Raw genomic sequence first — 57,671 nt, forward strand, 5'->3', positions numbered from 1 at the left:
TACTGCAATTAGAGACGTAACTCCAGTTCCTCACAACGGCTGCCGCCCGCCAAAACGCCGTCGCGTATAATCGTTGGTCTGAATAGGATTTTTGAACATCACGACTTACTCAATGTGTTCTGAATCGTAGCGAAAGTCTGTGACTATCGAATTCTTATGCAACGAAAATACCGACGTTTTGAAGGAGGGTAAACTGAATGCTCGAAATAGAAAAACCAAAAATTGAAACGGTTGAGATCGACAGCAATGCCAAATATGGCAAGTTTGTTGTTGAACCTCTTGAGCGTGGATATGGTACCACTTTAGGTAACTCCTTACGTCGAATCCTACTTTCATCTTTACCTGGCGCAGCTGTTACTTCGATCCAAATTGATGGCGTTTTGCATGAATTCTCCACTGTCGAAGGTGTAGAAGAAGATGTAGCCTCTATCATTTTGAACATCAAGAAGCTCGCTTTGAAAATTTACTCTGACGAAGAAAAAGTCATTGAAATTGATGTAAAAGGTGATGGAACGGTTACGGCTGCAGATATCACTCACGATAGTGACGTGGAAATTCTGAATCCGGATCTATATATTGCTACAATCGCGAAAGACGGCCACTTGCGCATGCGCATGTATGCTAACCGCGGCCGTGGATATGCCCGTGCAGATCAGAACAAACGTGAAGATCTTCCGATCGGCGTTATCCCGATTGACTCTATTTACACGCCAGTTTCACGCGTCAATTTCCAAGTGGAAAATACCCGTGTGGGCCAACTCGCTCATTTCGATAAATTAACCCTCGATGTCTGGACAGATGGAAGCATCGGTCCCAAAGAGGCAATTGCGCTTGGCGCGAAAATTTTCACTGAACATCTGAACATCTTCGTCGGATTGACGGATGAGGCTCAAACAGCTGAAATCATGGTTGAAAAAGAAGAAGACCAAAAAGAAAAAGTGCTTGAGATGACTATCGAAGAGCTTGATCTTTCGGTTCGTTCTTATAACTGCCTAAAACGTGCTGGCATTAACACTGTCCACGAATTGGCCAACAAGTCGGAAGACGACATGATGAAAGTTCGCAACCTCGGACGCAAATCACTCGAAGAAGTGAAAGTGAAGTTGGAAGATCTAGGTCTTGGCCTTCGTAAAGAAGACTGATTGCCCGATTCTTTCTGAACTATTCAACAAAGGAGGGAAACTTCAATGAGAAAACTTCAACGTACAAGTTCTCAACGTAAAGCGCTTTTGCGTGACCTTACGACTGACCTAATCGTTCACGAACGCATTCAGACAACTGAAGCCCGTGCTAAAGAAGTCCGTTCAACTGTAGAAAAAATGATCACGCTTGGTAAGCGCGGAGATATCCACGCTCGCCGTAAAGCTGCAGCATACATTCGCCGTGAACTCGTGACTTCGACTGACGAAGAAGGCAACGAAAACACAATCTTTGCTTTGCAAAAATTGTTTGATGATGTAGCACCACGTTACGCTGACCGTCAAGGCGGCTATACGCGCATCATGAAAATGGGGCCTCGTCGCGGAGATGGCGCACCAATCGTAATTATTGAATTGGTTTAAACAGTTGAAGAGGGTGCATAGCCCTCTTCTTTTAGCATCATGATTTATACGACAATATGAAAAGCTGAGTGTTATGATGAGCGAGCCTTCGGGCGGCGTCTCGTCTAGCTCTACGCACCTCATTCAACCGGCGGCTTAAGCACCCGCAGGAGCCATAGAGACAGAAAAGCGCATACTCTGAATGAGGTGCGCGCTTTTTTTATTTCATGATGTATTAATTTTCAGTGTTGATGTTCCCAGGATTGGGAAATGAACAGTGCAAATTAAGCGTGGCTAGAGAGTTCCCGTTTTACAGCACGTGGATACACCGAGTAGAGTAGAGAGAGTTTAGAGGAGGCATCGACATATGAACGGAAGTATTTTGTCATTCGACCAAGTGACATTCACCTATATGCCAGAAGACGAATCGGTCAAACCGGCTGTCTCGAATCTGTCATTCTCCATAAAAGAAGGAGAATGGGTCGCGCTGGTCGGCCATAACGGCTCCGGCAAATCGACCATCGCCAAACTGATGAACGGCCTATTGTTCCCCCAGCAAGGCACCGTCCAGGCGATGGGGCTCGACATGTCTGAAGAAAGCTTATGGGACATTCGCTCGCAAATGGGGATGGTGTTCCAGAATCCGGACAATCAATTTGTCGGAGCAACCGTACAAGATGATGTGGCGTTCGCTTTAGAGAATAATGGCATTCCCCATGATGAAATGGTCGTTCGTGTCCGTGAATCTTTGCAGCAAGTCAAGATGGAAGAGTATCTTGACCACGAACCGCACCACTTATCCGGCGGGCAAAAGCAGCGCGTGGCGATTGCTGGGGCACTGGCTTTACGGCCGCGCTTGTTAATCTTGGATGAAGCGACGTCGATGCTCGACCCTCAAGGCCGCCGGGAAGTGATCGAGACGATCCGTGAATTGCGGGAAGCGACAGGCTTAACGGTCCTATCAATCACCCACGATCTAGAAGAAGCAGCGCTCGCTGACCGGATCCTGGTGATGAATAAAGGGCAGAAGCAAATGGAAGGTACGCCCGATAGCGTGTTTTCCGCAGGCGATGAGTTGACGGAAATGGGACTCGATTTACCGTTTGCGATGCGCATGGCCGGTTTATTGCAGCAAGCCGGGGTGCCGGTGACCGGCGAATCAATGACAGAACATGAGCTGGTGGAGGAATTATGGACATATTACTCAAGCAAGTAGGATATAGTTATGCGGCCAATACGCCTTTTGAAAAACGGGCGCTGACGGATGTCACGCTGCGCATTCCGACGGGTTCTTATACAGCGATTATTGGACACACCGGTTCGGGGAAATCGACTGTGCTGCAGCATTTAAATGCGTTATTGCAGCCGACAGAAGGCACTGTGCTGATTGGCGACCGGAAAATCGAAGCGGGCACGAAAGCGAAGAACTTGCGGGACGTGCGGAAAAAAGTCGGCATCGTTTTTCAGTTCCCGGAACAGCAGCTATTCGACGAAACGGTGTTGAAAGACATCATGTTCGGCCCGCTTAATTTCGGTGTGCCGGAAGAGGAAGCGCGCCGGCGGGCAATTGCATTGGTCGAACAGCTGGGGCTTCCGGAAGACGTGCTGGAGAAATCGCCGTTTGATTTATCCGGGGGGCAAATGCGGCGTGTCGCCATTGCAGGCGTGTTGGCGATGGAGCCGGACGTCCTAGTGCTGGATGAACCGACGGCAGGACTTGACCCACGCGGGCGACGGGAAATCATGGATTTGTTTTACCGTCTGCACAAAGACAAGGGATTGACGACTGTGCTCGTCACCCACAGCATGGAAGACGCTGCGCGCTATGCAGACACCGTCGCGATCATGCACGGCGGTAAATGTGTTGCGACAGGCGGTGTGCGCGAGGTTTTCGCTAATGAAGAGCAGCTCGGCGATTACCGTTTGGAACCACCGCGCACCGTACGCATGCAGCGGGAGTTTGAAGAAAAAACCGGCATAATACTCCATGAGCTGGCCTTGACCGAAGAGGCATTGGCATACGCCATTTCTCAGGCACTCCAGGAAGGGCGTGGGTTGAAATGATGGAGAAAATGATTTTCGGCCGTTTTATCCCGGGCGATTCGCTTGTTCACCGCTTGGACCCAAGAGCCAAAATCCTATTTGTGTTTTTATTTATCGCAATCGTTTTTATCGCGAATAATGCTATTACGTACGCGGTTTTGCTTGGATTTACTTTGCTTTCGGTGTTTTTATCGAAAATACGCCTGTATTTCTTGATTAACGGCTTGAAACCCGTATTCATTTTAATGGCCTTTACGTTTTTCCTGCATTTATTCTTTACCCAAGGCGGCAATCTGCTCGTTAGTATTGGGTTTGTGGATATTTACGAGGAAGGGCTGCGGCAAGGGATTTTCATCTCGATCCGTTTCCTGGTGTTGGTGTTTATGACGAGCATCCTGACCTTGACGACTTCGCCGATTTCGATTACAGATGGCATTGAAGTGTTGCTTGGGCCATTTAAGCGCGTCAAATTGCCGGTGCACGAATTGGCGTTAATGATGTCTATTTCACTTCGCTTCATTCCAACTTTGATGGACGAAACCGGAAAAATTCTTAAAGCGCAAATGGCACGCGGCTCGGATATCGGTTCTGGTCCCATTAAAGAACGCATCAAAGCGGTCGTGCCACTATTAATCCCGTTGTTTGTCAGTGCTTTCAAACGGGCGGAAGATTTAGCGACCGCTATGGAAGTAAGAGGCTACCGCGGGGGAGAAGGACGCACACGCTACCGTCAGCTGAACTGGCGTTTGATAGACACACTGAGCCTGTTGCTGCTCGTCGGATTTGCCGGATTGCTTTGGTATTTCCGAAGTTAACTAAAATGCGATGAGTTGTTGAGGCGCGAATGATGAAAGTTGCAGCAAAAGGAGAGACCTCATGAAACGAATGAAAGCGACAATAGCGTATGACGGCAGCGGATTTGCGGGATACCAGATCCAATTGAAAACCCGCACCGTTCAATTGGAGCTCTTGCGCGCGTTAAAAGAATTGCATAAAGGTGAGCCGGTCGAAGTGGTAGCGAGTGGCCGGACGGATTCTGGGGTGCATGCCACGGGGCAAGTGATCCATTTCGATACGCCGTTTACCATGCCGAAAGACTCCTGGGTGCGTGCACTCAATGTCCGCTTGCCACAAGACATCCAAGTCTATGATGTCGAGCAAGCAGATGCGGAATTTCATGCCCGTTACCATGCTAAAGGCAAGATTTACCGTTATAAATGGAATCGCAGCAAGCTCATCAATCCGTTCAGCCGCAACCATCTTGTCCACGTGCCACAGGAAATCGATGTATCGCGTATGGAAAAAGCGGCAGTAGCTTTTATCGGCACGCATGATTTTTCCAGTTTTTGCGCCGCAAATACCAATGTGGTCGACAAAGTGAGAACGATCTGGCGAATCGATTTTGAAGAACATGGCGAGGAATTGCATATGGTCATCGAAGGATCCGGTTTTCTCTATAATATGGTACGCATCATTGCCGGCACTTTATTGGAAGTGGGATTGAATAGAAGAGAGCCCGAAGAACTGGCCGCCATCATCGCTGCTTGTGACCGCGACGCTGCAGGCAAAACCGCCGCAGCACACGGCTTGTACTTGGAAAAAGTGCATTACTGAAGGTGAAGCAACTTTTCCTGGTGTTTTTCTAAATATCCTTGACTTAAAATGAAATCCGTTATATGATGATGTATGGTATTTTCATTACCCCCACGATATGCCCCGGAAGGTTATTTGTGTTAAGGGATAAGGAAAACACGGAACAACGGAACCAACATGGAACACTTGGAACTGAATTCTAAAAAAAATGAGACGATTCATTAGGAGGACAATATACATGCGTACAACATTCATGGCTAAAGGTCACGAAGTCGAGCGTAAATGGTTGGTTGTCGATGCAGAAGGGCAAACTCTTGGACGTTTGGCTTCTGAAGTCGCTTCAATCTTGCGCGGGAAATACAAACCAACATTCACACCGAACGTCGACACTGGCGATCACGTCATCATCATCAATGCTGACAAAATCCACTTGACTGGTAAAAAACTTACCGACAAAATCTACTACCGCCACACGCAATACACAGGCGGACTTAAGCAGCGCACAGCACTTGAAATGCGCACGAAATACCCAACAAAAATGCTTGAACTAGCAATCAAAGGCATGCTTCCAAAGAACTCTTTGGGCCGCCAAACATTCAAGAAATTGCATGTATACGCTGGACCAGAGCACAACCACCAAGCACAACAGCCTGAAGCTTACACGCTTCGCGGATAATAATCAGTAAATAAGAGGAGGATACACCTTTGGCACAAGTTCAATATATCGGTACAGGTCGCCGTAAAAACTCAACAGCTCGCGTACGTTTGGTACCAGGAGATGGTACGATCACAATCAACAACCGTGACGTATCTGACTACGTTCCATACGAAACGCTTGAGCAAATCATCAAACAACCACTAGTAACTACTGAAACTCTTGGTAGCTACGATGTATTGGTTAACGTAAAAGGCGGCGGGTTCACTGGACAAGCCGGCGCAATCCGTCACGGAATTGCACGCGCTCTACTTACAGTAGATCCAGAATTCCGCGGAGCACTTAAATCTGCAGGATTCCTAACACGTGACCCACGTATGAAAGAACGTAAAAAATACGGTCTTAAAGCGGCACGTCGCGCACCTCAGTTCTCAAAACGTTAATTTTCACTTTCAAAAGCACTTTCCGGTTTTCCGGAAGGTGCTTTTTTATTGCCGTTTTTTACTGAGAAACTGAACGGTAGGCCCTTGCGTTATAATGATAAGAAAAATAGGCGGGTGTGCACAATGGATGACTATATCCGGCTGATAAACAAATCCGAAGACTATATCGAGAGAAATCTTAGCGAGAGAATTTCACTGGACGATTTGGCGCGCAATGCCAATTTATCCAAATACCACTTCCATCGCCTGTTCAGCAAGCATAACGAGGAAACCGTCAAACAGTTTATCACCAGAAACAAAATGGAGCGGTCTGGCATGCTTCTGATTGCCAGGGCCGACTTGACGATCACTGAAATTGCCTTCCGCTATGGCTATAACGATGCCAGCACGTATAGCAAAGCATTTAAGAAGCAAATGGGAATGTCCCCGGCAGCATTCAGAACAGCAAGAAACGACAAGCCGTTTTAAGCGTTTTTCGCTACACTAAGGTCAAAGGAGATGATCGTATGGAAAATCCCGTAATTACCGTGGAACAGTATGAAACGGAAGTCATCTACGTTCGCTTTAGAGGCTCCTATGTTGAGTTTAGAAAAAACAGCCGCAAGATGTTCAATGAACTTCTTCGCTACGCCGAGAAATACGCATTGATAAAAGAGGACTTCACAAAAGTCATGACGATCTATCACGACAACCCATTTATCACGGACGCTGCCAAGTTGCGCACGAGCATCGCCATGACCGTGCCGCCAAATGCCACCTTAATAGAAGAAGGCAAGATTAGTTCAATGAAAATGGCAGGGAAGTATGCCATCTTGCACTATGAGCTAAGCCTGGGTGAATACGAACAGGCATGGCAATATGCCTATTCAGACGAATTCCTCAAACAAGGCGGCTATACGCTTAGGGATGCAGTGCCGTTCGAGTTGTATGTGACCGAGCCGCCTAAAGGGTTCAAAGGAACAAGTAAGACCGACCTCTACATCCCCGTCGAATAAGTAATGAACCTCCCATAGAAAGCTAGGATTTGGATAAAACCTGTTTCCTAAGCAGTCTTTTGGTTGTTGAACAGTACTTTCCGGTTTTCCGGAAGGTACTTTTTTATGTAGTGGCGAAAGCTTATAGCAAACCGAAAAGGAGTGGGTGACATGAACCGCATTAATTTAATTTGCCTCGGCGTACAGGACATGGAAAGATCCGTGAAGTTCTACCGAGATGAACTGGGATTTCAAACCGATGAAACGAGCGATAATCCAGGTATTGTTTTCTTCAATAACTCCGGCACCAAATTGGAGTTATACCCTTTAGAAGAATTAGCGAAAGACATCGATGCCGAAAACCCGCCGGTAAAAAACGGATTTTCAGGCATTACTTTGGCGTATAACGCAAAATCACGAGATGAAGTAGACCAAGTCATGCAATTAGCCAAAAAAGCGGGAGCGAAAATCGTTAAAGAACCTGTCGATGTCTTTTGGGGAGGATACTCCGGTTATTTTCAAGACCCTGACGGCTACCACTGGGAAGTCGCATACGGGCCGGATTTCGAGTTCGATAGCCAGGATATGCTGGACTTGGGGCCGACGGAGTAAGTGCGACAAGGCGAAAAGCCGGAATGGATTTAAAAACGCTTTCACTATGTTATACTGGGCTGTAGCAAAAGCGATAAGGAGTGTAGTGAAATGTTAAGTGAAACACAAGTGCGAGAAGCGGTCGGAGCTTTAGAAGATCCGTTTTTACATAGAACCCTGTCGGAAACCAACGGCATCATCTCAGTGAAAATTAAAGAAGAGAAAAAATACGTCAGCGTCAAATTGGCCATCGCCAAAACGAACACGCCGGAGCAAATGCAGCTTCAAATGAAAGTGGTCGACGCCATCAAGGGAGTCGGCGCTGATTCTGTCGGCATTCGTTTTGAAGAATTGCCGCCGGAAGCATTGGCACAGTTCCGCGGAACCGCTAATGAGTCGGAAGCACAAGATCTCTTGTCTCCATTGAACAAAGTCGAATTCATTTCCATCGCCAGCGGCAAAGGCGGCGTCGGCAAATCGACCGTCTCTGTCAACTTGGCGATTGCACTTGCGCGTGCAGGGAAAAAAGTCGGCCTCGTTGATGCAGACATCTACGGCTTTAGTGTGCCGGACATGATGGGTATCGACAAAGCACCGGTTGTCCGCGGCGATACGATCATCCCGGTCGAGCGTTTCGGCGTCAAAGTTATTTCCATGGGCTTCTTTGTTGAAGACAATATGCCCGTCGTATGGCGTGGCCCGATGCTCGGGAAAGTTTTGGACCAATTCTTCCGCGACGTAGAGTGGGGAGACTTGGACTATCTTCTATTGGACTTGCCACCAGGCACAGGGGACGTAGCACTCGACATCCACCAAATGCTGCCGGCGTCCAAAGAGATCGTCGTCACCACACCGCATCCAACAGCGGCATTCGTCGCAGCCCGCGCAGGAGCGATGGCTCTCCAAACCAATCACGAAGTCTTGGGTGTTGTCGAGAACATGTCTTGGTTTGAAAGCCAAGGATCCGGCAAAAAAGAATACATCTTCGGCAAAGGCGGCGGGGCAAAACTCGCTGAAGAATTGCAATCGCCATTGCTCGGACAGATTCCGCTTGGACAGCCAGACTGGGATGAAAATGATTTCGCTCCATCTGTCTACGCAGAAGATCACCCAACCGGAAAGATTTATGGGGAGATTGCCCAACAAGTCCTCCAGCAATTCGCGAATAAAGAAAACAAACAGTAAGAGTGTGATCCGGAAACCGGCTTTCGGTTTCCGGATTTTCATTTGACCACAAAAGACTTTCAAGGTTTGTTCACAACTCCTCCTGCAGGTTGAGAGGTTTGTTGATACAATCGAGAGGAACTTTAAACTAACGGAGGCAATATACGTGACTATACGAAATTGGGTTAAATTTGCATTAACTGCATTATTAATAGGTGGGGGGATTACCGGACTCCTCGGAATTTTCATCCGCTGGAACGATGTCTTCTCAGAAGCTGCGCAAAATGGGCAGTGGGGAGAATTCATCGCAGGCTTTGTGTGGATGATCGTCGTCGGATTGACGATGAGCTTGATTGCGCAGATGGGCTTCTTTGCTTACCTGACCATCCATCAGTTCGGCCATAATATGTTCCGCTCGCTGCGGCTGTGGAATTGGGTCCAGCTATTGATCATCGCCATCGTGATCTTCGACTTGATTGTCTTCCGCTTTCTTCCGAATGTCGAAACAGGCGGCCAAGGATTCTTATACGGCGTGTTATTGTTCATTTTGCTAGCGGTGTCGCTCACAACGGCTTACTTCAAAGCAAAATGGACAGCGAAGTCAGCATTTATTTCAGCGCTGTTCTTTATGATTGTCGTCACAACCTTGGAATGGCTGCCAGCCTTAATGGTAAGAGCGGGCAATGTAGACAGCTGGGTGACCTTGCTGCTGTTCCCATTGCTTGCGGTAAATGCCTATCAACTTCTCGCCTTGCCGAAGTACAATGAGAAGTCTGAAGAAGACCGTGTGAAACTCGAAGCGCGCCGTGCTGCCAGAAAAGCGCAGGCAGCTGAGAACAAGAAATGATTTTTCAGAAAAGTTCCGCTTTCTGCCTTTAGGGCAGGGAGCGGATTTTTTTGTTTCCGCTAGGTTTTTCCAGAGTGTCGAGAAACGCTTTGCCTACGGGGTTTAGCAAGCCTTTCTCACGGATTTCAGCGAGCTGAAAAGTTCTTTTGAAAAAAGTTTCTTAAATCCGTTGACATATATTTAAACATGCTTTAATATAATAAAAGTCGTCAGGAACGGCAGCAAACATGAACCTTGAAAACTGAACAGCAAAACGTCAATAATACAGTCGCGAGCGATCGTGACACAACTTACTGATCAGCTTCGGCAGATCAAGCGAATCGCGCGTCTTTCGAGACGGCGATACGCCAGCAGTATTGAGCAATCAACTACTCTATAATGGAGAGTTTGATCCTGGCTCAGGACGAACGCTGGCGGCGTGCCTAATACATGCAAGTCGAGCGGAACCATTGGAGCTTGCTCCTTTGGTTTAGCGGCGGACGGGTGAGTAACACGTGGGCAACCTGCCCTGCAGATCGGGATAACTCCGGGAAACCGGTGCTAATACCGAATAGTTTGCGGCCTCTCATGAGGCTGTACGGAAAGACGGTTTCGGCTGTCACTGCAGGATGGGCCCGCGGCGCATTAGCTAGTTGGTGGGGTAATGGCCTACCAAGGCGACGATGCGTAGCCGACCTGAGAGGGTGATCGGCCACACTGGGACTGAGACACGGCCCAGACTCCTACGGGAGGCAGCAGTAGGGAATCTTCCGCAATGGACGAAAGTCTGACGGAGCAACGCCGCGTGAGTGAAGAAGGTTTTCGGATCGTAAAACTCTGTTGTGAGGGAAGAACAAGTACCAACTAACTATTGGTACCTTGACGGTACCTCACCAGAAAGCCACGGCTAACTACGTGCCAGCAGCCGCGGTAATACGTAGGTGGCAAGCGTTGTCCGGAATTATTGGGCGTAAAGCGCGCGCAGGCGGTCCTTTAAGTCTGATGTGAAAGCCCACGGCTCAACCGTGGAGGGTCATTGGAAACTGGGGGACTTGAGTGCAGAAGAGGAAAGTGGAATTCCACGTGTAGCGGTGAAATGCGTAGAGATGTGGAGGAACACCAGTGGCGAAGGCGACTTTCTGGTCTGTAACTGACGCTGAGGCGCGAAAGCGTGGGGAGCAAACAGGATTAGATACCCTGGTAGTCCACGCCGTAAACGATGAGTGCTAAGTGTTAGGGGGTTTCCGCCCCTTAGTGCTGCAGCTAACGCATTAAGCACTCCGCCTGGGGAGTACGGCCGCAAGGCTGAAACTCAAAGGAATTGACGGGGGCCCGCACAAGCGGTGGAGCATGTGGTTTAATTCGAAGCAACGCGAAGAACCTTACCAGGTCTTGACATCCCGCTGACCGCCTAGGAGACTAGGCTTTCCCTTCGGGGACAGCGGTGACAGGTGGTGCATGGTTGTCGTCAGCTCGTGTCGTGAGATGTTGGGTTAAGTCCCGCAACGAGCGCAACCCTTGATCTTAGTTGCCAGCATTCAGTTGGGCACTCTAAGGTGACTGCCGGTGACAAACCGGAGGAAGGTGGGGATGACGTCAAATCATCATGCCCCTTATGACCTGGGCTACACACGTGCTACAATGGACGGTACAAAGGGCTGCAAACCCGCGAGGGGGAGCCAATCCCAGAAAACCGTTCTCAGTTCGGATTGTAGGCTGCAACTCGCCTGCATGAAGCCGGAATCGCTAGTAATCGCGGATCAGCATGCCGCGGTGAATACGTTCCCGGGCCTTGTACACACCGCCCGTCACACCACGAGAGTTTGTAACACCCGAAGTCGGTGGGGTAACCCTTACGGGAGCCAGCCGCCGAAGGTGGGACAGATGATTGGGGTGAAGTCGTAACAAGGTAGCCGTATCGGAAGGTGCGGCTGGATCACCTCCTTTCTAAGGATAATATCGGAACCGATTTTTCGGAATCGGGTTGACGTTTTGCGTTCAGTTTTGAAGGTTCACTCCTTACGGAGCACTTTCAAACTTGTTCTTTGAAAACTGGATAGATCGACATTGATTAAGAAACAAGCATCATAGTAGCGTGATCGCAATTGCGATCAACTTATTTTTTTTGACCATCAGTGGTTAAGTTAATAAGGGCGCACGGTGGATGCCTTGGCACTAGGAGCCGAAGAAGGACGGCACTAACACCGATATGCCTCGGGGAGCTGTAAGTGAGCTGTGATCCGGGGATTTCCGAATGGGGAAACCCACTGTTCGTAATGGAGCAGTATCCATGTGTGAATTCATAGCACATGAGAAGGCAGACTCAGGGAACTGAAACATCTAAGTACCTGAAGGAAGAGAAAGCAAATGCGATTCCCCAAGTAGCGGCGAGCGAAACGGGATCAGCCCAAACCAGAAGGCTTGCCTTCTGGGGTTGTAGGACACTCTATACGGAGTTACAAAGGAACGGATTAAGCGAAGCGACCTGGAACGGTCCGCGAGACAGGGTAACAGCCCCGTAGCTGAAAGTTCGTTCTCTCCAGAGTGGATCCTGAGTACGGCGGAACACGAGAAATTCCGTCGGAATCCGGGAGGACCATCTCCCAAGGCTAAATACTCCCTAGTGACCGATAGTGAACCAGTACCGTGAGGGAAAGGTGAAAAGCACCCCGGAAGGGGAGTGAAATAGATCCTGAAACCGTGTGCCTACAAGTAGTTAGAGCCCGTTAATGGGTGATAGCGTGCCTTTTGTAGAATGAACCGGCGAGTTACGATTACATGCAAGGTTAAGGCCTATAAGCCGGAGCCGCAGCGAAAGCGAGTCTGAATAGGGCGAATGAGTATGTAGTTGTAGACCCGAAACCAGGTGATCTACCCATGTCCAGGGTGAAGGTAAGGTAACACTTACTGGAGGCCCGAACCCACGCACGTTGAAAAGTGCGGGGATGAGGTGTGGGTAGCGGAGAAATTCCAATCGAACCTGGAGATAGCTGGTTCTCTCCGAAATAGCTTTAGGGCTAGCCTCAAGAAGAGAATCCTGGAGGTAGAGCACTGTTTGGACTAGGGGCCCATCCCGGGTTACCGAATTCAGACAAACTCCGAATGCCAGTGATTTATACTTGGGAGTCAGACTGCGAGTGATAAGATCCGTAGTCAAGAGGGAAACAGCCCAGACCACCAGCTAAGGTCCCCAAATATCCGTTAAGTGGAAAAGGATGTGGCGTTGCTTAGACAACCAGGATGTTGGCTTAGAAGCAGCCATCATTTAAAGAGTGCGTAATAGCTCACTGGTCGAGTGACACTGCGCCGAAAATGTACCGGGGCTAAACGGATTACCGAAGCTGTGGATGGACATCGTAGATGTCCGTGGTAGGAGAGCGTTCTAAGGGCGTTGAAGTCAGACCGGAAGGACTGGTGGAGCGCTTAGAAGTGAGAATGCCGGTATGAGTAACGAAAGACGGGTGAGAATCCCGTCCACCGAATGCCTAAGGTTTCCTGAGGAAGGCTCGTCCGCTCAGGGTTAGTCGGGACCTAAGTCGAGGCCGATAGGCGTAGACGATGGACAACAGGTTGATATTCCTGTACCACCTCCCCGCCGTTTGAGTAATGGGGGGACGCAGAAGGATAGGGTGAGCGTGCCGTTGGTTGTGCACGTCCAAGTTGTGAGATGAGAAACGAGGCAAATCCCGTTTCTATATACATCAAGCAGTGATGGCAAGAGGTTTACCTCAGAGTCCCTGATTTCACACTGCCAAGAAAAGCCTCTAGCGAGGCGGGAGGTGCCCGTACCGCAAACCGACACAGGTAGGCGAGAAGAGAATTCTAAGGTGAGCGAGTGAACTCTCGTTAAGGAACTCGGCAAAATGACCCCGTAACTTCGGGAGAAGGGGTGCTCTGGTAGGGTGTTAAAGCCCGAGAGAGCCGCAGTGAATAGGCCCAGGCGACTGTTTAGCAAAAACACAGGTCTCTGCAAAACCGTAAGGTGACGTATAGGGGCTGACGCCTGCCCGGTGCTGGAAGGTTAAGGGGAGTGCTTAGCGCAAGCGAAGGTGCGAACCGAAGCCCCAGTAAACGGCGGCCGTAACTATAACGGTCCTAAGGTAGCGAAATTCCTTGTCGGGTAAGTTCCGACCCGCACGAAAGGCGTAACGATCTGGGCACTGTCTCAACGAGAGACTCGGTGAAATTATAGTACCTGTGAAGATGCAGGTTACCCGCGACAGGACGGAAAGACCCCGTGGAGCTTTACTGTAGCCTGATATTGAATTTTGGTGCAACTTGTACAGGATAGGTAGGAGCCAGAGAACCCGGAGCGCCAGCTTCGGGGGAGGCGTCGGTGGGATACTACCCTGGTTGTATTGAACTTCTAACCCACAAGCCTTAGCGGCTTGGGAGACAGTGTCAGGCGGGCAGTTTGACTGGGGCGGTCGCCTCCTAAAGAGTAACGGAGGCGCTCAAAGGTTCCCTCAGAATGGTTGGAAATCATTCGCAGAGTGTAAAGGCACAAGGGAGCTTGACTGCGAGACGGACAGGTCGAGCAGGGTCGAAAGACGGACTTAGTGATCCGGTGGTTCCGCATGGAAGGGCCATCGCTCAACGGATAAAAGCTACCCCGGGGATAACAGGCTTATCTCCCCCAAGAGTCCACATCGACGGGGAGGTTTGGCACCTCGATGTCGGCTCATCGCATCCTGGGGCTGTAGTCGGTCCCAAGGGTTGGGCTGTTCGCCCATTAAAGCGGTACGCGAGCTGGGTTCAGAACGTCGTGAGACAGTTCGGTCCCTATCCGTCGCGGGCGCAGGAAATTTGAGAGGAGCTGTCCTTAGTACGAGAGGACCGGGATGGACACACCGCTGGTGTACCAGTTGTTCTGCCAAGAGCATCGCTGGGTAGCTATGTGTGGCCGGGATAAGTGCTGAAAGCATCTAAGCACGAAGCCCCCCTCAAGATGAGATTTCCCATTGCGCAAGCAAGTAAGATCCCTCAGAGACGATGAGGTAGATAGGTTCGGGGTGGAAGCGTGGCGACACGTGCAGCTGACGAATACTAATCGATCGAGGACTTAACCAATAACTGAAATGCGTTTCCATAATCCAATGTCGATTTATCCAGTTTTGAGCGAACAAGCTCAAAAGTCCAGTGATGATGGCAAAGAGGCCACACCCGTTCCCATCCCGAACACGGAAGTTAAGCTCTTTTGCGCCGATGGTAGTTGGGGGTTTCCCCCTGTGAGAGTAGGACGTCGCTGGGCAATTATCTTTTTTTACTTTGTACCGAGATTTCCTTTTACCTTGCTTCCATAGCTCAGTAGGTAGAGTGCTTCCATGGTAAGGAAGAGGTCACCGGTTCGAGCCCGGTTGGAAGCTTTTGATTCTTTGAAGTTTCTTTACATCGGAAACTGTTTTCTTTATAATTTTTGTAAGGCCCCTTGGTCAAGCGGTTAAGACACCGCCCTTTCACGGCGGTAACACGGGTTCGAATCCCGTAGGGGTCACCATTCATGGAGGATTAGCTCAGCTGGGAGAGCATCTGCCTTACAAGCAGAGGGTCGGCGGTTCGATCCCGTCATCCTCCACCATGTATCCATTTCGGATGTTAATCGAATAGCGGTGGGGTAGCGAAGTGGCTAAACGCGGCGGACTGTAAATCCGCTCCTTCGGGTTCGGCAGTTCGAATCTGCCCCCCACCACCAGTTTTTATTACTTTGGGGTATAGCCAAGCGGTAAGGCAACGGGTTTTGATCCCGTCATGCCCTGGTTCGAATCCAGGTACCCCAGCCATTTTTTATTGCGAGCCATTAGCTCAGTTGGTAGAGCATCTGACTTTTAATCAGAGGGTCGAAGGTTCGAATCCTTCATGGCTCATTTATCTTTGCGCATTTTCGCGCGGGGCCTTAGCTCAGCTGGGAGAGCGCGACGCTGGCAGCGTCGAGGTCAGGGGTTCGAGCCCCCTAGGCTCCATTGTTCCATGTGCAATCCATGTGTAAAAATCCCGTATCCATTCAATTGGATACGGGATTTTTTTAGTTTCCAATATATTCGGATTGTGGCCGGAAAATCACGTTATCTTGCTGCTGTTCTATCGCGTGTGCGGTCCAGCCGACGATCCGTGCGATGCTGAAGGTTGGGGTAAAGAGCACAGGTGGCATTTGAATAGAGCGCATGATCGCAGCTGCATAAAATTCTACATTTGTGTAAAGGGCTCGTCCCGGTTTTTGCGCATTCAATAAGTGAGTGATTTCGGACTCTGCCAGGACAGCGAGGTTCAGCCACGCGTCTTTTTGCTGAAGCTGGTGGCATTTTTCGCGCAGCAGAAGCGCACGTGGATCTTCTGTACGGTATACGCGGTGGCCGAAGCCCATGATTTTTTCGCCTTGAGCCAGTTTTTGTTCGATGACGGCTTTGATCCTCTCAGGGCTTTGGATTTCGTCGAGTAGTTCCAGGACGCCAGACGGGGCACCTCCATGCAGGGGGCCTTTCATCGTACCGAGTGCGGAAACGATAGCGGCGCTCAAGTCGGATTCCGTGGAAATGGTGACACGGCTGGCGAAAGTGGAGGCATTCATGCCGTGTTCCATCGTTAAGTTCAGGTAGGTTTCCAAAGCTTCTGTTTGGGTGGGTGTTGGCATTTCGCCTTTGATCATCCATAAATAATTAGCGGTGTGGCTGAGATCGCTTCTAGGTGCGATGAATTCCTGACCGATGCTTTTCCGATACAGCAAAGCAGTCATAACGGGAAGGGCGGCTGTTAAAGCGTTGGCTTGCTGTTGGGACTCAAGTTCCTTGAATTCGGCGTGCTGATAGGCTGAGACCAGTGTTCGCATGCCATCCATTAAAGAGGTTTCTATCGGAAGCGTTTGTGCGATTGCGATGAGATAGTCCGGCAGTTGGCGATAGGATATTAAGTCCTGTGTCAGACTTGCAAGTTCTGCGCGGGATGCGTGATGGCCATGCCATAGAAAATAGGCGGTTTGTTCGAAACTTTTTCCTTCAGTTGCTTCATGAACCAATTGGCCACGATAACGAAGTTCTCCTTTATCTCCTTCAACAGAGGCAATGGCAGTTTGAACAGCGACGATGCCTTTCAAGCCTTTTTGAAACATGTGAATTCCTCCTTTTTTTCAAGTATAGATCGAAATCTTGATTATGAAAATTAAAGATTTATAATTAAAATAATTAAGAAAATTAATTGAAGGTGGAGTGACGATGGAGATGCAATGGCTAAGGACTTTTGCGGATGCGGCAGAAACCTTGAATTTCCGCAAGACTTCGGAACGTTTGATGTTGTCTCAGCCAAGTGTGACGGTACATATCCGTCAGTTGGAAGCGTATTTGGGAATCCGCTTATTTGATCGCATCAAAAATCGTGTGGTGCTGACCGAGGAAGGGCGCCATTTTAAGCAGCAGGCAGAAAAATTGGTGGAAATATTCGATGCCACCGTAGACGACATCCAGTCATTTGCCCAAGGTTACCGGCGAAAATGGACCATCGCTATTTCGCCGTTGATGGCGGAGACGGTGTTGCCGTATATTCTAAATTCGTTTACGAAAGCCCATCCGGATCTCGAACTGGTGATTCGTGTGGAGGAGTCGGAAGCGATCGAGGGCTTAGTGGAAAGCGGGGAAGTGGCTGCGGGTATATCCGCCTTAGTTCCAGTTAAGCGCGTCATCCTCCATGAAGTGGTCTATGAGGATCCTTTGATACTCATCATGCCAAGGGATGCGTATGACGACGAGCACGGACCGGTAGTTTCGGCCGAAGAGGCTTTGCGAAAACACTACATTTTTACGCATCATCACCCTGTGTTTTGGGAAGAGTTGTTGGTGAAACTACGCGTGCAGCTCCCGGGAATTCGGACGATGACGGTGACGCAAGCCCACATCGCGAAGCGCTTTATCCAAGAAGGGCTCGGTGTGTCGTTTTTGCCGAGGTCAATGGTGCGCCGTGAGTTAATTGAAGGGCGGCTGATGGAAGTTCGATTTGACTTGTTTCCATTGCCTACTGTGGCGACGTATTTCCTGGCGCGCAGCATGGGTGAGCTGGAAAAGGATTTTTTGAGCCGCATTCAATCGGTGTATTTTCAATGAAATAAAGTGGCGGTGCCATGATAGTAAACGGAGGATTTGCTGGTATACTGCCTATAAGGAGGGGATGGATATGTATATTGAACAGCGCAATATTCGGCTTCGTTTGCTGAAACGTGAGGATTTTGAGGCATTATGGACGCTTTATACACCGGATATCTTTGAATACATGCTGACGAAAGTAGAGCGTTTTGAAGATTTGGAGGCGTGGCTATCGACTGGCATGAACCAATCCAATGTGCTGGTATTTGCCGTGGAGCTGCCGGAAAGTGGCGAGATTGTTGGCACAACCCGCCTTTATGCCATTGACGATACGAACAGAAGCTGCGAAATCGGCGCAACTTTTTACAGTGAAAAAGCACAGCGCACTCATGTCAATACGGCCGTCAAACATGCGCTGCTAGGCTATTGTTTCGAAGAGCGGGAGATGATTCGCGTCCAGTTCAAAACCGATGCTGACAATATCCGTTCCCAACAATCGATCGAACGTATTGGAGCGGTCAAAGAAGGGCATTTGCGCAACGAACGGATTCGCTCGACAGGTCAACCGAGAGATGCCATTGTCTATTCCATTATCGACCGGGAATGGCCAGATGTGAAAAAAGCCCTGGAAGAAAAAATGAATAAATATTCGGAATAATGTTGAGTTGAGCCAAGGTGAGCTCAGAGGGTACAATGAATGTATCTTACTGAGGGGGTATAAAATAATGAATAAATTAAATGTTTCTATTATAGGTGTACCAATGGATCACGGACAAATGCGCCGCGGCGTCGACATGGGGCCAAGCGCCATTCGTTACGCAGGTGTTGTGGACCGTATCGAAAATCTCGGACATGCGGTAAATGATGAAGGCGATATTCACATTCGCAAAGCGGATGGTAAAGTAGACGAAAACACGAATTTGCGCAATATGGACGTTATTACTGAAGCGACCGAAACATTAGGAGAAGCCGTTTCAGGGGTAGCGAAAGCCGGCAATTTCCCACTAGTTTTGGGTGGCGACCATAGTATCGCGATTGGCACACTTGCCGGTATTTCTGAGCATTACGAGAATTTGGGCGTTATTTGGTACGATGCGCACGCGGACATGAACACGAGCGAAACTTCGCCATCGGGTAATATCCACGGCATGCCGCTTGCTGCAAGCTTTGGCCATGGCCATGAGAAATTGACAAAAATCCGTGGCTATTCACCAAAAGTGAAGCCAGAGAACATCGTCATCATCGGCGCACGTTCTGTCGATCCGGGCGAGCGCGAATTGATTAAAGAGCACGGCATCAAAGTATTCAGCATGCACGAAATCGACAAAATGGGCATGGACCACGTTATGCAAGAGTCGATCCGCTATTTGCGTGAAGAGCGCAAAACAGATGGCGTTCACTTGTCGCTTGACCTCGATGGCATCGATCCGATGTATACACCGGGTGTCGGTACGCCGGTTCCAGGCGGTATTAGCTACCGTGAAAGCCATTTGGCGATGGAAATGCTGTTTGATGCAGGATTGATCACGTCGGCAGAATTTGTCGAAGTCAACCCGATTCTGGATGAGAAGAACCGCACAGCTGATGTGGCGGTCGCATTGATCGGCTCGTTGCTTGGCGAAAAATTGGTATAAGAACGATAAAGCTGTCCGGAATTTCCGGGCAGCTTTTTTTAATGGGAATGGCTGTATAAGACATTAGTGACAAGGAGGTAGGACTGATGGGCAAAGCGATGCCAAAATAGTGTCAATGACATAATAAACTGACGAATTCATTGAAAGAACTGGAAATTGGCTGGTTTTTTCTGGGGATGGTTTGATAGGATAGAAGAAGAGAAAAAAATGAAACCTTTTCAGTACTGGACCGTATATAAAAGACAGCCGCATGGCGGAGGGAAATGAGATCATGGATGCGTTAGTAAATAAACGAATAAAGCGAGTCATGAAGGGCGACCAAGACGCATTTGCCGAAATCGTGGAGCTGTATCAACATCAGTTGTTCCAGATTTGCTACCGCATGCTTGGCAACCGGCATGAAGCAGAAGATATTGCACAGGAAGCATTTACGCGGGCTTATGTGAACATACACACGTTTGACCAGAATCGTAAATTTTCCACATGGCTTTACCGCATCGCCACCAATTTGTGCATTGACCGGATTCGTAAGAAAAAACCGGATTACCATTTGGATGCGGAAGTAAGAGGCACGGAAGGTTTGAATATGTATTCGAAGATTGCCAATGAAGAAGAGCTTCCGGAAGAAGAATTAATGCGGATGGAAGTTCAGGAGCGGGTGCAGTACGAAATAAGCCGCTTGCCGGATAAGTACCGGGCAGCGATTGTGTTAAAATATATCGAGGAATTGCCGCTGGCTGAAATCAGCGAAATCCTTGATTTGCCGCTTGGCACGGTGAAAACGCGGATACACCGCGGGCGCGAAGCACTTCGCAAGCAATTGAGCAATTTGTAGGAGGCGAGCATAATGAATGCGTGTCCGGAAAAAGTTATTCGCATGATGGACGATTACCTAGACGGGGAAATCAGCCCATCTGAAGAAAAAGAACTGAAAGATTCCTTGCAGAACTGCAGCGACTGCAGACAAATATATCAAGAACTGACGAGAACCATCGCGTTTGTCCAAAGCGCGTCTCATGTCCAGGCACCGCCAGATTTTGTCCAAAAGACGATGGCTGGCTTGCCAAAAGAATCCCAGCGCGTCGGCGTAAAACGCTTTATGCGCCATCACCCGCTGATGATCGCAGCTGCCCTTTTCGTCTTATTGATGAGCGCGGCGATGATGTCGAGCTTTAGCGACGACCAACAATTTGCCTTTACCAAACAGGAGAACCTGGTTGTAGAAGGCGAAACGGTGGTAGTCCCAGCAGGACAAACAGTTGTCGGGGACATAACGATCCGCAACGGCGATTTGCGCGTCGACGGGGAACTTGAAGGCGACGTGACGATCGTCAATGGCCAGTATATGGCATCAAGTGGTGTCATCGACGGCGAAATCGAAGAAATCGACCAAGTCTTCGAGTGGCTCTGGTATACCATCAAAGGAACATTCAATGACGCCGTCAGCTTTTTTGGCGGCAATGACCAACCAATAGACGAGTAAAGCCCATCCATTCACTGGATGGGTTTTTTCAGTATAATCCGCTATGAATTATAGATTGGAATACCTTTTCGACATTTAGAATCAATGACCTATCTCAGTATTTAGAGAAGTGTTCGCTCGATTCCCGCCCGCGGAGTCGTGCGATAAGCTTCGGAAAATATCACTTCCAAACTTTCACTACAAGATGCTATAGCCCATCCATTCACTGGATGGGCTTTTTGCATGGGGGCAGATGTCTCGGGATATGATATACTGAATCTATATGTACATGGAGAAAAGCGAGGGTTGCAGATGCCTTTTTTGGAAAACTTCACTGACCAGACACCGCTTCAGATGTTCGGAAATCTTATCGACATCTTATTGGTCTGGTTCGTTATTTACAAACTTATTACTGTCATCAAGGGAACGAAGGCTGTCCAATTATTAAAAGGAATCTTCTTTATCATCATCGCGCGTCTTGTGACCCAGGCGCTCAACCTGGAAACACTCGGCTGGATCATGCAGCAAGTGCTCGAATGGGGCTTTCTTGCCATCATCATTATCTTCCAGCCGGAACTGAGACGCGCGCTCGAACAGCTTGGGCGCGGGAAATTGTTCTCGAGCAGTACGCTCAACGAAGAATCTGAGCGCAACCGCCTGATTGAAGCGATGAGCAAATCGGTCAGCTATATGGCGAAGCGCCGCATCGGGGCACTTGTGTCGATCGAGCGTGAAACCGGGCTCAGCGAATACATAGAGACAGGTATTCCGATGAATTCAGACATCACCTCTGAGTTGATGATCAATTTATTCATTCCGAACACGCCGTTGCATGACGGAGCGGTCATCGTCCAGAAGAACCGCATTGCGGCGGCTGCCTGCTATTTGCCGCTGTCGGAGAGCCCGTTCATTTCGAAGGAGCTTGGAACGCGTCACCGCGCAGCACTCGGCATCAGTGAAGTGACGGATGCCATCACGATTGTCGTGTCGGAAGAGACCGGCGCGATCAGTTTGACGGCGAATGGCGATTTGCATCGCAATTTGTCACTCGAGGATTTTGAAGTGAAGCTTCGCCGCATTTGGTTCGGTGCCGAACAGCAGCAGGCGACAAGTTCTTGGTGGAATTGGAGGGGGAAAAAGAATGGATAAGATGATGGACAATCCGTGGTTTCTTCGGATTATGGCATTGTTCCTTGCCTTTCTGCTCTTCTTTTCCGTCCAGACGGAAAACACCACGACCACGACCGAAACCGGTAGAGTGTCGGAAATGATCGAAGATGTGGAACTGCAAGTGTATTATGATGAAAGCTTGATGGTCAGCGGCGTGCCGGATACGGTCGATTTGTATTTGAGTGGCCCGGCGAGTATCATTCAAACGACACGCCAGCTCGATGACTATACGCTGTTCATCGATTTGCGCAGTTTGCCGCTCGGTGAGCATCAAGTACCCATCCAAACAGAAAATATATCAGAGCAATTGAGCGCCCGCGTGGACCCGGCATTTGTGAATGTCGTGCTTGAGGAGCGGGTGTCGCAGGAATTTGATATCGATGCTGAGATGAACGAGCGCTTACTGGCGGAAGGCTTTTTACTGGAAGGCTTGACTGTGGAACCGGATACCGTAACGGTGACGGGCCCGCAAAGTGTCATTAATGCGATTAGCTTTGTCAAAGCGACCGTAACAGGTGACCCGGAAATCAAAGAGTCTTTTACAGCTGAAGCCCGCGTGCGCGTTTTGGCAGAGGACTTAACGAAACTCGATAATGTTACGATCGAGCCGGAATCCGTGGCGGTCGACGTCACGGTGGAAGAATACAGCCGCGAATTGCCGGTGCGCATTGAATCGACCGGTGAACCACAGACGGGAGTCACCATTAATTCATGGACGCCATCAAGTGAACAAGTGCGGGTTTTCGGCCCGCGCAGCGTGCTCGATGCCATGGATGAGTACGTCATTGAAGTGGAAGCAAACAGTGTCACGGCCTCTGATACGTCCGTGACGGTTGAATTGCCGATTCCATCAGGCGCATCGGGAGTTTCCCCAGGCGAGATGCAAATAAAGGCGAATGTTTCAGTGGATGAATCACTCCTCGTTCCGGAAGAATTGGAAAATCCGGAAATTGCGGATAGCAATAAGGAAGAATAAAATAGCTAAAAATGTAAAATTAGGTTAATATAAACAAATCATAATATAAGTGATTGAAGGAGCGAAAAGCATGGGAAAATATTTTGGGACCGACGGTGTACGAGGGGTGGCCAATAGCGAATTGACGCCGGAACTGGCTTTTAAACTCGGGCGCTTTGGCGGCTACGTCTTAACAAAAAGCTCTAAGGAAAAACCGAAAGTGCTCGTAGGGCGAGATACACGAATTTCCGGGGAAATGCTTGAAAACGCATTGGCTGCTGGCTTATTGTCAGTTGGTGCGGAAGTCATGCGTCTCGGCGTCATCAGCACTCCAGGGGTGTCCTATTTGACACGCGTCATGAGCGCAGAAGCAGGCGTCATGATCTCTGCTTCCCATAACCCGGTCGCAGATAACGGCATTAAATTCTTCGGTTCGGACGGCTTTAAATTGTCGGACGACCAGGAAGCGGAAATTGAAGCCTTGCTTGATGCGGAAACAGACGACCTGCCGCGTCCAACAGGCGGAGATCTCGGCAGCATCACGGAATATTTCGAAGGCGGTCAAAAATACATCCAGTATTTGAAGCAAACTGTGGACGAAGAGTTCGACGGCATCCACGTGGCGCTTGACTGCGCACATGGTGCGACATCAACGCTTGCGACACACGTATTTGCCGATTTGGATGCAGACATCAGCTCGATGGGTGCATCGCCAAACGGTTTGAACATTAACGAAGGCGTCGGATCGACGCATCCGGAAGCACTCGCGAAGCTGGTGTTGGAGAAAGGCGCCGATGTCGGACTTGCCTTTGATGGCGATGGCGACCGGTTGATCGCAGTGGACGAAAAAGGAACAATCGTCGATGGCGACCAGATCATGTATATTTGCGCGAAGCATTTGAAGTCGGAAGGCCGCTTGAAACAGGATACGGTCGTTTCAACGATCATGAGCAATATGGGCTTCTACAAAGCACTTGAAGAACATAGCATGAAGAGCGTGAAGACCGCTGTCGGCGACCGTTACGTTGTAGAAGAAATGAAGAAAAATGAGTATAATTTGGGCGGCGAACAGTCGGGCCATATCATTTTCCTTGATTACAACACAACAGGCGACGGCTTGCTATCAGGCCTTCAATTGGTGAACATCATGAAAATCACCGGCAAGAAATTGTCTGAGCTGGCGAATGAAATGACGATTTTCCCGCAAAAATTAGTGAACATCCGCGTGACGGATAAACACGGCGTGACCGATAACGCGCTTGTGGCGGAGAAAATTGCAGAAGTGGAACGCGACATGGACGGCGACGGCCGTGTGCTCGTGCGCCCTTCCGGAACTGAGCCATTGGTGCGCGTCATGGTCGAAGCGCCTTCTGCAGAAGCGTGCGAAGAGTACGTGGAGCGGATCGCAGCGGTCGTACGCGAAGAAATGGGTATGAAATAAATAAGCTAAAGGCCGGAGCGGATGCTCTGGCCTTTTTTTGTGGGCAAAGTAGAAGGAAGATTACGCTCCAGGGAGGACGCTTTAGGCCCGCAGGAGGCGGGTCATGCAGCCGATGCGACAGGACGTCGCGTTATCGGCTGCCCGGAGTCGCCATCCTTCGCTCCATGCCTAGATGTAGAGTGGAAATGAAATCGAGATGAGATATAGCAAATGCTTGTGCTGGAGATTGCGCTACAAGGGGCACGCTTGCCGAGGGGCGGGTGTTGAGCCAACGTGCATTCGCACGTTTGTCTCGCCAGCCCGCGCGGTCCCTCCGGCGTCGGCCCCTTTTCGCTCCATCTCTAAGTGTAGTGTGGAAATCAAATTCAACTGTCATTGAAATTAACAGGAATAGTTTTAGACAGTTTTGTAATCGCATAAAAATTAGCTAGTTAACCGTCTTTTCCACTATCAACTCTAGCTAGGTCTCTTCTTACAGATGAAATAATCAACGGCCATAACGCCAGACTCCCACATCCCACTAAGCATCGATCACCAGTGGATGCAAGAAAAAGAAACTGAAGCTCAGTCGCTCAAAGCAATCAATGAAATCTAAAAGCCGAACCGCACACACGGGCGAGCCGAAGCAATGAGACAAGCGTTCTTCTTGGCTCATTGTGGGAGGCATGCCCAAAGCGGGAGGCGTCTTCTTGCAGATGAAACAATCAACGGCCATAACGCCAGACTCCCACATCCCACTAGGCATCGACAACCAGTGGATGTGACAAAAAGAAGTTGAAGCTCAGTCGCTCAAAGTGACCAATGAAATCTAAAAGCCGCTAAAAGCCGCTAAAAGCCGAATCGTGCATAAACCCGTGCTCAACTTTCGCTTTGCTCAAGCGTCGCAAATGAATCGGCTCAACTCCCTTTCGCCCATTCATTGGCTCATTGCGAGAGGCATGCCCAAAGCGGAAGGCGACTACTTCACGATGAAAAGATCAATTAAAAGCTCTTCTCACTCACTTGTCCAACTCAACCTATGAGATTTTATTCGCAGAAACCTTTATAGGATTTTCTCGTCCTTTCAAGAGGCAGTGCCGTCAAAAGTTTATCAAGGAGTTCAAAAAGATAGGTTAAGGGAGTTCGATAAGAATTCTTTTTAACATTACGGTTGCAGGCAATTATGCTTGTCCTCATAGCTTTTGCTAAATGCTGGGTGTTGGATGACGGTAAAAAAATTAGAAAACATGAGGAGCATTAAACCAACTGCTGGAAGACAACTGTGCGGAATGTCCTAATAATGACTTTGCGTTGATTGACGGAATGATACACAACGGTTATGATAGGTGAGTCGGTTTACTGTCGATGCAAAAGGGGGATAGAGGTAAGTGCCAAGGAAACCAATTATAGCGCCTGTACTGAAGAAATGGGACGGACCAGTCAATCTTCAGTAGACGAGGAGGAGGAGTATCGAGATTTCGGCGGATACCTCCCGGCCGCGAAGCCCGGTCGTTATGTGCATGCTTAAAACAGTCGAGTGATCGATTGGACAACCAGCTTGCACGGGCTCACAACAAGCGTTTGCGAACGCTTATTTTGACATTTAACTAATTGGAGGAATATACATTATGTGTGGAATTGTTGGATATATCGGAGAACAGGATTCAAAAGAGATTTTATTGAAAGGCTTGGAGCGTTTGGAATACCGCGGATACGATTCAGCGGGAATTGCTGTGCGCAACGGCGAAGGCATTAAAGTGTTTAAAGAAAAAGGCCGCATTGCGGATCTACGCGGAGTCGTAGAAGACGATGTAACGGGGAACACGGGAATCGGCCACACACGCTGGGCGACACACGGCAAACCGAGCAAAGTTAACGCTCACCCGCACCAAAACACTTCAGACCGTTTCACGATCGTTCACAACGGCGTCATCGAGAACTATCACCACATCCAGCGCGATCATTTGGAAGGCGTGGAAATGGAGTCTGATACAGACACGGAAATCATCGTGCAATTAATCGGCAAATTTGTCGAAGAAGGCATGACAACTCAAGAAGCATTCAGCAAAGCCTTGAAATTGATGAAAGGCTCGTACGCGATTGCGTTGCTTGATGCAGAAGAAGAGCAGACGATTTATGTTGCGAAAAACAAGAGCCCTCTATTGGTCGGCCTTGGTGAAAACTTCAACGTAGTGGCATCTGATGCAATGGCGATGTTGCAAGTGACGGACCAGTTTGTTGAATTGATGGACAAAGAAGTTGTTATCGTCAAAAAAGAAAGCGTGCAAATCTTGACGCTCGACGGCGAAGAAGTGGCACGCGATCCGTTCACAGCTGAAATCGACATGAGCGATATCGATAAAGGTACGTACCCTCACTATATGCTAAAAGAAATCGATGAGCAGCCTGCGGTTATGCGTAAAATCATCCAAGCTTACCAAGACGAGAACGATCAATTGACGATCGACTCGAACATCTTGGATGCGTTGGAAAAAGCGGACCGTTTGTACATCATCGCAGCGGGTACAAGCTACCACGCTGGATTGATCGGCAAGGAATACTTGGAGAAAATGGCGGGCATCCCAGTAGAAGTGCACGTAGCGAGCGAATTTGGCTACAACATGCCACTTCTTTCTGAAAATCCGTTGTTCATCTTCATTTCCCAGTCTGGCGAAACAGCCGACAGCCGCCAAGTATTGGTACGCATCAAAGAAATGGGCCATCCATCATTAACGGTGACGAACGTGGCAGGCTCTACATTGTCTCGCGAAGCGGACCATACTTTGTTATTGCATGCAGGGCCTGAAATTGCGGTCGCATCTACGAAAGCCTACACGGCACAAATCGCTGTGTTATCGATTTTGTCAGCTGTAACAGCTGAACGCCGCGGACGCAGCCTTGATTTTGATCTAGTTCAAGAAATGGGCATCGTGGCAAACGCAGTGCAGGCGCAAGTTGACATGAAAGAAGAGCTCGAGAAAATCGCAGCGGATTACCTTTCAACGACACGCAATTGCTTCTTTATCGGCCGTTTGATGGATTATTTCGTCGGTCTTGAAGGCGCATTGAAACTCAAAGAAATCTCGTACATCCAGGCAGAAGGTTTTGCTGGCGGAGAACTCAAGCACGGCACGATCGCATTGATCGAAGAAGGCACACCGGTCATCGCACTTGCGACTCAGGAATCCGTTAACTTGAACATCCGCGGCAACGTCAAAGAAGTGGCGGCACGCGGCGCGAACACGTGCATCATTTCCATGGAAGGCTTGAACGAAGAAGGCGACAGCCACGTTCTTCCGAAAGTCCATGAATTGTTGACACCGCTTGTATCCGTCATTCCGCTTCAGTTGATTAGCTATTACGCTGCTCTTCACCGCGATTGTGACGTCGATAAGCCACGTAACTTGGCAAAATCCGTAACAGTTGAATAATGAATGTTCAAAATCCCGCATCCGTGCGGGATTTTTTTATTTCCCGGGAAATATATCTTTATATCAAATTTGGAATTTTCTATCTATTATTTGTAATTACTTGTACTTTCTCCTATGATGAAAGAACATCACGTTGCGCGCATCAGTGACACGGAACGACGATTCTTAGGAGGCGAAGTTATGACGAAGATTGGCATTATTACCGGTAGCACGCGCCCCAATCGCAATAGCCTGCAAGTAGCAGAATGGGTAAAAGGCATCGCAGACAAGCGCGGCGATGCGGAATACGAAGTGGTGGATTTGGTTGAATACAAGTTGCCGATGTACGCCGAACCGGTGTCAGCGGGAATGAGCCAGGACTATCAAACGCCAGAAGCCATTCCGTGGTCGGAAAAAATCGCGGAGTTGGACGGTTACGTGTTTATTTGCCCGGAATACAACCACGGAGTGACATCCGCCTTGAAAAATGCCATCGATTATTTGTATCCGGAATGGAACAACAAGGCAGCAGGCATTGTCAGTTACGGGTCGGCAGGCGGCATACGGGCAGCGGAAGCGTTGCGCATCATCATGGCGGAACTGCAAGTCGCGACAGTACGGACTCATCCGGCCTTGTCATTGTTCACTGATTTTGTGAAAGGCAGTGAGTTCAAACCAGCCGATTTCCATGAGAAAACAGTCGACGCGATGCTCGGTCAAGTGATTGCCTGGACAGAAGCGTTCGAGCCGCTGCGTAAGTAAACGAATGCATAAGCGACCCCCGGATGAACCATTCCAACATCCGGGGGTTTGTTTTGTCCTGTCTTGGCGCGGGTTATTCTTTCAAGGACAGTAAAAGAAAGTGTATGATTGAAACGGACAACAGAGAATGACGCATGAAAAGGGGAAATAAAGTGAGCATCAACAGACAAAAAACAACGAGCAAGCGTGCTAAAAAAATCCTGCGTGCACTGGCAGTCATAATCGGTGGCTTTATTACCGCTTACGGGCTAGAAGCTGTGCTGATTCCGAATAACGTCTCGGATGGCGGCGTGACCGGACTGAGCATCGTCGGTTCGCAATTGGCAGGAGTGCCGCTCGGAATCTTGATCGGCTTGTTGAACATTCCGTTCGTTTATCTCGGGTACAAGCAAATTGGCAAGAGCTTCGCCATCTATTCGGTCATTGGTATCGCGGCGTTGGCATACGGGACGACCGTGATGCACCACGTGCCGGCGATTGTCGAGGGCGATTCGCTGCTCGTGACGGTCGTCGGGGGCATCATTATCGGTTTTGGCATGGGGCTTGCGCTGCGCAACGGCGGCGCGCTCGACGGCATCGACATGCTCGCGGTGCTGCTGTCACGGAAATTGCCGTTTGGTACGAGTGATTTGATTTTATTCCTGAACTTATTCGTCTTTATCGTCGTGTCGACGGTATTTGGCTTGCAAGGTGCGTTCTTGTCAGGTATCGCTTATTTTATCGCTTCTAAAGTGATTCATATGGTGGAAGAAGGCTTGAGCGGTTCGAAAACGTATAAGATCATCACAAGTGAACCCGAGAATATGGTCGAGACGATCCGGGACCGTTTGGGACGCAGCGCGACGTATAATTTGGTTAAAGGCGCCTATACCAATGAACAGTACAAGGAAATCACCTGCATCATTAACCGATTGGAAGACAGCAAAATGAAAGAAATCATTTACGAAATCGACCCACAAGCGTTTGTCGCAGTCTATGATGTCGCTGAAGTAAAAGGCGGCAATTTCAAGAAACGCGATATCCATTAAAAAACAAGGGGGATGCAAAATGATCACCGGATTGCATCACGCACAAATCACCATTCCAACAGGGGCAGAAGCACAAGGGAAAGTATTTTATTGTGAGTTACTCGGCTTGCAGGAAATCGATAAGCCAGACGCCTTAAAAGGGCGCGGCGGCTTTTGGCTCGAAGTGGGCTATCAAGAAGTGCATGTCGGGACAGAAGACGCTGTGGACCGGCTCGCGACAAAAGCGCATCTAGCGTACCGAGTCGAAGACATCCACTATTGGCGCGAGCGGCTGGAAGAAAAAGACGTTGAGATTCTGGAGGCGGTGCCGATCCCGGGATGTGCGCGTTTTGAATTCCGCGATCCGTTTGGCAACCGTGTGGAACTGATTCAACTGTTGCAAGGAGGCGATGCGCAATGAAGATCACGATGGGGCAAGACCGGCAAGACAGCGAGTTGATCCGGCAAAAAGTGATCGAACACAATATGAAGATGCTGCCGGATGAAGTCAAAACGCCGGTTGAACATGTGAACTTTGTGCTGAGAGACGAAGCGGGAACCATACAAGGCGGCTTGACTGCGACGGTGTTCTGGGAGCATTTGCACGTCGACTTTTTGTGGGTCGATGAAAGCTTGAGAGGGCAAGGCCAAGGAAGCGCATTGATCGAACAAATGGAGCAGGCTGCCCGTGAAAAGAGCTGCCGGCTAATCACGCTCGATACGTTCAGCTTCCAGGCGCCCGAGTTTTACAAACGCAACGGCTACGAAGTGTTCGGGATGCTTGAAGACCACCCGAAAGGCTTTAGCCAGTATTTCTTGCAGAAACGATTAGATAATTAAAGGAGGCTGGCCTGATTATAGGCTGGCTTTTTCTATGGAAATAATTTCATTTACTATCTTGCATTGCAAGGGTTTATTGGTTATAGTGATTTTATAACACTTGCATTGCAAGTTAGTGAAGTGAAACGGAAAGTGAAAGGCGGATGCACATAGTGGCAGATTCTACACAAATGCTCAAAGGGATTTTAGACGGCTGCATCTTGTCGATCATTGAAGAAGGCGAGATTTATGGCTATGAACTGGCCGAAAAGCTGCAGAGCTATGGATTTCAATCGTTTAGTGAAGGCAGCATTTATCCGCTGCTGTTGAGAATGCAAAAAGAAGGGCTCGTATCGAGTGTGCAGCGGAAATCGACCGCCGGACCCAAGCGTAAATATTATTCATTAACGGAAGCGGGACAAGCGGAACTGGAGCAATTTCTCGGACGCTGGGCTGATTTGAAGCAATCGGTCGATGCGGTCATCACAAAAGGGGGGCAATGACATGCTATCTGCAAAATCGGAACAATTCCTCATCGAACTGCGCATGTATTTGATGCAGCGGGGGAAAAGCGATGAAGACATCCAGGGGATCGTCGACGAACTGGAAAGCCATTTGATCGAATCGGAGAAAAACGGCAAGAGTGTAGAGAGCATCGTCGGGAAAGACCCGAAACAGTATATGAAAAGTATTGGGGCGTCGCTACCGGTTGCGACGAAAGAATTAATGATCCTCATCCCGGCGACGTTGCTGGTCATTCTCGCCTACTTGGCGTATGTGCCAGCCTTGTCGGAAGATTTCAAGTTATCGCAAACGGTGCTATGGGGCATCATTCCTGTCGTCATAAGCCTCATCGTCTACAGCTCCTTAATCTTCAAGATGTTGCCTAAGCTTCACGCTAAGCCGGTGAAACAAGGAATAATTGCGGTGGCGGTATCCACTGGGGTCATTGGTTTTTGGGTGGCGTTTTATTTGTGGATGGTGCCGGAGACGGCCTCAGCTTATTTTACTGCCACGGCTGAGCAGAATTATGTGATCCTTGCCATATGCGTGGTCATTTTTATCGCCTATGCGCTGTACACGAAATCCTGGATTACGATTGTCGTCGCGGCCTTGATGAGTGCGGGGCCGCTTGCGGAAAACTGGATCCCGCAGGAGGTAAATGAAGATCCGGCATATATCGTTTTGGCCATCGGGGTTTTCGTCTTGATCGGTATTGCGATTGTCTGGTTCTTGATGAGCAAAAGGCATAAAACGGCCTGAGTAAGAAAGCAATGAAGAGTGCTTGGTGACATCCATACTCCAAATACGGTTTCCATCAGCTGAGATGTGAGCGCTTAGCTCGTACTGCTAGCAAAAGGCCATGTGCATTTATTTTCAGTAGCTTTTTTCATTTTTTATGCTATACTTTTTTTAACAACTCAATAGACCTTGACATCACGTCAAAGGGGAGTAGCTATGGGGAAACCTATTTCACAGTCGTCATTACATGGACCCGTTCCATCGGTTGTGATAGCAAAATCATTTTGCTTAGCAAGACCTTTGCCTTCTATAGGCAGGGGTCTTTTTTGTTGTCAAATTCAAGGAGGTTTTTTTAGTGGAAGCAATATTATTGGAATATGCATGGGTACTGCTCGTACTCGTGGCATTAGAAGGCTTGCTGGCGGCAGATAATGCGGTCGTCATGGCGGTCATGGTCAAGCACTTGCCAAAAGCACAACAGAAAAAAGCATTGTTTTACGGATTACTCGGGGCGTTCGTGTTCCGTTTCGCAGCACTATTCATGATCACGTTGCTTGTCGATGTTTGGCAGATTCAAGCACTCGGGGCCGCGTATCTCTTGTTCATTGCATTTAAGCATATTTACGATCAGCGAAAAGGCGAAGAGCATTCGATTGAACCCGAAAAAACGAAGGGTTCTGGCTTTTGGATGACGGTATTGAAAGTGGAATTGGCGGATATCGCGTTCGCGGTCGACTCGATGCTCGCAGCGGTGGCGCTCGCCATCACTTTGCCGCATCTCGGAACAATGGAAATTGGCGGCATCAACGGCGGACAGTTCGCGGTGATGCTTGCTGGTGGTTTGATCGGTCTTGTCATCATGCGATTCGCGGCGCACAAATTCGTTAAATTGCTGACGAATTACCCGCAGCTCGAAACAACAGCGTTCGTTGTCGTCGGCTGGGTCGGCGTCAAATTGACCGTCTTGACACTCGGACACGAAGGCGTCGGCATCTTGCCATACGAATTTGTTCACTCGACAGAATGGAAATTGATCTTCTGGGGCGTGTTGTTGGCGATCGTAGCCATCGGCGCACTCATCAGCGTCAAGAAAAAACGCGAACAAAGCGCGGCGTAAGAAGCCAAGTTGCAAGCGGGGCCCTTGCGTGATAAAATCAATTCAATTCTGAAACGAAACGAGTTGATGGGTGGACAATGCGTAACTAACCTATATTTTTAGTCATTTGAAATAGTGAATTTCGAAGGCAAAAACATAGGATTAGTCTGCCCATTTCTACCATACGGTGAGGCTGTTTATTCAGCGCACGTAAATGTACCGGCTAATCCTTCCAAATTTAGATTTGGGAGGATTTTTTTAATTCTCCCTGTCGATAGACGAAGGGGTGGTTCTGCATGACAGACCTGATGAAATTGCTAGATATATCCGTGGAAATTGAACAACAAGCTTTATTTGAGGAGTTGAGTGCGAACGTCCAGCATGGCGACCGTATCGGCATTATCGGAAAAAACGGCGCTGGGAAAACGACGCTTTTGCGTTTGCTTGCCGGAGACCTCACACCGGCCAGTGGGCAAATCATTCACGGCTCACCGGGCATGAGCATACGGACAGTCGAACAGGAACTGGCCGATTACGCGTTTCAAGACGTGACGGCAGCGGAACAAGCTTTGTTGAAGAAATGGCAAGTGCCGCTGCGCGATTTTGCCCAATTGAGTGGAGGGGAAAAGCTCAAGGCGAGGCTTGCGAAAGGTTTCGCAGCACCTGCAGATCTCTTGCTATTGGATGAGCCAAGCAATCATTTGGACGCACAAAGCACGGCGCATTTGCTGCGCGAATTAAAGGCTTACCCAGGGGCCATCGCCATCGTCTCGCACGACCGCTATTTTCTTGATCGCGTGGCGACGAAAATCTGGTCCATTGAAAACGGCAAGGTCTATAGCCATAGCGGCAATTACAGCGACTATATGGAATTCCGCGAACAGCAGCGAAAAAGTCAGCAACATGCCTACGAGACCCAGCAAAAGCATATTGCGCGGATTGAAAACCAGATGAAGCAGCTGTCTTCCTGGTCCGAATCGGCGCATGCCCAATCGACTAAACAGGAAGGCTATAAGGAATATTACCGGGCCAAAGCGAAACGCATGGACGCTCAAGTGAAATCCAAACAAAAGCGGCTGGAGAAGGAATTGGAAGCGGCCACAGTCGACAAAGTGGAAGCTGACGATACGGTAGAGTTCGCTTTTCGTCCCAATTCCAAAGTAGGCAAACGCTTTTTAGAAGTTAAAAATGCCGGAAAATCGTTCGGGGAGATGCCGTTGTTCGCCAACGCCTCCTTTACGGTTCAGCACGGAGAAAAGCTTGCCGTGACTGGCGCAAATGGCAGCGGCAAGACGACGTTTTTGAAAATACTCATGGGCGAAGAACCGGTAAGCGGCGGGGAGCTGTGGCTTTCGCCATCCGCCTCTATCGGTTACTTGACGCAAGACGTTTTTGATTTGCCGCTGGAGCAGACGCCAGCGGAATTGTTTGAACAAATCACCTACAAAGATCGTGGCCGCGTGCAGAACCTCTTAAAGCATTTAGGCTTCCGCCAACAACAATGGCATGAGCCGATTCGGGAGATGAGCATGGGGGAGCGGGTCAAATGCAAATTGATGAAGTTCATTTTAGAGGACAAAGATGCCCTCTTGCTCGATGAGCCGACCAATCATTTGGATTTGCCATCGCGTGAACAATTGGAATCGACTTTGGCGGATTATCGGGGGACGCTTCTCGTTGTATCGCATGACCGTTATTTGCTGGACAAGGCGACGGATGGCCAGCTGGTGTTTGCAGATGGAACCATTCGCAAACAGCTCGGGAAAGCGGCTCCGCAAGCCTCGCTCGGCAGCAGCGGTGAACTGCGGCTGAAACTCGAAACCGAGCGCCAGGCCGTGCTCGGGAAACTCAGTTTTATGCAGCCGAAAGATAAAGGCTATAGCGAACTGGATCGGCGCTTTGTGGAATTGACGCGGCAAATAAAAGAACTGGAGTAGAGGGAACAGAAGAGTAGACGACAGAAAAGAGACGGCCGCAGCCGTCTCTTTTTTACGCCAAGCGGCCGTCTTTCATAGTGAGGACGCGGTCTGCATAGGTGAGCAGGTCTTCTTCGTGAGTGACCATCAAAGTGGCGATGTTCAGTGTTTTCGTCAGTTTCTGAAGCAATTCCATTACTTCGCGCGACTTGGTGGAGTCCAAACTTGCCGTCGGTTCGTCCGCGAACAAAATCTTCGGTTGGTGGACAATCGCGCGTGCAATGGCGATGCGCTGCTTTTCCCCGCCAGACATCGAAGCGGGATAGGCAGTCTTACGGTGGCCCATGCCTACCTCATCCAGTATTTTTTCGACCTCTTGTCGTTGTTGTTTTGTCGAAAGCGGGGAGCCGGCCGTCTCGAGCATGAGCAGCAATTGCTCTTCGGCCGTGAGAAATGGCACGAGGTGAGAGGATTGAAAGACAAAGCCGAACGATTCCGCGCGGATTTGGCGGGTTTTTTCTGGACTCAGCGCGCCAAGGTCTTGGCCATCAAAATGAATTTCGCCAGATGACGGAGTTTGAAGCCCCGCCGCGATTGTCAGCAGCGTGCTTTTGCCGGAGCCGGATGACCCGACAAGGGCCGTAATTTCACCTTCCGCCAGCGTCAAGTCGACGCCTTTTAAAATTTCCTCCGAGACTTCACCAGTCGTGAAGCTCTTTTTGATGTTGCTTGTTGAAAAAATCATGCTTATCCCTCTCCTTGTTGAATGGCTTGAAGCGGTTGGGCCTTGCGGATTTGAAAGCCTGACAGTGTCGCTCCGGCAAACCCAATGGCAAAGAACACCGCGGATAATTGAAGCGTGGTGCCAATCGGCAAGTAAAATGGCATGCCGCTTGGTGCCAGGATTTCGAATACTTGGCTGAGGACGATGGCCAAAGTGAGCGCGATCGCAGTAATGACGAGCATCTGCACCCAGATCATCCGGAACAAGGCGCCAGTCTTCACGCCAATCGCTTTTAAGATGCCGTACAGCCCGAGCTTCTGGATGTTCATCATATAAAAGAAAATCGCGAATAGCATGCCACTGATGACCACTAAAAACCAAACGATCATGGACAGCGATAATTGCTCTGCGCTATAGCTGGGTAAGGTGTTGAGGAATTCATCCACAGAGAAGCTTTGCAAGCCGGCGATTGCCCCGGGTTCTGCCGCCTCTGGGACGAACAGCATTTGCAGGTCTTCCGTGCGGTACATTTCCGCGTAATTATTCGGATGAACAAAAGCGACAGGTGCATGGCTGTATTTCACGCCGTCTGAAAAGCCTGCTACGGTAAATTCGCCGCTGAATTGGCTGTTAGTGAAAGTGTCGCCTTGCTTGATGCCTTGTTCTTCGAGAGAGCGGTCGAGGATAATTTCATCTTTTGATACGTCGGGAAATTCAGCTGAACTGGTCGATGTGACGAATGCGACGCTTTGTTGTTCGTCTTGTTCATTCAATAAAAAGCCCATCTGGATAGAGAATGCAAATGCGCCGTCTTTTTCCAATAGAACTGCTTGCTGTGTTTCCATGTCGATCGCGGACAAGGCGTGGGTTTCTTCCGCTGCCGTTTCCATATAGATCGCGCCGTCCGGCAAGTTTTTGATCAAGGCGGCATTGTCTTGAGATAAACCATTCGCGAGCCCTGAGATGATGAAGGTCAATAAGCTGATCAAAAAGACGATCGATCCAAGAATCACGAATTTTGTTTTGCTTTTCTTCATTTCTTTCCATGCTAAGTTCACGTTGTTCGCCTCCGTTTTGGTATAGCTTCAGTTTACAGAGGCAAGATGAATGGAAGGTGAACGGGCGTTGACAGTTTGGAATAAATAAAGCCCTCCAGTTTTGGAGGGCTTTGAGTCTATACAGATGATGAGGCTGGAAGAATAACGGTGACGGTGGTGCCGGTACCTAATGTGCTGTCGAGGTCAATCCTTCCGCCATGGAGCTCGATGATTTCCTTAGCGATCGATAGGCCAAGGCCAGAGCCTTTTTGGCCGCGGGTGCGGGCTTGGTCGGCGCGGTAAAAGCGTTCGAAAGCATGTTTCGTTTCGTCCTCTGTCATGCCGATGCCGTGATCGCGTACCGTGACACGGATATGGTTCTCGCTTTGCGTAAGGGTTACGTCGACCGAGCCGCCCTGTTCGCTGTACTTCACCGCATTGGTCAACAGGTTTTCCCAGACGGTTTGAAGCAGCACCGCGTTGCCTGGCGTATAAGCTGGGGTGAGCTGTGCAGACAGCGCCAGTTCTTTGTTGTCGAACGCATAGCGCAAATGGCTGAGCGTCGCGTGTAATTGTTCGTGGAGTGCTACGGTTTCGAGCGCTTCTGGCGTTTCCTTGTCGACCGATGCCAAGGTCAAGAGTTGCGTCGTCAATAGAGACAGGCGCGCCGTCTCTTCGCGGATAATGTCCGCGTAGTGCTGCTTGTCAGAATCGCTGATGCCCGGTTTCTCCAGCAAGCCGAGATAGCTTTGGATCGTATGGAGCGGTGACTGGATATCGTGGGAGACGTTATGGACGAATTCCTTGCGCTTGACGGTCGACTGTTCAATGCGCGAACGCATCAACAGGAACTGGTCGGCGAGGCGGCCGATTTCATCCCGCCGGTCGATTGCCAGCGGCACGTCGAAGGTTTCCGTCGCCATTTTCTCGGTCGCTTCGGTCAGTTTCGTGATCGGTTGGATCAATAAACGAGCGACGAGCAACATGCCGAGAAAGCTTAACAGCACGATCCCTACAGCTAAACCGCCAAACAACAGATGGAGTTCCTGGAACAATAGCTCGATGTCGGGACGCAGAAATAAAGCATAGGATTCGCCGCCGAGCGTCACCGGGACGCCGATGGAATTTGTTAGTTCATTAGCGAAAAAGCCGGTGACGAAAGTTTGGCGCGGAAAATCACGGATACCGTTAAAGGTGTCACCGCCGAGCACGTGCTGGACGTCCTGTTGGGCGATCGTTTCATCGCGAAATTCACCGCCGAAGCGCGAAACATCGTTGCCGTCGGTCAAATACAATTGATAGCCGGCGTCGCCGAGCACTTCGAGTGTGCTTTCCACTTGGTTCGGCGGCAGGCTGTTCAAATGGCGGGCAAACGATTCGGCAATCGCCAGGTTTTTGTCGTTATTGTCTTCTTTCAAAAATTGGTGGTACAACGTGTTCATCGCGAAAAATGAGATAGCGCTGCTGATGAGCATCGTCAGGAATGTGAACCAGATGAATTTGACGTACAAGCTCATGACTCGGCCTCCAGTTTATAGCCGACGCCGCGCACCGTGACAATCTTGACATCCGGCGCGAATTGTTCGAGCCTTGTGCGCAACCGCTTGATGTGGACATTGATGGTCTGCTCATCTCCTTGAAAATCGAGCCCCCACACACTTTCGATAATGGTGTCTCTTGTAAAGACGTGGCGCGGTTTGGAGGCGAGCAAGGCAAGTAACTCGAATTCCTTTAATGGAATGAATGACAAGCCGTTCGGTGAGCGCAGTTCATAGCTTTTCAAGTCAATCGCTAAAGACCCCGCCGTAAGGGTATTGTTTTCGGGATGGTCGTAACGGCGCAAAATAGCTTTGACACGGAACAGCAATTCCTTAGACTCGAACGGTTTGACCAAATAATCGTCGGATCCTGCGAGAAATCCACGTTCTTTGTCTTCGATATGGTGGCGCGCTGTCAAGAGGATGACCGGGATATCGTAGTCTGTGCGTAAGCGTTCGGTTAATTCGAAACCGTCGATTCCTGGCATCATGACATCGACAATCGCGAGATCTACTGTCTGCTGTTCCAAACGTGCGAGAGCCTGCTCACCATTTTCAGCGGATATCACTTCAAAGCCATGTTGCCGGAGCTCTCCAGCGACAAACTGGAGCATAGGTAAATCGTCGTCTACTGCGAGAATGCGAATCATATTAACCCTCCTTGCCTACTAGTATAGGACATAGCATGAAAAGACGTTAGATTTTCCTTTCAAGGATACATCTTGCTTGTATAATGGAGAAAACAATAGCGGCATGGCCGTTTCGAAAGGGTGGGAATATGAGCGGAGAAACAAATTGTTTGGGCTGCCGTCTGGCAAACGGCGAGCTGCCGGTACACATGGTTTATGAAAACGAACGGGTGGCGTGTTTTCTAGACCACGATCCATTCAACGAAGGGCATGTGCTCATTTTGCCCAAAAAGCATTACCGTTTTATCGATGACATGGATGACGAAACGGCGATGGCCATTTTACAAGCTTCGCAAGTGATGAGCCGGACCATCCGTGAACTGTACGCACCATTTGGCATCACGCAGACGCAAAACGGCGGAGGGGCCGATGAGTTGACGCATTTTCATTTGCACATCGTGCCGAGAAACCAACATCAACCGTTCGCGAGTTTTTACACAGGAGATGACTGGAACAATGAAGCGCTGAAAGAACGATTGGCTGATACGCGCACGCATTTGGCGGAGGCCGTTGCAGCGCAGCTAACGAAATCACCAACAGGAGGCTCTTATGTCCAAACGAATCGATGAACAAGCGCTTCACCAACAGCATTACGCAGAAATCCGCGACAAAGTGGCAGATGATCCATACGCCCGGTCGCTCGGAATCCGCTTGACGAAGTTTGAAGAAACAGTGGCTGAAGCGGAGCTTGTCGTGCAGGAACATATGGTCAATGCTTACGGAACGGCGCACGGTGCGGTCATCTATGCGCTCGCGGACCATGTGTTATCGGTCGCAAGCAATGCCCACGGTAAAGCGTCGGTCGGCTTATCGACCACTGCGCAATTTATCCAGGCGGCAAGGCCAGGGGATGTTTTGACGGCGCGTGCCGTTGAGACGAAGCGCAATTTCCGCGTCGGCTTTTACCGTGTCGATGTGCTGCGCGGAGAAGACATCATTGCGACGATTGACGGGGTGTCTTACCGGAAAGACCAGTACTTTGTCGGGAACGAAGAAAATTGATTATGTGGCTAAAAGCAGGAAGGAGGTGTGGACATGCTATTGGCGATTCAACCAGACGAGCTGACGGAACATTGGTACGATATATTCGTGCAAATTGAGTGGACCGAAGTGTTATTGTTTCTATTTTACGTGGCGTGTATTTTCCTGGTTAGGGGAGTGGTGCTTGGGATCTCGCGCCGGTTAAGCAAAAAGCGGATTTTCCGCCATATCGACCCTGTGCTGCGCATCTTACTGAACTGGGCCACGACCTATGGGATTTTGCTATTCATGATTTTTTATTTTTCCGATTCGGGATGGATGTTCGACCGGCTCTTTGAAGTCGGCAATGTCGAAATCACCGCGTTTCTGCTGATTCTTGTGGTGCTGATCGTATCGTTTGCCAACCGGGCATCGAAAATCATCACACGTTATATTTTGCCCAATGTCTATCATCGCTATCATTTAGACCGGGGCGTGAGCTACACATTCGACCGGATGTTCCACTATACGGTCATGGCGATTGCGATCATCGTCAGTTTAACGACAGTCGGCTTGGATTTAAGCGCCTTGACGGTGTTCGCGGGCGTGCTGGGTGTCGGGATTGGCTTTGGCTTGCAAAACATCGCCTCGAACTTCATTTCAGGGATCATTTTGCTGTTCGAGCGGCCGATTAAAGTCGGCGACCGGGTCATCATCGACGACTTGATCGGCGATGTCGACAAGATTTCAATGCGTTCGACCGTCATTAAGACGATTCACAATGAACACGTCATTGTCCCGAACTCGTATTTCCTCGAAGAGCAAGTCGTCAACCGGTCGTATGGCGATCCGCGCATGCGGCTTGTCGTCCCGGTTGGGGTTGCTTACGGAACAGATGCCGAAAAAGTGAAGCGAGTGCTGCTGCAGGCGGCGCAAGAAGAACAGCAAGCAGGCGGTGTCGTGTTGTTAGACCCGGAGCCATTCGTCAATTTTTCGGCATTCGGCGAGTCGTCGCTCGATTTTGAGCTGATGGTCTGGATCGATAACTCAAACCAAGTCATCGTCACGAAAAGCGCCTTGAATTTCCGCATCAACCGGCTGTTTGCCGAGCAAGGAATCGAAATCCCGTTCCCTCAGCGCGATTTGCATATTAAGAGCATGCCTGTGGACAAGCAGGAATAAAGCGCACGGCTCTTTGTACTCTTCTAACTGCAACAAGACAAAAGGCCATTGCCAACAAACAATAAGTTTAGAGTAGGTGAAGTAGAATGGAACTAATCATCGATCAAGAGCGAGCATCAGAATTTGAATCAGTAGAAGAACTTATTCGGCAAGCCTTTGCCGGCGAGGAGCTTAGCGATCAGACGGAGCATCAGCTAGTAAAACGCTTAAGAAACAGCAAGGCTTACGTGACGGAACTGTCATTGACCGCCAAACGCTCAAATGGCGAATTACTTGGCCATATTATGCTGACAAAAGCACAAATTCTAGATGGACAAAAGGCGTTCGAGACCTTGGCGCTTGCTCCTGTTTCAGTGTTGCCGGAACACCAAGGAAAGGGTATCGGAAGCGCATTGATCAAGGCGTCACTCGAACGTGCGAAACCACTGGGCTTTTCCTCCGTGATTGTGCTGGGCCATCCAGCGTACTACCCGAAATTTGGCTTCGAACGAGCGAGTCGCTGGAATATCCAAGCGCCGTTTGAAGTTCCCGAAGAGGCCTTCATGGCGATGGAACTACTGCCGGGAGCGTTGAATGGCGTGAGCGGTGTGGTCCAATATGCGGATGAATTTTCATCCTAAAAAAGAGGAAGAGACGAATGGGTCTCTTCCTCTTTCTAATTTATGATACAGCTTTAGCGGTAAGCGGGGCTGCGGCGGGTTTGCCGAAATAATAGCCTTGGAACAATTCGTAGCCTTGTGCTTTCAGCCATTGGAAATCTTCTTCGGTTTCGATGCCCTCTGCAAGCGGCGTAGAGCCGGCAGCGCGGGCTTTATCCAAGAAGCTTTTTGCAACCAGCTGTTTTTCAGCGTCTTGAGCGACGCCAAACACGTATTGCATATCGAGTTTCATGAAATGCGGCTTTAGTTCATCGAGTACTTCGGCGGTGCTATAGCCTTCGCCGACATCGTCAAGCGCATATTGGAAACCTCTCGATTTGTAATAGCCGAGAATGCGCTTCAAATGTTCCAAATCGTCGACTTTCTCGGATTCCACGACTTCAAATACCAATTGGTTTGGATCGACGCCAGTTTGCTGGGCCAGTTCAATGGTCGAACGCAGGCAAAATTCCGGCGAGTAAATCGAGGTCGGAATGAAATTGATGAACGCTTTTTCGCCAGACAATTGGCCGGCTGCCCGGACAGCGGTCATGCGGCAGACGCGGTCGAGCGCGTACAAGCGGCCGCGGCTTTTGGCGGCGGGGAAGATGGCATTCGGGTAGATAACTTGCCCGTCGGCATCGTGGAAGCGAGCGAGCATCTCGTAGGCAAAGACGTTGCGCTGTGCGTCGACTATGGGCTGGAAATGGGAAACGATGCGCTCGTTTTGGATGACTTCATCAATCCATTCCATTTCGAATACGTGGCGCATATGTGCGATCGGCTGGTAGTCTTCTCGGTTGATGCGGAATTCCGCCGAATCGGTGTCCAGCAGATCCTCGCAAAAACTTAAAAATTCACGTGCGCCGAACTCATTCAGGCGCAGCCGGCTGCCTTTCAAAGAGACCTCAAGGCCTTGGCGTTCTAAGTGATCTATGGCAATGGGGATAATGGAATGGTTTAATTCACCGCTTAGGCGAATATCAAAAGTCAGTGACTGGACAGAACAATTATTGCAGTTCAAACATGCTCCCCCTTAAAATTGTGGTAATTAAAGTATATCTGATGTGACTTAATTCACAAGAAGTATTTATAGAATTAGCTTTTAAGACATAAAACGCAAAGTATCTACCAAAAAATGGTTAGCTTTCTGATCTTGTGAAAAAATGGCGATGAGGCGGGAGTTTTGCTTCGATTCTGGTAAAAACGCTAAAATGGGGATATTCATATTTCGGGAGGCGATAAAATGAACGAAGAATTGATGTTCCGCCAATGGAAAACGTGGCGCAGCATGATCATTAAACTATTGGACAGAGTGAGCGAAGAGGAAGCAGACCAAATGCCGGCGCCATTCCGCAACTCCATCCGCTGGAATGCCGGACATTTGGCGACAGGGATCGACAGCTTCGTCTCAAAATCACTCGATACAGCTCCATTATTGCCAGAGCGCTACAAAGAATTATTCGCCAGCGGCACATCGCCGCAGGACTGGGAAGGCGACGTACCATCACTTGAAGAGCTTAAGCAAGTGCTGCGCGACCAGCCCGACCAGATCGAACACATCACAGCCGGCAAGCTCGACAGCAAATTGCTCGAGCCGTTTATCGGCATGGAGACGCTCGGTGAAGTTTTGGCATTCATGATTTCACACGATGCGCTCCACCTCGGTACGATGAGTGCGATCCGCAAAACGATTAAGATTCAATAAGTATGTGAAAACCCCGCCTGAAACATTAGGCGGGGTTTTGTTACAACAGTATGTCATTGTCATGTATATGGTCAAATCGGCGTGCCTGCCCTTATACAAAATGGTATACTGAAGGCAATTCATTGGAAAAGGTGGCAGGCGAAATGTCTTCATTTACGGAGTTTTGCGGATATATCACAGCGAGCCCGCGGACGCTTGCTGAACAAGTAGTCGACCGGGTGCTTGCGAAAATCGACCAGGATATCCCGGCAGCGGAGAGCTTGCGGGCGGTTGAAATGTACGAAGAATTGCTGGGCCATCTTGGGGAAACCCTCGGTAACGAAGCCGACCTGGACGTGCCGGATGCATTGATCGAGTGGAGCAAGAAAAATGCCGAGATGCAAGTCTCATCTGGCGGCAAGATCTCCGAAATCGTCGTGCGTTATCCGCCGACGCGCGTCGTCATGGCAGAATTGTTCACGGAGTTGAGCGTGAAGTTCGGGCTTAGCCTGGAAGAAAATGCGCGGGTCATCAAGCGCATCAACACTTTGCTTGATGTCAGCCTGAACGAGACCTTCTTTGCGTTTGAGCGACTGCAGGAAAAATACGAAGCGGAAATGCAAAGCGAGATGATTGCCTTGTCGGCGCCGGTCGTCCCAGTTGCGGATGATGTCGTCGTTTTGCCGCTCATTGGCTATCTCGACAGCTATCGCGTCAATCACATTTTGACGAACGTCATCCCGCGCATTGCGGAAATGGACGTCTATCACGTCATCACCGATTTCTCCGGCGTCTTGACGATTGACGACCAAACCGCAGAAGCGATCCACCATATCGGCAGCACATTCAGCTTAATGGGCATTCACGTCGTCGTGGCAGGATTGCGGCCAGATTTGGTGCAAACCATCGTCCGCTCGGGCATTCAATTGTCGTCGGCAGATGCTTATGCAACCGTCAAACAAGCGCTAGAAAGCTTGGAGAAAATTGAATCGTAACGCTGTAAACAACCAGGCCCTCAGGAGGTCTGGTTTTTTTACGTCTTTTTAGTAAATTTTTTGTGAAAATAGCCGATAATAAAAGAGAAGCCCAACGAGTAAATGCCTAGTATCGTCACCACGAGCCGTGATTTTCATCCAGGCTCCACAATACATGGACTGTCACGAGGTCACAAACTAGCGGTTGGCGTCTGATTTCAAAGTAAAAATAGCGGAGGCCATTCATGAACGACATACAACAATTGGAACAGCGCATTCAGGAATTGATAGCATTATGGGATGCTGCGAAAGACCTTAATTCCCATCTCGAACTGGATAAAGTATTCGACCACATCCTCCAGCAGATGATGCACGTGATCGGCGCGGAAGCGGGCACTTTGTGGATCGTGGATGCAGAAGGGCAAGAATTGCAAGCCGTTTCTGCATTCGGCCCAGCCGCCGCGGAGATTCTCGATGTGACCATGCCACAAGGGCAAGGCATCGTCTGGAAAGTGCTTGAAACCGGCCAGGCGGAACGAATCGGGGATGTCTCGACGCATGCCGATTGGAACGGGCGCATCGACCGGGAGAGCGGATTCCACACAAGTTCCTTAATGACAGTGCCATTAATCATCAAAGGCCAATCGCTCGGCTCGCTGCAATTGCTCAATAAGCGAGACGGGGAAGGATTCACCGAACAGGATTTGCGCTTGGCAGAAGCGTTGGCGCATCAATCCGCGCTCGCGCTTCACAATAGCCAAATGTACGATGAGCTCAACCGGATGCTCCTTAGCATGATCCGTACGCTCGCGACCGTGCTCGATGCACGCGATCCCTATACATCCGGCCATTCGGGGCGCGTCGCGAATTATTCATTATGGATCGCCCAGAAAATGGGGCTGCCTTTAAATGAATGCGAAGAATTGTATAAAGCGGCGCTGCTTCACGATATCGGGAAAATCGGCATTCGCGACGAATTACTGCAAAAGCCCGGGCGCTTGACGCAAGAAGAATACAGCACCATCCAGCAGCATACCTTAATCGGTGCGGGGATTCTCGGAAACATGGAGCCGAGGCGCGCGATGGAGCAGGCGGTGGCGACGGCGAAATCCCATCACGAACGCTTAGATGGCAGCGGTTATCCAGAAGGGCTTGTAGGGGAGGCGATTCCCTTGTTTGCGCGCATCGTCAGCGTGGCCGATACCTTTGATGCAATGACCACGGTGCGTTCCTATAGCAATGGCTTCACTCCGCAACAAGGCGCCGCAGAACTCGTGCGCTGCCGCGGGGAGTTGTTCGAAGCGGAAGTGGTCGATGCGATGATCGCCATCTTGGAAGAATGCGATTACGATTTAAGCACGTATAAAACAGAGCGGAGATACCAAATATGAGCATGTTCGATTATTTACTGCTGGGCCATTTGGTCGGCGACTTTTTGCTGCAGACTTCGTGGATGGCGCAATACAAGGCGACCAAATGGCTGCCACTGCTCGCGCACGTCACCGTGTACACGGCCGTTATCGCCTTGTTCGGCTCGTTTGCCGGGGGCTTATCGCTATCGGCGCTTGCGCTCGTATTTTTGAGCCATGTGGTGCTCGACCGGCGGCGCTTTGTCGCGTTTTGGGTCAGGCGCATTCAAATGGCCACGGGGTCGGAAAGCAAATGGCTAACGATTGTAGCGGATCAGATTTTCCATCTATTGTTCTTGGCCTTGGCGATTGCGTTGACATAGGAGTGAGTGAAGATGACATTGAAATCAAAGCATTACATCATTGAAAAAGAATATCCGGTCGACCGGCAGACGGCGTGGGAGCTGCTAGCGGATAACAACCGCTTGAACGATGCGATTGGCTTGTTTCCCGTGAAATTTCAGCCGAATAAAACAGAAGCGACCGGCTTGATCTACCGGGAAGCGGCAGCGAAAGTGATGGGCGTCGTGCCGATGACGTGGAAATCACTGCCGTTTGAATGGCAGGAGCTGGAGTATTACACGACCGAACGGCAATATCTAGACGGGCCGCTCAATTATTACATATTGACGCTGGAATTCTTTGATGTAAGCGAAGGCGAAAAACCGCGCACGAAAGTCCGGCTGACGGCGGAGTTTTCTCCGAAGAATGTGCTCGGCTATGTCGGCATCCAGGCAACGGGAGTGCCGGCGCTAAAGAAAATCATGGCGTTTTTGGACGATTACGAGCCGCAACAGATTGAACAAGCACCAAGGACAAACCAACGCGCACCGAAAGTGAATACCGAACAACTCGAGAGCTTAAGCAAGCAGTTGACCAAGTATCCGGTCGCCCCGGAATTCGCGGCACGTTTGAAGCATTACCTCAACAACAGCACTGAACAAGACGCGGCAGAGATCGTGCCGAAAAATCTAGCGAAACTGTGGAACATGCCGATGGAAGAAGTGTTGCGGGGCATGCTCTATGCCACCAAAACCGGCTTATTGGAACTAAGTTGGCACGTCATTTGCCCGAACTGCCGCGTGTCCAAGGACAATCACCGCAGCTTATCGGAACTCGAGCAAAGCTTTCATTGCGATTTGTGCGGCGTTGCTTACGACGCGAATTTCGACCAGTCCGTCGAATTGCATTTCTCAGTGCATCCGACCGTGCGCACCGCTTACGCAGAAGTGTATTGCGTCGGCAGCCCGCTTATCACGCCGCATGTCATCGCACAGCGCATCGTCCGGGCAGGGCAATCGGTCAGTTTTAAGCCGGTCGCAGGCGATACGCCGATGCGCTTGCGTGTCTTGCAATTAAATGACCAAATCCGAATCGGCCAAACCGGTGCTTTCCGTTACACAGCATCCGGCTGGGCCGAATCCTCTCAGGAAGCTGCGGATATTGCCATCGTCAACGACAGCGAAAAAGACATCGTCGTGGCGCTCGAATACGCCGACTGGAGCAAGGAAACGGTGACGGCGGCGAAAGTGACCGCCATGCAGGAATTCCGTGATTTGTTTTCGTCAGAAGTGTTGGCGCCGGGGCAAAAGATCGCCATTGGGCATGTAACGATTCTGTTCACGGATCTCAAAGGCTCGACCGCACTTTACGAGGAAGCGGGAGACGCCAACGCCTACGGACGCGTGCGTGGCCATTTCGACTTCTTGACCGAGCACATCAAGCAAAATTCCGGCAGTGTTGTCAAAACGATTGGGGACGCGGTCATGGCGGTGTTCTCAAAACCCGCAGATGGTGTGAAGGCGGCACTCGCGATTCAGGAACAACTGGGTGCTTTTAACGAACAAACACATGATACACTGCTATTAAGAGTCGGCTTATTCAGCGGGCCGGCCATCGCCGTCAACTCAAACGACCGACTCGATTATTTCGGCCGCACCGTAAATCTAGCGGCGCGCGTGCAAGGGCAAGGAGATGCGGGCGAAGTGATCATCAGCCGAGCGCTGTTTGAACAGCCGGACGTAGCGAAGCTGTTGGAAGGGCAAGGCTTATCAATCGAGTCGTTTACCGCGGAACTAAAAGGCATTGAAGGCGAGCAAGCTTTAGTGCGTTTGCGCATGCACGAGATGGCTCATATAGAAGCAGGTTAAATCAGGTTCATATAGAAAGGAAGTCAGCGATGAAAATCCAAACTGAACAATTCGGCGAACTCGAACTTGAAGACGATCGCCTCTTAACATTCGAGCGCGGCATTCCGGGATTTGAAGAGGAGACGACATTCGTCTTGCTTCCGGCAGACCCATCAGGCGACTCGCCGTTCTTTTTCCTCCAGTCCACAGAACACGCAGCAATCAGCTTTTTCATGGCAGATCCGTTCGTCTTTTTGCCGGACTATGAAGTAAAGCTCGATGACACTTTGACTGGGCAATTAAAACTGGAAGACCCGTCTGCGGCGATTGTCTTGGTGACGGTCACGCCGAATAAACAAATCGGAGACGCGACCGCGAACTTGAAAGCGCCGGTCGTCATCAATAACAAACAACAGCTCGGCAAGCAAATCGTCCTCAACAACGCGAACTACCAAGTGAAACATCCGCTATTCCAACAAGCGGCAAGGCAGGTGTAAGCGATGCTCGTACTCGGACGCAAAGTCGGCGAATCGATCGTCATCGACGACAATATCGAAATTACAGTCACTTCCATCGAAGGCGACCTCATCAAACTGGGGATTTCCGCACCGAAAGAAATTCCGATTCACCGGAAAGAGATTTACTTGGAGATTCAGGAAGAGAATAAGAACGCGGTGTCGAATGTCATTGATATTAGTGATTTTTTGAAGATGAAAAAATAAAACCTGGAGCGGGCTCAGAATTGAGCTTGCTTCAGGTTTTATTGGGTACTTTAGAGAATTTAAATACTAAGATAAAACAATTCCAAAAAGTTTTTAGGAATTTTTAGAAAAAAGCTAAACATTTTAAAACGCCTACCGATAAATAGAGTGTAAGGCAGTCCAAACGGATTTGGGCGCTTGCAAAAAATAAAAAACATTACACGGAGGTAATACACAATGATTATCAATCACAACATCGCAGCACTTAACACGCACCGCCAAATGGGTTCAGCACAAAGCGCACAAATGGACAGCATGGAGAAATTATCTTCTGGTATGCGTATCAACAAAGCGGCAGACGATGCAGCTGGACTTTCAATTTCTGAAAAAATGCGCGGACAGATTCGCGGATTAGAGCAAGCTTCAACAAATGCTCAAGACAGTATCTCTCTTATCCAAACGGCAGAAGGTGCTTTAAGTGAGACGCAAGACATACTTCAACGCATGCGCGAAATATCTGTGCAATCTTCAAACGGTACTTACACAGCCGATGACCGTAAAGCGCTCAATGACGAGTTCGGTAAATTAAAAGAAGAGATTGACAGTATTTCTGATAAGACAACATTTAATACTCAGAAACTATTAAATGGTAACTTTGGAGCGAAAGTTGATAGTGATGTTACTGAAACTACAGCATTGGCTGTTACAGGAGTTACTTCAATTCAAACTTCTGGAGGAATAGCAGCGGGAGAATATGATATTACTGTAGCGGCTGGAGTATATACACTTGCAGATGCTGCTGGAAATGAAATTGCTAAAGGTACTGATAAAGCCGGGGAAGGTTTTATCGAGTTTAAGCAAATTGATGCTCAAGGTAAAAGTACTGGGGTCACTACTTTAACTGTAGCTACAGATTCTGATTATGTAGGAGCCTCACTAGGTACTACAAAAGTAGAAATCACTGGTGCACAAGCACAATTCCAAATTGGTGCTAATAAAGGTGAAACATTAAGCCTGTCTATTAACGATATGTCTACTACTGGCTTGGCACTTAATACATCACATGTGGGAACTTTTGAAGACGCCCAAGCTGCATTAGAATCGATTGATACAGCACTCAAGACTGTATCTTCTGAACGCTCTAACTTAGGAGCAACTCAAAACCGTTTGGACCACACAATTAACAACTTAAACACATCAGCAGAAAATATCACAGCAGCGGAATCAAGAATCCGCGACGTTGATTATGCCGAAGCCGCGTAAGCGAGCAGAGGTACAGTCGTCCTGATTGGTAACGATCAGAGATTACGACCGGGTGAATTGCTGGAAAGTCCTGATAGCTTTTATTGCCACAACGTAGTTGGAAACGACAAGCGTGACGGCTTTAGAAAATAAAAGATTGGGCAATCAGCAGCCAAGCTCCTGTCTCGAAAGAGTGGAGAAGGTTCAACGACTAGGATAGACCATCTAAGGCGAAAGCTATGGTGATGAAATCCGTAGGTGACACAGTGTCCATCAGCACTGATTGATCCGAAGTGCCCGGCCCCTACTAGTTTAGAGGGTGAAGATATAGTCTAGTCATTTATGAAAGTAAATGTTCGCACGATGGCGAAAGAAATGATGGAACAAACAAAGAACTCGATCCTTGCACAAGCATCACAAGCAATGTTGGCGCAAGCAAATCAGGCTCCGCAACAAGTTCTTCAATTGCTACGTTAATTTTAAACATCAAAAGGAGCCTGATTTTAGGCTCCTTTTTTTATAAGCAAGTTCACAAGGGGGAGTTCCTATGGATATCGCCGCTTTATCGATGTCACTCAGCCAGTTGAATGTACGACAGGAAGCGAGTGTTTTAGTGACCAAGAAAGCGATGGATCAAGCTGAAACGAATAGCGCGAGTGTTGTGAAGATGCTTGAACAATCCGTGCAGCCGCATATTGGTGGATCGGTGGATTTGAAAGGTTAAAATGTTTATAACGAAAGGGCTGCCAACGAAATCGGCAGCCCTTTTTTATATGCGGAAACAATGATTGGTAATCTGACTGATGTTCAATCCGATCTCAAGTTTTAATTTGATTAATTGGGTTTTATATCTTTCATTGATTTCTATTTGGTATGGCTTTGTATGAGTGGTCATACTTTTTACGGAGTTAGCCATTTTGAAGAAATTAGTGTGATCTTGAAGGAGTGCCTGCAGGATAGCCAACTTTTCGTACTGATTGTTGATTTCAAAAGTCGGTTTTTTAAGAATTAAATCTTCAGGTAAATAGATAGTTGACCTTTTCGCTATAGGTCTCATATTTCTTTGAAATGGCTTTTTTCGAGCCATTGAACCATGGATATATGGTGTAACCAGCTTCAAGAAATAGTTAATCTGGAATTGATCGTAGAGAATAAGGCGATTCTGGCCATCTATAGAAAAGGTGAAACCAAATTTTCTGTTGAGCAAATCAATGAGAAACTGGTTTTCTGAAGGAGAGAAGCTGTCAGTAGAAAGAATAATTTTTTTTTTACTAGCCCGTTTCGCTGATTTAAATGGCCATCATCTTGATACCACCAAGCCAAAGATCTTTCGGTGAAATGCTGTTCGATATAAGCGAAGGGTAATTCCTTTTTGTCGCGAGGATACCATGTTTCATACAAAGCATTTAATTCCTGAGAAGTGCGAGATTGAACTACATAGCATTCTGTAAATCCTTGAGCGACCCTTGAGTCTATTACTCTCTTATATTTTGGAGGAGCTAGTGGATAGAATTCTGAAAGTTCTTCGAAGCAATGTTCTGACCAGTCTTTATCAGTCAGAGCATGAGTAAACTGAAACCTAGGTTTTCTTCCAGTCTGCTTTGTTAAGCAGCCATCTCCGAGTAATTTCCCGCACATCATTTCTTCCATACGTTTATCTGCTCCTTTATCTAGAGAAGTCTTTTAATAATTATATGAATTTAAAGTGTCTTGTGCAAAATAGAACAAAGCATTCAAACGCAAGTTTTTTACTTCACGAGCTCATGTATAGAGCATGGAAAAAGTCACAGCTTTCATTCCAAATAAAACTACTTTATATAAAGCCTACCACCAATACGCCTATTCTTTTTTCCAACATCTTCTTGTAAACTAAACGAATAAATGGAAACGGAAGGTGTGGAAGAGTATGATGGGGCCGATCAATTCAAATTGGCTGTTTCAGTCGGCGATGAGTTCGCTTCAGCAGACGTCAGCAACAAATGGAAGTGGAGCGGCGAACAGCCAAATGCCCGGGATGGCGGGGCCGGGGGCGTTTATGATGATGTTGATGGCAGCGATGATGGAGAATGTCCAGCAAATGCAGTCACAGCAAATGCCAACTCAACAAGCGCCGGCTGCGAACAGCTTGTCTTTCATGACGCCGGCAAGCTCTTCGTACAATCCGGCTGTCGCGAATCTGACGATGCAGCATAAAGATGTGGCCACAAGCGCTACGGATCAAAGTGATTTGAAGTTTCGGCCGGTCCAGTTTTTGAAACTCGATGGGCAGCTCGACGGGAAATTGAGCGGCACCGCTGTGCATTTCATCGAAGCCGGCAAGAAATACGATATCGACCCGAATCTTTTGTCTGCGATTGCGGTACATGAAACCGGAAACGGCTCGTCACGTGCGGCGAATGAGAAAAACAATATCGCTGGCATGATGGGCAAAAACGGCCTTCGCAGCTATGAATCGGTGGCAGATAGCATTTACGACATGGCACGCAATTTGCGGCAGAATTATTTGAACCAAGGCAAGGAAAGCATCGCACAAATCGGTGCAAAATATGCTCCGGTCGGTGCGGCGAACGATCCGACGGGCCTCAACAACCACTGGACGCAAGGCGTCAGCAAATTTTATACGCAACTCACATAAGATAAGGCAGGCTCTTTACGGGCTTGTCTTATTTTTTTGATTCTGTACTAAAAAAATCCAGGATCGTGCCGATAATAAGGATAGAGAGCTTTTTAGATCGATTTGAGAAGACGGGGAGTGTCGTCATGGAAGTCACTAATCAATCAATGCCACATCTTCAAGAGGCCAGCAAAATAGATCCGATTGTTGCAAAAGAAACGAGAATCCCTGAAAAAAATCAATTCCAAGAACCCGCTCAAACTATCACAAAAGAAATGGTGACGGATAAAGTCGCCGTCATGAACGAATTTTTAGTGCCAACTGAAACCAATATTAAATTCCAGCTGCACGAGCAATTGGAAGTATATTACGTGCAAGTGATTGACACCAAAACCGATGAAGTACTGCGGGAAATTCCGAACCGGAAGTTTTTGGACATGTACGCCTCGATGGCCGAAATTACGGGCATGATGATCGATGAAAAAAGATAAGACAGGAGTGAACAAGCTATGAGCGCAATGCGAATCGGCGGATTGGCTTCCGGGATGGACACTGACTCCATCGTGAAACAAATGATGCAAATACAGAAAATGCCCTTAGATAAACTGATGCAGCAAAAAGTCTGGACCGAGTGGCAGCAAGAAGCGACACGCGAACAGAACCTTGCGTTCTCAAGTCTGCGCACGAGTGCCAGCAATTTGCGCTTGCAGTCGAGCTTCAATGCCTATAGCGCCGAAACCACAGGGTCCGGCAGCGCGAAAGTGACAGCGGGCGCAACGGCGATGAGCGGGAAGTATGATGTGCAAGTCACTGCGCTGGCAACTCCTGCGAAATATACTTCCACAGCAGCGATCCAAAAAACACCGGAAGAAGCAGCAAGATCGACCGATGCCATTGGTGTTGCCGGAAGAATTCTTGTAAACGTCGGAGAAGAGACTGAGGTCGAGGTAAACATTACAGCAGACATGACTTATAAAGCGGTCGCAGATCTATTGCAGTCGGAAACAGCCGGCAGCGTACCCGCTCTTCGCGTCAATTTTGATAATACCACTTCCCGCTTTTTCATTTCCTCGAAAGAATTAGGCGAGGCGCAAAACTTTAGCTTATCTTTCAAGACTGCTGACGGGGCTACAGATAACCCAGAGCTCAGTAAACAAATTACCGGAACGACCAACGCATCAGTTACAACAACCAACGGGGCAAATGGTTCTATCGTTATCGATGACGTTGAAGTAACCGGTCTGACCAGCAATAAAACAACTGTTAACGGGCTGACGATTGAGATGCTCAAAGTTGATACAGACGGTTCATCGTCCATAACCGTTAGCTCCGATCCAGAAAAACCGGTACAGATGCTTAAAGATTTTGTAGAAGCGTACAACAAAACGATTGAAGACCTCCAAAAGCAGATTGTGGAAAAACGCTACCCGGATTTCCAGCCGCTTTCTGACGAACAGAAAAAAGACATGAGCGACAATGAAATCGAATTATGGGAAGAAAAAGCACGCAGCGGCTTGTTGCGCAATGACCCGATCATGAAATCGGCGCTGCAGGATCTGCGACGTGAATTCATGGATAAAGTCGAAAGCATTGGGGATGGCAGTATTAATTTATTGTCCCAAATCGGGATCAATACAGGCGATTACCGCGAAGGCGGAAAGTTGTTCATCGATGAAGATAAATTGAGGACCGCTCTTTCGGAAAAACCGGATGAAGTGATGAACTTGTTCACGGTCCGCAGTGAAGCGGGCGACGGAATCGGTGCGCGCGTCTACGACAAGCTCAACGACATCGTCAAAAACTTGAGCACACAGGCGGGAAGCCCGGCAAGCGCCGTCGACAATAGCACGATGTCCAAGAAACTGCGCCGCATGGAAACGGAAATCACGCGCTGGCAGGACCGCTTGACGAGCATCGAAGACCGTTACTGGAGCCAATTCACGGCGATGGAAAAAGCGCTCAGCAAAATGAATTCACAAAGCGCTTGGATGCAGCAGAATATGTTCGGAGGCATGTAATGGAAAAAAGAATCGATGGGCTCACCGAATTTCTGGCGCAGACACAAGCGATTTATGAACAAGCACAATTGATTGATTCCGATATGGATAAAAATGAACTGGCACCGCTCGAACGGCTTCAAGAGTTGTTCGACAGCCGGCAAGAAACAATCGAAGCGCTCGCTGAACAAGGAACGAGCGAATGGGCGGCGGACGAACAAGCGATCATCGCCAAGATCCAGCAGACGGAAATCCAGCTGCAGCCACTCATGCAGACGATACACGAACAGTTTTCCGCACAGATGGCCCGGCTCGGACAAGCGCGGAAAGTCTCCGGGCAATATGCCGGTGCTTACCGCCAACCGACGAGCGGCGGCTCATTTATCGACCAACGCAAGTAAGAGAGGGGAACAATAATGGCAACGATCAATCCTTACCAGACCTACCAGCAAAATTCCGTCATGACCGCATCTTCTGAAGAATTGACTTTGATGCTCTATAACGGTTGCTTGAAATTCATCAAACTCGCGAAAAAAGCGATGCTGGATAAACAGTTTGAAGAAAAGAACAAAAACTTGCTGAAAGCACAAGCCATCATTCAGGAACTGCGCAGCACCTTGAACCCGGACATCGCATTGTCGCAAGAACTTGAGCAACTTTATGAATACCAAAACAACTCGCTCATGGAAGCGAACATGAAAAACGACGCAGCGGCACTCGACGCCGTACTCGCAGATGTAACCGAACTGCGCAACACATGGAAGCAAGCCATGGCATTGGCAAAACAATAAGGGATATGTCGGGTTGAAGCGTTGAAAAAAATGGAACTCTTGCGCATATCTTTCAATTTACCGTCAAAAGATATGGAGCAAAATAGCGCAGACTCCTGGGGGATCAGTGAAGTGCTGAAATCCATTCGGGCGCTTAGCCCGAATTAGTTCAGCGCGAGCCCCCCGGAAAGCCAGCTGTTTTGCGGAATATCGCAAACAATGGAATCTTCCGTCACATTATTCAACTCAACAAATATCCAAAGTGAAATGAGGTATGGACGTGGATAAGACATCTTGGTTAGGCATCATCTTAGGCGTACTTGTGCTCGTCGGCGGTATGGCCCTAAAAGGCTCCAGTCCGGCCGCACTATATAATCCAGCCGCATTGGTCATCATTTTCATGGGCACCGCTGCCTGTATCTTGATCGCCTTTCCGATGGACGAAGTCAAACGCATCCCCGGGCTATTCAAAGTCCTGTTTGGGGAACAAAAAACATTATCAATCAAAGAAATGATCCCGATGTTCACGGGATGGGCGATGGTCGCCCGTAAAGAGGGCTTGCTCGCACTAGAAGAGCGTGCGGAAGAAGTGGAAGATCCATTTTTGCAGCGCGGCTTGAAGATGGTCGTCGATGGCCAATCGCTCGAGCACATCCGCGACTTGATGGAAGAAGACATCGCGGCGATGGAAGACCGCCACGAACTCGGGGCAAAAATTTTCACGCAAGCCGGTACATATGCGCCGACACTCGGTGTACTCGGAGCGGTTATCGGGCTCGTCGCCGCACTCGGCCATTTGGACGATGTGGCATTGCTCGGGAAATCGATTTCCGCGGCGTTTATTGCGACGCTGTTCGGGATTTTTACAGGATACGTCCTGTGGCACCCATTCGCCAATAAGCTCAAGCGCAAATCTGAAAAGGAAGCGCGCGTGAAGCAAATCATGCTTGAAGGCTTGCTTGCGGTACAAGAAGGCTTGCCTGCACGAACCGTAGAAGAAAAACTCTTGACGTATCTGCCGGCCAAAGACCGTGTGCTAGAAGACGAAACTAAGAGTGGTGTTGAAGTTGAAGCGTAAAAAAAAGCATGAAGAACATGTCGACGAATCCTGGCTCATTCCGTATGCCGATATTTTGACGCTGTTATTGGCCTTGTTTATCGTGCTGTTTGCGGCAAGCAATGTCGACGCTAAGAAATTCAAGGCGATTTCCGAATCGTTCAATGTGGAACTGCAGGGAGGCACTGGCCTGCTCGACCAATCCGCGCCGGTAGAACTCGAGACCGACACTTCACCTTTTGCGATCATTCCGGAAGAAGGCGTGACCGAGAAGATGATGGAAGAAGTAGAAGCGGTGCGCGACCGCCAGGAGCTGGGAGAGTTCCAGGAGAAAATTGAATCGTATATCGACGAAAAAGGCTTATCGCCGAAGCTGGAAACAGAATTGACCGATAAAGGCTTGATGCTGACAATCAATGAAGGCGTCTTGTATGAATCAGGAAGTGCCGATATCGACGAACAGGCGCGCACCATTGCGAGCGAATTATCGGATTTGCTCGTCAGCGACCCGCCGCGCATGATCTATATCGAAGGCCATACAGACAATGTGCCAGCAGCGGGCGGCGAGTTTACATCAAACTGGGAACTCAGTTCGGCGCGCGCCATCAATTTCATGAAGATTTTGCTGGAAAACGGCGACTTGGACCCGAGAAAATTCAGTGCGACTGGCTATAGCGAATACCAGCCGATCGCCACGAACGATACAAAAGACGGGCGCGCACAAAATCGCCGCGTCGAAGTGCTGATTTCTCCTTATCAGACCGAAACCGAAGAGTAAGAGGTGGATGATGAAAAAAGTATTATTGGTTTTATTAATTGCAGCCTTGCTTGGAGCAGGTGGAGCCTTTTATTTCCTCCAAATGGATAAAGAAGTGGACGCCGATGCGCCGCTCACTGCCGATGAAATGGTGGAACTGAGCATCGACACGGAAGAAATCACGACCAATCTCGCCACGCCGGCGTCTTATGCGGTCGTGCAGTTCAATATTCTACTAGGCGATAAAAAAGTAAAAGAAGAAATGGAAAAACGCCACGCGGAAGTGCGCGCGGCGGCCATTGCGACTGTGGCGGGCATGGAAAAAGAACAGCTCGTCGGAACAGAAGGCATCACTTTATTGCAAGATGAGATGGTGGCGCAGCTTGAAAGCCTGGTCGGCGAAGGCAAAGTTGAACGCGTTCTCGTCACACAATTCAAAGTGCAATAATATTTTTTAAAGAAACGCTAAACATTTTTCAAAAACGGCCGATACTAGTAGTATAGATAGTAATTCGAAGAGCCCTGGACAACATAGAACTGACTGATAGAAGAAACTAGGTGATCTATTTGACAACCCCGAAACTGGACAATTGCCCCAGCTGCGGAACGCTGTTTTTGCGTGATCAAATCGCTTGCTGCTTGAAATGCCACCAAGAAAACGAAAAGGCATTCAAAAGAGTTTACCTGTTTTTACAAGAACACGAGCACCGCAACGCGTCGCTTGAAGACGTTCATTTGTTCACGGGCGTCTCGGTCCATAAGATTTCCGAATTCCTT

General features: G+C 49.1%; 60 protein-coding genes, 7 tRNA genes, 3 rRNA genes and 1 pseudogene (2 of these 71 only partly in view). 64 read left to right on the plus strand and 7 right to left on the minus strand.

Going from position 1 to position 57,671, the window contains the following annotated elements; all coding sequences use genetic code 11:
* From rpsK to BBI11_RS00905, 24 genes are all read left to right on the plus strand, one after another.
* Positions 1–70, plus strand: partial view of a 30S ribosomal protein S11 gene (gene rpsK, locus BBI11_RS00790; protein WP_058382143.1) — the 3' portion only. The gene continues 320 nt to the left of window position 1, outside the view; the window shows 70 of its 390 coding nt (coding positions 321–390); the start codon falls outside the window, past its left edge; its stop codon occupies positions 68–70.
* 127 nt (positions 71–197) lie between these two features.
* On the plus strand, positions 198–1,142 hold the full coding sequence (locus tag BBI11_RS00795; protein WP_058382142.1) for a DNA-directed RNA polymerase subunit alpha: 945 nt from the start codon (positions 198–200) through the stop codon (positions 1,140–1,142).
* Between the two features lie 45 nt (positions 1,143–1,187).
* A complete protein-coding gene (gene rplQ, locus BBI11_RS00800; protein ID WP_058382141.1) occupies positions 1,188–1,562 on the plus strand; it encodes a 50S ribosomal protein L17 in 375 nt (124 codons plus the stop codon).
* A 346-nt stretch (positions 1,563–1,908) separates the two neighbouring features.
* Positions 1,909–2,757, plus strand: coding sequence for an energy-coupling factor ABC transporter ATP-binding protein (locus tag BBI11_RS00805; protein ID WP_068459720.1), 849 nt, complete (start codon positions 1,909–1,911; stop codon positions 2,755–2,757).
* Positions 2,733–3,605, plus strand: a complete 873-nt coding sequence (locus BBI11_RS00810) for an energy-coupling factor ABC transporter ATP-binding protein (RefSeq protein WP_068459723.1) — start codon at positions 2,733–2,735, stop codon at positions 3,603–3,605. Before BBI11_RS00805 ends, BBI11_RS00810 begins: the two co-directional genes overlap by 25 nt.
* Positions 3,602–4,399 carry an energy-coupling factor transporter transmembrane component T family protein gene (locus BBI11_RS00815; RefSeq protein WP_068459725.1) on the plus strand — a complete coding sequence of 266 codons (798 nt, stop codon included), beginning with the start codon at positions 3,602–3,604 and terminating at the stop codon, positions 4,397–4,399. The genes BBI11_RS00810 and BBI11_RS00815 overlap by 4 nt, the downstream gene beginning before the upstream one ends.
* 61 nt (positions 4,400–4,460) lie before the next feature.
* A complete protein-coding gene (gene truA, locus BBI11_RS00820; protein WP_068459727.1) occupies positions 4,461–5,198 on the plus strand; it encodes a tRNA pseudouridine(38-40) synthase TruA in 738 nt (245 codons plus the stop codon).
* Between the two features lie 217 nt (positions 5,199–5,415).
* Entirely contained in the window at positions 5,416–5,853 is a 438-nt protein-coding gene (rplM, locus tag BBI11_RS00825) for a 50S ribosomal protein L13 (protein ID WP_058382136.1), read from the plus strand.
* A 29-nt stretch (positions 5,854–5,882) separates the two neighbouring features.
* Positions 5,883–6,275, plus strand: coding sequence for a 30S ribosomal protein S9 (gene rpsI, locus BBI11_RS00830; RefSeq protein ID WP_058382135.1), 393 nt, complete (start codon positions 5,883–5,885; stop codon positions 6,273–6,275).
* A 123-nt stretch (positions 6,276–6,398) separates the two neighbouring features.
* Positions 6,399–6,743, plus strand: a complete 345-nt coding sequence (locus BBI11_RS00835; RefSeq protein WP_068459729.1) for a helix-turn-helix transcriptional regulator — start codon at positions 6,399–6,401, stop codon at positions 6,741–6,743.
* 38 nt (positions 6,744–6,781) lie between these two features.
* The gene (locus BBI11_RS00840; RefSeq protein WP_068459731.1) at positions 6,782–7,270 is read left to right on the plus strand and encodes an AraC family transcriptional regulator; all 489 of its coding nucleotides are present in this window, start codon (positions 6,782–6,784) and stop codon (positions 7,268–7,270) included.
* Positions 7,271–7,420: 150 nt separating this feature from the next.
* Entirely contained in the window at positions 7,421–7,861 is a 441-nt protein-coding gene (locus tag BBI11_RS00845; RefSeq protein WP_068459733.1) for a VOC family protein, read from the plus strand.
* A gap of 90 nt (positions 7,862–7,951) precedes the next feature.
* Positions 7,952–9,025: an Mrp/NBP35 family ATP-binding protein gene (locus BBI11_RS00850; protein WP_068459735.1), complete on the plus strand. Its 1,074-nt coding sequence runs from the start codon at positions 7,952–7,954 to the stop codon at positions 9,023–9,025.
* 145 nt (positions 9,026–9,170) lie between these two features.
* Positions 9,171–9,851, plus strand: coding sequence for a KinB-signaling pathway activation protein (locus tag BBI11_RS00855; protein WP_068459737.1), 681 nt, complete (start codon positions 9,171–9,173; stop codon positions 9,849–9,851).
* 375 nt (positions 9,852–10,226) lie between these two features.
* Positions 10,227–11,777 (plus strand): 16S ribosomal RNA (locus BBI11_RS00860).
* 190 nt (positions 11,778–11,967) lie between these two features.
* A 23S ribosomal RNA gene (locus tag BBI11_RS00865) occupies positions 11,968–14,900 on the plus strand.
* 65 nt (positions 14,901–14,965) lie between these two features.
* Positions 14,966–15,081 (plus strand): 5S ribosomal RNA (rrf, locus tag BBI11_RS00870).
* The 16S, 23S and 5S rRNA genes sit together here with 7 tRNA genes alongside, the layout of an rRNA operon.
* Positions 15,082–15,123: 42 nt before the next feature.
* Positions 15,124–15,196, plus strand: a tRNA-Thr gene (locus tag BBI11_RS00875).
* A 56-nt stretch (positions 15,197–15,252) separates the two neighbouring features.
* Positions 15,253–15,327, plus strand: a tRNA-Glu gene (locus BBI11_RS00880).
* Between the two features lie 5 nt (positions 15,328–15,332).
* Positions 15,333–15,408: transfer RNA gene (locus BBI11_RS00885), tRNA-Val, on the plus strand.
* A gap of 30 nt (positions 15,409–15,438) precedes the next feature.
* Positions 15,439–15,522, plus strand: a tRNA-Tyr gene (locus tag BBI11_RS00890).
* Positions 15,523–15,535: 13 nt separating this feature from the next.
* Positions 15,536–15,610 (plus strand) — tRNA-Gln (locus tag BBI11_RS00895).
* 11 nt (positions 15,611–15,621) lie between these two features.
* A tRNA-Lys gene (locus tag BBI11_RS00900) sits at positions 15,622–15,694 on the plus strand.
* A gap of 23 nt (positions 15,695–15,717) precedes the next feature.
* Positions 15,718–15,790, plus strand: a tRNA-Ala gene (locus BBI11_RS00905).
* A gap of 62 nt (positions 15,791–15,852) precedes the next feature.
* On the opposite strand, the gene BBI11_RS00910 is transcribed toward BBI11_RS00905, so the two are convergent.
* Entirely contained in the window at positions 15,853–16,932 is a 1,080-nt protein-coding gene (locus tag BBI11_RS00910) for a citrate synthase/methylcitrate synthase (RefSeq protein ID WP_068459739.1), read from the minus strand.
* Between the two features lie 103 nt (positions 16,933–17,035).
* On the opposite strand from BBI11_RS00910, the gene BBI11_RS00915 reads away from it, so the two are divergent.
* From BBI11_RS00915 to abc-f, 17 genes are all read left to right on the plus strand, one after another.
* On the plus strand, positions 17,036–17,917 hold the full coding sequence (locus tag BBI11_RS00915; RefSeq protein WP_068459741.1) for a LysR family transcriptional regulator: 882 nt from the start codon (positions 17,036–17,038) through the stop codon (positions 17,915–17,917).
* 70 nt (positions 17,918–17,987) lie between these two features.
* Positions 17,988–18,554 carry a GNAT family N-acetyltransferase gene (locus BBI11_RS00920; RefSeq protein WP_068459743.1) on the plus strand — a complete coding sequence of 189 codons (567 nt, stop codon included), beginning with the start codon at positions 17,988–17,990 and terminating at the stop codon, positions 18,552–18,554.
* 67 nt (positions 18,555–18,621) lie between these two features.
* Positions 18,622–19,530, plus strand: coding sequence for an arginase (gene rocF, locus BBI11_RS00925; RefSeq protein WP_068459745.1), 909 nt, complete (start codon positions 18,622–18,624; stop codon positions 19,528–19,530).
* A 271-nt stretch (positions 19,531–19,801) separates the two neighbouring features.
* On the plus strand, positions 19,802–20,365 hold the full coding sequence (gene sigW, locus BBI11_RS00930) for an RNA polymerase sigma factor SigW (protein WP_068459747.1): 564 nt from the start codon (positions 19,802–19,804) through the stop codon (positions 20,363–20,365).
* Positions 20,366–20,377: 12 nt separating this feature from the next.
* Complete coding sequence (locus tag BBI11_RS00935) at positions 20,378–21,013, plus strand: zf-HC2 domain-containing protein (protein WP_068459749.1); 636 nt, start codon at positions 20,378–20,380, stop codon at positions 21,011–21,013.
* 291 nt (positions 21,014–21,304) lie between these two features.
* Positions 21,305–22,141: a diadenylate cyclase CdaA gene (gene cdaA, locus BBI11_RS00940; protein ID WP_068465506.1), complete on the plus strand. Its 837-nt coding sequence runs from the start codon at positions 21,305–21,307 to the stop codon at positions 22,139–22,141.
* A complete protein-coding gene (locus tag BBI11_RS00945; RefSeq protein WP_068459751.1) occupies positions 22,134–23,138 on the plus strand; it encodes a CdaR family protein in 1,005 nt (334 codons plus the stop codon). Before cdaA ends, BBI11_RS00945 begins: the two co-directional genes overlap by 8 nt.
* Positions 23,139–23,208: 70 nt before the next feature.
* On the plus strand, positions 23,209–24,558 hold the full coding sequence (gene glmM, locus BBI11_RS00950; protein WP_068459753.1) for a phosphoglucosamine mutase: 1,350 nt from the start codon (positions 23,209–23,211) through the stop codon (positions 24,556–24,558).
* A gap of 1,607 nt (positions 24,559–26,165) precedes the next feature.
* Positions 26,166–27,968 carry a glutamine--fructose-6-phosphate transaminase (isomerizing) gene (glmS, locus tag BBI11_RS00955; RefSeq protein ID WP_068459756.1) on the plus strand — a complete coding sequence of 601 codons (1,803 nt, stop codon included), beginning with the start codon at positions 26,166–26,168 and terminating at the stop codon, positions 27,966–27,968.
* Positions 27,969–28,148: 180 nt separating this feature from the next.
* Positions 28,149–28,709, plus strand: coding sequence for an NADPH-dependent FMN reductase (locus BBI11_RS00960; RefSeq protein WP_068459759.1), 561 nt, complete (start codon positions 28,149–28,151; stop codon positions 28,707–28,709).
* A gap of 134 nt (positions 28,710–28,843) precedes the next feature.
* Positions 28,844–29,737, plus strand: coding sequence for a YitT family protein (locus tag BBI11_RS00965; protein ID WP_068459761.1), 894 nt, complete (start codon positions 28,844–28,846; stop codon positions 29,735–29,737).
* 19 nt (positions 29,738–29,756) lie between these two features.
* Positions 29,757–30,137 (plus strand): VOC family protein, encoded by a 381-nt coding sequence (locus BBI11_RS00970; RefSeq protein ID WP_068459763.1) that lies wholly within the window; start codon positions 29,757–29,759, stop codon positions 30,135–30,137.
* Positions 30,134–30,556 (plus strand): GNAT family N-acetyltransferase, encoded by a 423-nt coding sequence (locus tag BBI11_RS00975; RefSeq protein WP_068459765.1) that lies wholly within the window; start codon positions 30,134–30,136, stop codon positions 30,554–30,556. Before BBI11_RS00970 ends, BBI11_RS00975 begins: the two co-directional genes overlap by 4 nt.
* A gap of 152 nt (positions 30,557–30,708) precedes the next feature.
* Positions 30,709–31,038 (plus strand): PadR family transcriptional regulator, encoded by a 330-nt coding sequence (locus BBI11_RS00980; RefSeq protein ID WP_068459767.1) that lies wholly within the window; start codon positions 30,709–30,711, stop codon positions 31,036–31,038.
* 1 nt (position 31,039) lies between these two features.
* Positions 31,040–31,798: a DUF1129 family protein gene (locus BBI11_RS00985; RefSeq protein ID WP_068459769.1), complete on the plus strand. Its 759-nt coding sequence runs from the start codon at positions 31,040–31,042 to the stop codon at positions 31,796–31,798.
* Between the two features lie 334 nt (positions 31,799–32,132).
* Positions 32,133–32,894: a TerC family protein gene (locus BBI11_RS00990; protein ID WP_068459771.1), complete on the plus strand. Its 762-nt coding sequence runs from the start codon at positions 32,133–32,135 to the stop codon at positions 32,892–32,894.
* 275 nt (positions 32,895–33,169) lie between these two features.
* On the plus strand, positions 33,170–34,810 hold the full coding sequence (gene abc-f, locus BBI11_RS00995) for a ribosomal protection-like ABC-F family protein (protein ID WP_068459773.1): 1,641 nt from the start codon (positions 33,170–33,172) through the stop codon (positions 34,808–34,810).
* Positions 34,811–34,862: 52 nt separating this feature from the next.
* On the opposite strand, the gene BBI11_RS01000 is transcribed toward abc-f, so the two are convergent.
* From BBI11_RS01000 to BBI11_RS01015, 4 genes are all read right to left on the minus strand, one after another.
* Positions 34,863–35,534 (minus strand): ABC transporter ATP-binding protein, encoded by a 672-nt coding sequence (locus tag BBI11_RS01000; RefSeq protein ID WP_068459775.1) that lies wholly within the window; start codon positions 35,532–35,534, stop codon positions 34,863–34,865.
* 2 nt (positions 35,535–35,536) lie between these two features.
* A complete protein-coding gene (locus BBI11_RS01005; RefSeq protein ID WP_068459777.1) occupies positions 35,537–36,571 on the minus strand; it encodes an ABC transporter permease in 1,035 nt (344 codons plus the stop codon).
* Positions 36,572–36,687: 116 nt separating this feature from the next.
* Positions 36,688–38,067, minus strand: a complete 1,380-nt coding sequence (locus BBI11_RS01010) for a sensor histidine kinase (protein WP_068459779.1) — start codon at positions 38,065–38,067, stop codon at positions 36,688–36,690.
* Positions 38,064–38,738, minus strand: a complete 675-nt coding sequence (locus tag BBI11_RS01015; RefSeq protein ID WP_083388960.1) for a response regulator transcription factor — start codon at positions 38,736–38,738, stop codon at positions 38,064–38,066. Before BBI11_RS01015 ends, BBI11_RS01010 begins: the two co-directional genes overlap by 4 nt.
* A gap of 128 nt (positions 38,739–38,866) precedes the next feature.
* Between BBI11_RS01015 and BBI11_RS01020 the strand changes: the two genes are divergently transcribed.
* From BBI11_RS01020 to BBI11_RS01035, 4 genes are all read left to right on the plus strand, one after another.
* Positions 38,867–39,346, plus strand: a complete 480-nt coding sequence (locus BBI11_RS01020; RefSeq protein WP_068459781.1) for an HIT family protein — start codon at positions 38,867–38,869, stop codon at positions 39,344–39,346.
* The gene (locus BBI11_RS01025) at positions 39,327–39,779 is read left to right on the plus strand and encodes a PaaI family thioesterase (protein ID WP_068459783.1); all 453 of its coding nucleotides are present in this window, start codon (positions 39,327–39,329) and stop codon (positions 39,777–39,779) included. The genes BBI11_RS01020 and BBI11_RS01025 overlap by 20 nt, the downstream gene beginning before the upstream one ends.
* A 33-nt stretch (positions 39,780–39,812) precedes the next feature.
* Positions 39,813–40,919: a mechanosensitive ion channel family protein gene (locus BBI11_RS01030; protein ID WP_068459786.1), complete on the plus strand. Its 1,107-nt coding sequence runs from the start codon at positions 39,813–39,815 to the stop codon at positions 40,917–40,919.
* Positions 40,920–41,005: 86 nt separating this feature from the next.
* Complete coding sequence (locus tag BBI11_RS01035; protein ID WP_068459788.1) at positions 41,006–41,539, plus strand: GNAT family N-acetyltransferase; 534 nt, start codon at positions 41,006–41,008, stop codon at positions 41,537–41,539.
* A gap of 40 nt (positions 41,540–41,579) precedes the next feature.
* Here the strand turns inward: BBI11_RS01035 and BBI11_RS01040 are convergent, their stop codons facing one another.
* Positions 41,580–42,581: an EAL domain-containing protein gene (locus BBI11_RS01040; RefSeq protein ID WP_068459790.1), complete on the minus strand. Its 1,002-nt coding sequence runs from the start codon at positions 42,579–42,581 to the stop codon at positions 41,580–41,582.
* Positions 42,582–42,803: 222 nt separating this feature from the next.
* Between BBI11_RS01040 and BBI11_RS01045 the strand changes: the two genes are divergently transcribed.
* From BBI11_RS01045 to BBI11_RS01090, 10 genes and pseudogenes are all read left to right on the plus strand, one after another.
* A complete protein-coding gene (locus BBI11_RS01045; protein ID WP_068459792.1) occupies positions 42,804–43,265 on the plus strand; it encodes a DinB family protein in 462 nt (153 codons plus the stop codon).
* Positions 43,266–43,408: 143 nt separating this feature from the next.
* On the plus strand, positions 43,409–44,239 hold the full coding sequence (locus BBI11_RS01050) for an STAS domain-containing protein (protein ID WP_068459794.1): 831 nt from the start codon (positions 43,409–43,411) through the stop codon (positions 44,237–44,239).
* Positions 44,240–44,463: 224 nt separating this feature from the next.
* Positions 44,464–45,609, plus strand: coding sequence for a GAF and HD-GYP domain-containing protein (locus BBI11_RS01055; protein WP_068459796.1), 1,146 nt, complete (start codon positions 44,464–44,466; stop codon positions 45,607–45,609).
* A complete protein-coding gene (locus BBI11_RS01060; protein ID WP_068459798.1) occupies positions 45,606–45,950 on the plus strand; it encodes a DUF3307 domain-containing protein in 345 nt (114 codons plus the stop codon). Before BBI11_RS01055 ends, BBI11_RS01060 begins: the two co-directional genes overlap by 4 nt.
* A 12-nt stretch (positions 45,951–45,962) precedes the next feature.
* Positions 45,963–47,777, plus strand: coding sequence for an adenylate/guanylate cyclase domain-containing protein (locus BBI11_RS01065; protein ID WP_068459800.1), 1,815 nt, complete (start codon positions 45,963–45,965; stop codon positions 47,775–47,777).
* Positions 47,778–47,806: 29 nt separating this feature from the next.
* Entirely contained in the window at positions 47,807–48,253 is a 447-nt protein-coding gene (fliW, locus tag BBI11_RS01070) for a flagellar assembly protein FliW (RefSeq protein ID WP_068459802.1), read from the plus strand.
* A 3-nt stretch (positions 48,254–48,256) separates the two neighbouring features.
* Entirely contained in the window at positions 48,257–48,478 is a 222-nt protein-coding gene (gene csrA / locus BBI11_RS01075; protein ID WP_058382099.1) for a carbon storage regulator CsrA, read from the plus strand.
* 216 nt (positions 48,479–48,694) lie between these two features.
* A complete protein-coding gene (locus BBI11_RS16700; RefSeq protein WP_068459804.1) occupies positions 48,695–49,720 on the plus strand; it encodes a flagellin N-terminal helical domain-containing protein in 1,026 nt (341 codons plus the stop codon).
* Positions 49,721–50,062: 342 nt separating this feature from the next.
* Positions 50,063–50,176, plus strand: a pseudogene (locus tag BBI11_RS01085) (flagellin); the annotation flags it as partial.
* Between the two features lie 70 nt (positions 50,177–50,246).
* Positions 50,247–50,423 carry a YjfB family protein gene (locus BBI11_RS01090; RefSeq protein WP_068459806.1) on the plus strand — a complete coding sequence of 59 codons (177 nt, stop codon included), beginning with the start codon at positions 50,247–50,249 and terminating at the stop codon, positions 50,421–50,423.
* A gap of 446 nt (positions 50,424–50,869) precedes the next feature.
* On the opposite strand, the gene BBI11_RS01100 is transcribed toward BBI11_RS01090, so the two are convergent.
* A complete protein-coding gene (locus tag BBI11_RS01100) occupies positions 50,870–51,349 on the minus strand; it encodes a hypothetical protein (RefSeq protein WP_068459810.1) in 480 nt (159 codons plus the stop codon).
* A gap of 244 nt (positions 51,350–51,593) precedes the next feature.
* Between BBI11_RS01100 and BBI11_RS01105 the strand changes: the two genes are divergently transcribed.
* From BBI11_RS01105 to BBI11_RS01145, 9 genes are all read left to right on the plus strand, one after another.
* Complete coding sequence (locus tag BBI11_RS01105; RefSeq protein WP_237150301.1) at positions 51,594–52,334, plus strand: glucosaminidase domain-containing protein; 741 nt, start codon at positions 51,594–51,596, stop codon at positions 52,332–52,334.
* 125 nt (positions 52,335–52,459) lie between these two features.
* Positions 52,460–52,804: a flagellar protein FlaG gene (gene flaG / locus BBI11_RS01110; RefSeq protein WP_068459814.1), complete on the plus strand. Its 345-nt coding sequence runs from the start codon at positions 52,460–52,462 to the stop codon at positions 52,802–52,804.
* Between the two features lie 18 nt (positions 52,805–52,822).
* Positions 52,823–54,331: a flagellar filament capping protein FliD gene (fliD, locus tag BBI11_RS01115; RefSeq protein ID WP_237150302.1), complete on the plus strand. Its 1,509-nt coding sequence runs from the start codon at positions 52,823–52,825 to the stop codon at positions 54,329–54,331.
* Positions 54,331–54,711, plus strand: coding sequence for a hypothetical protein (locus BBI11_RS01120; RefSeq protein WP_068459816.1), 381 nt, complete (start codon positions 54,331–54,333; stop codon positions 54,709–54,711). The genes fliD and BBI11_RS01120 overlap by 1 nt, the downstream gene beginning before the upstream one ends.
* Before the next feature lie 15 nt (positions 54,712–54,726).
* A complete protein-coding gene (gene fliS / locus BBI11_RS01125) occupies positions 54,727–55,101 on the plus strand; it encodes a flagellar export chaperone FliS (protein WP_068459818.1) in 375 nt (124 codons plus the stop codon).
* Positions 55,102–55,360: 259 nt separating this feature from the next.
* Complete coding sequence (gene motA / locus BBI11_RS01130) at positions 55,361–56,158, plus strand: flagellar motor stator protein MotA (protein WP_068459819.1); 798 nt, start codon at positions 55,361–55,363, stop codon at positions 56,156–56,158.
* Positions 56,148–56,915 (plus strand): flagellar motor protein MotB, encoded by a 768-nt coding sequence (motB, locus tag BBI11_RS01135; RefSeq protein ID WP_068459821.1) that lies wholly within the window; start codon positions 56,148–56,150, stop codon positions 56,913–56,915. The genes motA and motB overlap by 11 nt, the downstream gene beginning before the upstream one ends.
* Before the next feature lie 7 nt (positions 56,916–56,922).
* On the plus strand, positions 56,923–57,342 hold the full coding sequence (locus tag BBI11_RS01140) for a flagellar basal body-associated FliL family protein (RefSeq protein WP_068459822.1): 420 nt from the start codon (positions 56,923–56,925) through the stop codon (positions 57,340–57,342).
* Between the two features lie 110 nt (positions 57,343–57,452).
* Positions 57,453–57,671, plus strand: partial view of a hypothetical protein gene (locus tag BBI11_RS01145; RefSeq protein ID WP_068459824.1) — the 5' portion only. It continues 192 nt past the right edge of the window; 219 of the gene's 411 nt are visible here — the first part of the coding sequence; its start codon is at positions 57,453–57,455; its stop codon lies off the right edge, out of view.

The sequence above is a fragment of the Planococcus maritimus genome (genome assembly GCF_001687625.2).
Classification (GTDB): Bacteria; Bacillota; Bacilli; order Bacillales_A; family Planococcaceae; genus Planococcus; species Planococcus maritimus.

Coding starts and splice junctions, on each gene's coding strand:
- BBI11_RS00795 (WP_058382142.1), top strand. CDS start 198: ATGCTCGAAATAGAAAAACCAAAAATTGAAACGGTTGAGATCGACAGC.
- rplQ (WP_058382141.1), top strand. CDS start 1,188: ATGAGAAAACTTCAACGTACAAGTTCTCAACGTAAAGCGCTTTTGCGT.
- BBI11_RS00805 (WP_068459720.1), top strand. CDS start 1,909: ATGAACGGAAGTATTTTGTCATTCGACCAAGTGACATTCACCTATATG.
- BBI11_RS00810 (WP_068459723.1), top strand. CDS start 2,733: ATGGACATATTACTCAAGCAAGTAGGATATAGTTATGCGGCCAATACG.
- BBI11_RS00815 (WP_068459725.1), top strand. CDS start 3,602: ATGATGGAGAAAATGATTTTCGGCCGTTTTATCCCGGGCGATTCGCTT.
- truA (WP_068459727.1), top strand. CDS start 4,461: ATGAAACGAATGAAAGCGACAATAGCGTATGACGGCAGCGGATTTGCG.
- rplM (WP_058382136.1), top strand. CDS start 5,416: ATGCGTACAACATTCATGGCTAAAGGTCACGAAGTCGAGCGTAAATGG.
- BBI11_RS00835 (WP_068459729.1), top strand. CDS start 6,399: ATGGATGACTATATCCGGCTGATAAACAAATCCGAAGACTATATCGAG.
- BBI11_RS00840 (WP_068459731.1), top strand. CDS start 6,782: ATGGAAAATCCCGTAATTACCGTGGAACAGTATGAAACGGAAGTCATC.
- BBI11_RS00845 (WP_068459733.1), top strand. CDS start 7,421: ATGAACCGCATTAATTTAATTTGCCTCGGCGTACAGGACATGGAAAGA.
- BBI11_RS00850 (WP_068459735.1), top strand. CDS start 7,952: ATGTTAAGTGAAACACAAGTGCGAGAAGCGGTCGGAGCTTTAGAAGAT.
- BBI11_RS00910 (WP_068459739.1), bottom strand. CDS start 16,932: ATGTTTCAAAAAGGCTTGAAAGGCATCGTCGCTGTTCAAACTGCCATT.
- BBI11_RS00915 (WP_068459741.1), top strand. CDS start 17,036: ATGGAGATGCAATGGCTAAGGACTTTTGCGGATGCGGCAGAAACCTTG.
- BBI11_RS00920 (WP_068459743.1), top strand. CDS start 17,988: ATGTATATTGAACAGCGCAATATTCGGCTTCGTTTGCTGAAACGTGAG.
- rocF (WP_068459745.1), top strand. CDS start 18,622: ATGAATAAATTAAATGTTTCTATTATAGGTGTACCAATGGATCACGGA.
- sigW (WP_068459747.1), top strand. CDS start 19,802: ATGGATGCGTTAGTAAATAAACGAATAAAGCGAGTCATGAAGGGCGAC.
- BBI11_RS00935 (WP_068459749.1), top strand. CDS start 20,378: ATGAATGCGTGTCCGGAAAAAGTTATTCGCATGATGGACGATTACCTA.
- cdaA (WP_068465506.1), top strand. CDS start 21,305: ATGCCTTTTTTGGAAAACTTCACTGACCAGACACCGCTTCAGATGTTC.
- BBI11_RS00945 (WP_068459751.1), top strand. CDS start 22,134: ATGGATAAGATGATGGACAATCCGTGGTTTCTTCGGATTATGGCATTG.
- glmM (WP_068459753.1), top strand. CDS start 23,209: ATGGGAAAATATTTTGGGACCGACGGTGTACGAGGGGTGGCCAATAGC.
- glmS (WP_068459756.1), top strand. CDS start 26,166: ATGTGTGGAATTGTTGGATATATCGGAGAACAGGATTCAAAAGAGATT.
- BBI11_RS00960 (WP_068459759.1), top strand. CDS start 28,149: ATGACGAAGATTGGCATTATTACCGGTAGCACGCGCCCCAATCGCAAT.
- BBI11_RS00965 (WP_068459761.1), top strand. CDS start 28,844: ATGAAAAGGGGAAATAAAGTGAGCATCAACAGACAAAAAACAACGAGC.
- BBI11_RS00970 (WP_068459763.1), top strand. CDS start 29,757: ATGATCACCGGATTGCATCACGCACAAATCACCATTCCAACAGGGGCA.
- BBI11_RS00975 (WP_068459765.1), top strand. CDS start 30,134: ATGAAGATCACGATGGGGCAAGACCGGCAAGACAGCGAGTTGATCCGG.
- BBI11_RS00985 (WP_068459769.1), top strand. CDS start 31,040: ATGCTATCTGCAAAATCGGAACAATTCCTCATCGAACTGCGCATGTAT.
- abc-f (WP_068459773.1), top strand. CDS start 33,170: ATGACAGACCTGATGAAATTGCTAGATATATCCGTGGAAATTGAACAA.
- BBI11_RS01000 (WP_068459775.1), bottom strand. CDS start 35,534: ATGATTTTTTCAACAAGCAACATCAAAAAGAGCTTCACGACTGGTGAA.
- BBI11_RS01010 (WP_068459779.1), bottom strand. CDS start 38,067: ATGAGCTTGTACGTCAAATTCATCTGGTTCACATTCCTGACGATGCTC.
- BBI11_RS01015 (WP_083388960.1), bottom strand. CDS start 38,738: ATGATTCGCATTCTCGCAGTAGACGACGATTTACCTATGCTCCAGTTT.
- BBI11_RS01020 (WP_068459781.1), top strand. CDS start 38,867: ATGAGCGGAGAAACAAATTGTTTGGGCTGCCGTCTGGCAAACGGCGAG.
- BBI11_RS01025 (WP_068459783.1), top strand. CDS start 39,327: ATGTCCAAACGAATCGATGAACAAGCGCTTCACCAACAGCATTACGCA.
- BBI11_RS01030 (WP_068459786.1), top strand. CDS start 39,813: ATGCTATTGGCGATTCAACCAGACGAGCTGACGGAACATTGGTACGAT.
- BBI11_RS01035 (WP_068459788.1), top strand. CDS start 41,006: ATGGAACTAATCATCGATCAAGAGCGAGCATCAGAATTTGAATCAGTA.
- BBI11_RS01045 (WP_068459792.1), top strand. CDS start 42,804: ATGAACGAAGAATTGATGTTCCGCCAATGGAAAACGTGGCGCAGCATG.
- BBI11_RS01050 (WP_068459794.1), top strand. CDS start 43,409: ATGTCTTCATTTACGGAGTTTTGCGGATATATCACAGCGAGCCCGCGG.
- BBI11_RS01055 (WP_068459796.1), top strand. CDS start 44,464: ATGAACGACATACAACAATTGGAACAGCGCATTCAGGAATTGATAGCA.
- BBI11_RS01060 (WP_068459798.1), top strand. CDS start 45,606: ATGAGCATGTTCGATTATTTACTGCTGGGCCATTTGGTCGGCGACTTT.
- BBI11_RS01065 (WP_068459800.1), top strand. CDS start 45,963: ATGACATTGAAATCAAAGCATTACATCATTGAAAAAGAATATCCGGTC.
- fliW (WP_068459802.1), top strand. CDS start 47,807: ATGAAAATCCAAACTGAACAATTCGGCGAACTCGAACTTGAAGACGAT.
- csrA (WP_058382099.1), top strand. CDS start 48,257: ATGCTCGTACTCGGACGCAAAGTCGGCGAATCGATCGTCATCGACGAC.
- BBI11_RS16700 (WP_068459804.1), top strand. CDS start 48,695: ATGATTATCAATCACAACATCGCAGCACTTAACACGCACCGCCAAATG.
- BBI11_RS01090 (WP_068459806.1), top strand. CDS start 50,247: ATGGATATCGCCGCTTTATCGATGTCACTCAGCCAGTTGAATGTACGA.
- BBI11_RS01100 (WP_068459810.1), bottom strand. CDS start 51,349: ATGGAAGAAATGATGTGCGGGAAATTACTCGGAGATGGCTGCTTAACA.
- flaG (WP_068459814.1), top strand. CDS start 52,460: ATGGAAGTCACTAATCAATCAATGCCACATCTTCAAGAGGCCAGCAAA.
- fliD (WP_237150302.1), top strand. CDS start 52,823: ATGAGCGCAATGCGAATCGGCGGATTGGCTTCCGGGATGGACACTGAC.
- BBI11_RS01120 (WP_068459816.1), top strand. CDS start 54,331: ATGGAAAAAAGAATCGATGGGCTCACCGAATTTCTGGCGCAGACACAA.
- fliS (WP_068459818.1), top strand. CDS start 54,727: ATGGCAACGATCAATCCTTACCAGACCTACCAGCAAAATTCCGTCATG.
- BBI11_RS01140 (WP_068459822.1), top strand. CDS start 56,923: ATGATGAAAAAAGTATTATTGGTTTTATTAATTGCAGCCTTGCTTGGA.